This window comes from Streptomyces sp. NPDC051569 (genome assembly GCF_044454085.1).
Taxonomy (GTDB): Bacteria; Actinomycetota; Actinomycetes; order Streptomycetales; family Streptomycetaceae; genus Streptomyces.
This window is the reverse complement of sequence record NZ_JBITDJ010000028.1, coordinates 1-56541: the sequence shown is the minus strand read 5'-3', so window position 1 is coordinate 56541 and position 56541 is coordinate 1. Positions and strand designations below refer to the sequence as shown.

The following is a 56541-nucleotide window of genomic DNA, read 5'->3' as shown; positions in this document are numbered from 1 at the left end:
ACCCTCCAAACCCACCCCCACATCACCCAAACCGCCATCACCACCCACACCGACCACCACAACACCCCCCGCCTCACCGCCTACATCACCACCACGGCAGGGGTGGAACTCGACGGGCGCGAGGTACGGGAGTGGCTGCGCGGCCGGCTCCCCGACCACATGGTCCCGTCGCTGATCGCCACGCTGGAGCGGATGCCGCTCACCCCCAACGGCAAGCTCGACAAGAAGGCGCTGCCCGCGATCGAGCTGCCCACGGTCGCCGGTGGCCGGGCTCCCCGTACGCCCCTCGAAGAGAAGCTGTGCGGGCTGTTCGCCGACGCCCTCGCCTTCCCCGCACCCCTCACCATCGACGACAACTTCTTCGACCACGGCGGCCACTCCCTCCTCGCCGCCCGCCTCGCCAGCCGCATCCGCACCACCCTCGACGCCCACCTCACCATCCGCGACATCTTCCTCAACCCCACCCCCGCCGCCCTCGCCGGACACATCGAGGCGCTCGGCGCGGGGAGTGACGCGGCGGCCGGGACGCCCGCCCGGCGGAGCAGGCCCGCGCTGCGGCGCCGTACCGAGGCGGGCGCTCTCCTCGGTCCCTGAGCCCCGCGCCCAGACCCCGTACGCCCCTGGGCCCGTTGGCCCGTACGCCCCTGAGCCCGTACGCCCCTGAAGCCCCGCAAGCCCCTGCCGACACCGAGTCCCCTCGTCGACCATCCCTGGTGAACATCCCTCTGTGAACGGAGTCCGTAGTGAGTCATGTCCCGAACCCGGCGCCCGCGTCCGAGGACGTCGTCTGGCCCCTGGCCGGCGCCGAGCCGCACCGCACCTCGCTGCTGGTGCTGCCGCACGCGGGCGGCAACGCGCACGCCTACGCCGAGTGGCGGGAGTACCTGCCCGCCGACGTACGCCTGCTGATCGGCCAGTACCCCGGGCGTGGCGCCCGGTACTCCGAGGACCTGCCCGAAGGGGTCGACGACCTGGCCGGACCCATCGTCGCGGCCCTGCCCGCCGACACCGACGACCTGGTCGTCCTCGGCCACAGCATGGGCTCGCTGGTCGCGTTCGAGGTCGCCCGCGCCCTTTCGGCAGCCGGGCGCGCCCCCCGGGCGCTGATCGCCTCGGCGTGCCGTGCGCCGTTCCTGGCGAACCCCAGCGCCGTGCACCCGGAACTGCTCGACGACGACGCGCTGGTCGCCGCCATCAAGGAGCGCGGCGGCACCGACGACGGCATCCTCGACGAGCCGGAGCTCCGCGAGATCATCCTGCCGTCCATCCGGGCCGACTTCGCGATCGACGACGTCTACCGCTACCCGGGCGCGACACCGGCGCTCGACTGCCCGGTGACCGTACTCGGCGGCGACGCGGACCCGGTGGTCCCGCCCGGGGCGCTGTCCCACTGGTCGGACATCACCAGTGGCGCCTTCGCCCTGGAGGTGCTGCCCGGGGGCCACTTCTACTTCCAGCAGCGCCTGGACGCGTTCTTCCGTCACGTGAACGCCGTGGTCACGGGCGCGCCCGCGCTCCGCCAGGCCACCGTCTGACCCGGCCGTCCCCCTCAACCACCCTTAAGGAAAAGGACGTTCCATGACCACCATCGCACCCGCCGCCGTCCCCGTGACCGGTGTCGACCCGGTCCGTGAGCCCGGGAAGCCCGTCGTCGTCCACACGCCCGGCTTCGACTCCATGGCTCAGGCCGTCGCGTGGCTGACCGCCCACCGGGCGGCCGTCCAGGCGGAGTTGCACCGCTCCGGTGCCGTACTGCTCCGAGGGCTGCCCGTCGAGGACGCGGCGGGCTTCGCCCAGGTCCGTGACGCGCTGATCCTGAAGCAGGCCGGCTACAAGGAGAAGGCGACCCCCAGAACCGACTTCGGCGAGGGCGTGTTCTCCTCGACCGACCTGCCCGCCGTCCAGCCGATCCGGCTGCACAACGAGAACAGCTACACCCTGGACTTCCCCGGCGTGCTGCTGTTCGGCTGCGTGACCGCGCCCGAGGAGGGCGGTGCCACCACGGTCGGTGACATGCGTGAGGCGCTGCGTCTGCTGCCGCCGGAGCTGGCCGAGCGGTTCGCGCGGGCGGGCTGGCTGCTGGTGCGCAACTACTCGGAGCTGGCCGGGCTGCCCTGGTACAAGACCTTCGCCACCGAGGACAAGGCGGTCGCCGAGGCGTACTGCCGGGACAACACCGTGGGCTACGAGTGGCTGGACGACGACTCCCTGCGCACCCGCCAGCGCCGGTCCGCGATCGTCACCCACCCGGTGACGGGCGAGAAGGCGTGGTTCAACCACTTCGCCTTCTGGAACAACCGGACCCTGGACGAGGACATCCGGGACGTGCTGGTCGACACGTACGGCGAGGACGGTCTGCCCTTCAACACCTACCTGGGTGACGGTACGGCGCTGACCGACGCGGAGGTCGACACGATCAACGAGGTCTACGACCGGGTCACCGTGCGGGAGACCTGGCAGCGCGGTGACGTGATGCTGGTCGACAACATCCTCTGCGCGCACGGCCGGGAGGCCTTCGCCGGCGACCGCAAGATCCTGGTCGCGATGGGTGAGCCGGTGGCCCTGGCCGACTGCTCCCCCGAGACCGCCCCTTCGACGACCGTGTTCGGGGAGTGAGGAACGATGACAGCGGTACTTCCCGAGCGCGCGGACTCCGCCCCGCGGAGCGTCTCCCCCGCCTCCCTCACCTCCCCCGCCGACCTGCTCGACCGGCTGGCCGCCGTGCCCGCCGCCCGCCCCGCCGTGGTGGCGGGTGACCGGAATCTGACCTTCGGCGCGCTGCGCGCCGAGGCCGCCCGCTTCGCGCGACGGCTCGCGGGACGCGGTGTGGGCCCGGAGAGCGTCGTGGCGCTCGCCCTGCCGCGCGGCGCCGACCTGGTGGTGGCGCTGATCGGGACGCTGACGGCGGGCGCCGCCTATCTGCCCGTGGACCCGAAGCTGCCGGCCGAGCGCCGCCGCTACCTGGTCGAGGACGCGGCCGCCGATGTGGTGGTGGTCGCCGACGCCTCGGCGGCGCCGCTGGCCGAGGGGGTCGGCCACCTCACGGTGGCGGACCTGACGGCGCCGGACGACACGGCCGGTGCGGCCGGTGCGGCCGGTGCGGAGGACTACCAGCCGGTGCCGGTCGGTCCGGACACCCTGGCCTACGTGATCTACACCTCGGGGTCGACCGGCCTGCCCAAGGGCGTGGAGATCGGCCGGGCGTCGGCATCCGCCCTGCTCACGGAGTTGGAGGACGCGGGCATCGCCGTCACCGACGGCGGGCGGGTGGGCTGGAACGCCTCGCCGTCCTTCGACGCCTCCGTACAGCAGTGGGTACGGCTCTGCCGGGGCGACACCCTGGTGATGATCGACGACGAGACGCGCGCGGATCCCGAGCTGCTGGCGCGGCTGATCGACGAGCAGGCGCTGACCGACCTCGACATCACCCCGTCGCACGCCGATCCGCTCCTCGACCTGCTGAGCGCCGACGGCGGCCCCCGCCCGCTGACCCTGCTCGTGGGCGGCGAGGCCATCAGTCCGGCCCTGTGGCGGCGCGTCGCGGAGCGCGCCGAGCGGGGGATCCTGCGCGCGGTGAACGTGTACGGGCCCACCGAGTGCACCGTCGACGCCACGGCGGGCTGGATCGGCGCGGGCGAGGAGCCGCACATCGGTACGGTCCTGCCCGGCCTGCGTCCGCGCCTGCTGGACGAGAAGCTGAACCCGGTCGGCTTCGGCGAGACCGGCGAGCTGTATCTCGCGGGCCCGCGCGTCGCCCGGGGCTACCGGCGCAGGCCCCGGCTGACCTCGGAGCGGTTCGTGGCGGACACCGCCGGGGACACCGCCCTGAGCGACGGCGGGCGCATGTACCGCACCGGCGACCTGTGCCGGCTGCTGCCGGACGGCCGCCTGGTCTACCTGGGCCGTGCCGACGGTCAGGTCAAGCTGCGCGGTCACCGCGTGGAACTGCCCGAGATCGAGGCCGCCGTGGCCGCGGTCCCGGGGGTGGCCGAGACGGCCGTGGTGCTCCGGGAGGACGTGAACGGCGCACCGGGTCTGGTCGCCTACCACCGCGCCGCCGACGGGCAGCGGGTCGACGAGACGGAACTGCGGACGCTGCTGGCGGCCCGGCTGCCCGGTTACATGGTGCCGTCGGTGTTCGTCGCGGTCGACCGCTTCCCGACCACGCCCAACGGCAAGCTGGACCGCGCGGCGCTGCCGGCCCCCATGGCGGTGTCCGCGCCGGACACCCAGCACCTGACCACCGGGGCCACCGGGGCCACCGCCGGCTCGGACGCGCCCACCGGCCGGGTGGAGGAGCTGATCGCCGGGGTCTGGGCCACCGTTCTCGGCGTGCCCCGGATCGGAGCCGAGGACAACTTCTTCAAGCTCGGGGGGCATTCGCTGCTCGCGATCAAGCTGGCCTCGCGGGTACGGGCCGAACTCGGCATCCGCCTCCCGGTGAAGGCGGTCTACTCGCACCCGCGCCTGCGCGATCTCGCCCGGCACATCGAGACCCTGCTCGACGGCCAGGACACGTAGGCCTTTCATCCGGACAGGCCCTCCCGGCGGCTTCGGGGCGCGGCGCCGGGCCGTGCCCGCGCCCCCGCTCGCGCCCCGCCTCTCCTCCCTCCCGCTTCAGCCACTTTGAGGAATTACCGTGATCCCGTTGTCCTTCGCACAGCGTCGGCTGTGGTTCCTGAACCGTCTGGAAGGGCCCTCCCCGACGTACAACGCGCCGGTCGTGCTGCGCATGGACGGGGTGCCTGACCGGGACGCCCTGGAGGCGGCCGTCGGTGATGTGGTCGAACGCCACGAGGTGCTCCGTACCGTCTTCCCCGTCAGCGGATCGGAGCCGTACCAGGACGTCCTCGCCTCTCCCGGGATGGCTCTCGCCGTCACGGACTGCGCCCCGGGGACGGTGGACGGCCTGGTCGCGGCCTTCACCCGGGAGACGTTCGACATCACCGGCCAGGTCCCCCTGCGGGTGCGGCTGTTCGTGCCCGGTGACGGCACCTCGGTCCTGGTGCTGCTGCTGCATCACGTCGCCAGCGACGGCTGGTCCCTCGGCCCGCTGCTGGAGGACCTCTCCGAGGCCTACCTGGCCCGGCTCGGCGGCCGGGCTCCCCGGTGGGACCCACTGCCGGTCCAGTACGCCGACTACACCCTCTGGCAGCGCGACATGCTGGGCGATGCCGAGGACCCCCACAGTGTGGCCGCCGAACAACTCGACTACTGGCGTGCCGCGTTGGACGGCCTTCCGCCGGTCGTCGACCTACCCGCCGACCGACCGCGTCCCGTCGAGCCCACGCATCGGGGCGCCACCGTCACCGCCCTGCTCGGCGCCGGGACGCACCGGGAGCTGGTGGCGCTGTCCCGGGACAGGCGGGCCAGTCTGTTCATGGTCGTACGCTCGGCGCTCGCGGCGGCGCTGGCGGCGGCCGGGGCCGGGAACGACATCGCCATCGGTACGGCGGTGGCGGGGCGGCCCGAGGAGGACCTGCACGAGCTCGTCGGGTTCTTCGTCAACACCGTGGTGCTGCGCACCGACCTGTCCGGCGACCCGTCCGTAGGGGAGCTGGTCGAGCGGGTACGGGAGGCGGACCTCGGGGCGTACGCGCATGAGGACCTGCCCTTCGACCTGCTCGTCGAACACCTCAGCCCGGAACGGGCACTCGCCCATCACCCCTTCTTCCAGGTGATGCTGACCCTCCAGCCGGGTGAGGACGCCCCGGTCGGCCTCGGCGCGATACGCGGCGTACCGGCCGTGGCGGACCTCGGCGCCGCCAAGTTCGATCTGACGCTGTACTGCACCGAGAACCACGACGCGGCCGGCGCTCCGGCCGGCATCGACATCGGCCTCCAGTACGCGGCCGATCTGTTCGACGCGGACACCGCCCAGCTGCTCCTCGATCTGTACGTACGGGCGCTGGAAGCCTTCGCCGAGGAGCCCGGCGCCCGGCTCGGTGAGCTGGGGCTGCTCACGGACGACGAACAGGCGGCTCTGACGGTCCGCCGGGAGCGCCTGCGGGCCGGCCGCGACGAAAAGGCCGCCGCCTCCGCCGCCCCCGCGCCGCGCGCCGCGCTCGATCCGCGTGAGGAGATCCTGTGCGGGCTGTTCGCCGAGGTGCTGGGCCACGAGGACGTCGGGGCCGACGACAACTTCTTCCGGATCGGCGGCCATTCGCTCCTCGCGAGCAAGCTGGTCAACCGGATACGGGCGGTGCTGGGCATCGAGACGGGCATCCGCGACCTCTTCCTCGCGCCGACCGTCCGGGGCCTGAGCCGGCGGATCGCCGAGCAGGGTGACGGCGCCGGGCCACGACCCGCGCTGCTCCCCGTGCCGGCCGGGGAGCGGCCCGGCCGGATCCCGCTGTCGTACGCGCAGCGGCGCCTGTGGTTCGTCAATGAGCTGGAGGGGCCCAACCGCTCGTACAACGTGCCGGTCGTGCTCCGGCTGGACCGCCCGCTGGACCCGTCGGTCCTCGCCGAGGCGCTGGCCGATCTCGTCATCCGCCACGAGGTGCTGCGTACCGTTTACCGGACCGCCGGGGGTGAGCCGTACCAGCTCGTCCTGGACGGGGTACGTCCCCGGCTCGATCTGATCCGGGTGCCCGGGGACGGGCTCGCGGCGGCGGTGGACAACGCCACCGCGCACGTCTTCGACCTGGCCACCGAGCTGCCGTTCCGCGCCACACTGCTCACTCCCGCCGACGGCGGCGGGCAGATCCTGGTCCTGCTGCTCCACCACATCGCCGGGGACGGCTGGTCCACCGGACCGCTGCTCGCCGACCTCACCGCCGCCTACCTGGCGCGCGAGGACGGCGGGGAGCCCGCGTGGGAGCCACTGCCGGTCCAGTACGCCGACTACACCCTCTGGCAGCACGACATGCTCGGCGACGCGGCCGACGCCGAGAGCCTGCTGGCCCGCCAACTCGCCCACTGGGGAGAGGTCCTGGCCGGAGCGCCGCCCCTCATCGCGCTGCCCACCGACCTGCCGAGGCCCGCCGAGCCGAGCCACCGGGGCGGGCTCCTCCCCTTCCGGCTGGACGCGGCGGCGCATCAGCGGCTGACCCGGATCGCCCACGAATGCGGTGCCACGCTCTTCATGGTGGTGCAGGCGGCGCTCGCCGCCACCCTCGGCCGGCACGGCGCCGGGACGGACCTGATGCTCGGCACGACGGTCGCCGGGCGCGGCGACGACGCGCTGCACCCGATGGTCGGGTTCTTCGTCAACACGCTTCCCCTGCGCACCGATACGGCCGGCAACCCCGCCTTCGCCGATCTGGTGCGGCGGATCCGGGACACCGATCTGGCGGCCTACAGCCACCAGGACGTGCCGTTCGACCGGCTGGTCGAGCACCTCAATCCGCACCGTTCCGCCGCCCACCACCCGCTGGTGCAGGTGATGCTGCAGGTGCACGCGGCGGACACGGGTACGGTCCGGGCGACCGGCGCGCTGGCGGGTGAGCCGTATCCGTCCGGCGCGGGCGCCGCCAAGGTGGACCTCACCTTCGCGCTCACCGAGACCAAGGACGCGGCGGGGGCGCCGGGCGGTCTGTCCGGCGTCGTCGAGTACGCCACCGATCTCTACACCCCGGCCACCGCCGCGCTGCTCGCCACTCATCTCACCCGCGTCCTGCGGGCCGTCACCGAGGACTCCGCCATGCGCATCGACGACATCGCTCTGCTGACCCCCGAGGAAGAGGAGCGGCTGCTGGCCGGGGCCTCGGGAGCCGCCGACGACGGCCGGTCCGCCCGGCTGGTCCACGAGCGCTTCGCCGCGCAGGCCCGGCGCACTCCGGACCGGGTCGCGGTGTCCTTCGGCGACGAGACCCTCACCTACGCGGAACTCGACGCGCGCGCCGACGCGCTGGCCCGCCGGCTGGTGCGCGGCGGGGTGCGCCGGGGTGATGTGGTGGGGGTGCTCCTGGAGCGCGGCTTCGAGCAGATCGTGGCAGCACTGGCGGTCCTCAGGGCCGGCGCCGGATCCGCCCTGCTGGCGCCGGAGGCGCGTCCCGACCGGGCGCTGGCCGCGACCGGGGCGACGGTCCTGCTGTCCCGGCGGACGCTGGTGGCCCGGGTCGGTCCCGCGCGTCCGGCACGTCTGGTCCTGGTCGACGACACGGCCGACACAGCGGACGCGGCGGACACGGCCGGGGCGTCCCCGGTGGCCCTGCCCGCCGGCGACCCGCGTGACACGGCCGCCGTCTGCCTCGTGCTCGACGCTTCGGGTGGGCCGCTCGCGGTGCGTACCGCGCACGGCACGCTGACGTCCGCCGCCTGGCCGGGTGCGGGCGGCGCCCGGCATGTCGACATGGCGGTGTCGTCGGAGGCGTTCACGGAGCGGTTGTGGGGGGCGCTGCTGACCGGGGCCAGCGTGGTGCTGCGGCCCGCCCGCCCGTACGACCGGCTGCCCTCGGACGGCCGGCGGCGGCTGGTGCTGGACCACCGGCTGCGCCCGGTGCCGGCCGGGGTGCCGGGCGAGCTGTACCTGTCCGGGGCGACGCCGGGCGACGGCTATCCGGCCCGTCCCGGCGCGACCGCGGTGGCGTACGTCCCCGATCCCTTCGGTCTGCCCGGCGCCCTGATGACCCGGACCGGTGAGCGGGTGGTACGGACGCCGGACGGCTCGCTGCGGCATCTCGGCCGGATCGGCGAGCGGGCACGGGTCGGCGGCTATCAGGTCGACCCCGCCCTCGTCGCCGACGTGCTGGCGCGGCACGCCTCGGTGGCGCGCGCGGTGACCGTCGTACGGGAGGACCGCCCCGGCTCCCCCCGGCTGGTGGCCTACGCCGTACCGCGCCACAGGATGACGATCGACGAGGCGGAGCTGCGGGCATGGGCCGCCGGACAGCTTCCCGAGTACACGGTCCCGTCCGCCGTGGTGGCGCTGGCGGCCCTGCCCATGACCGTGGACGGCCGCACCGACCGGGCGGCGCTGCCGGCGCCGGCCGTCGAGCCCGGCCCCGACGCGGCGGCGGAGGAGGGCGCGGACGGGGGGCGGCCGCGCGACCACTGGCGGGAAGTGCTGTCGGAGCTGTTCAGCGAGGTGCTGGAAGGCAAGCAGGTGGGTCCCGACGACAACTTCTTCCGGGTCGGCGGCCATTCACTGCTCGCGGTGCGCCTGGTCAACCGGGTGCGGACGGTGCTGGGCGTGGAGATCACCCTGCGGGACGTCTTCCGGTACCCGAGCGTCTCCGCACTGGCCGGCCACCTGGCCGGCGCCGACGGCACGGCACCGGCGGCGGCCCCGGGCGCCAAGAGCGTCGCGGAGGAGGAGACCGCGGCGGAGCGCAGGCCCACGCTGCGACGGCGCACGCAGGCGGGCGCCCGGGTACGGGAGTCGGTCCGGCAGCCCTGAGCGCGGCCGCGCCCCAGGCGCTCTCCGGTCGCCGGGGTGGGTGGCGAGGCCCGCCCGCCCCGCGCGCCGCGACCGAACAGCGGATACACCCCGGGGCAGGTCCGGCCGTGTCCAGAAGACCCTGTTGGTCGATTCGGGCTCCTGACCACTTTGCTCCGTCGAGTTGCTGCTCGGCGGAGCGAAGTGGCGTGGTCAGGTGCCCTCCATATGACCACCCGACTGAGTGTCCACACGCCGCCGCGAGATCGGGAGGTCACATTCGCACCGGGGATCGGTGTAGGGAGCGAGTCCACGCTGCACGGTCGTGCTGGGGGACCTCGCCGCCGTCGAGGCCGCAGCCGGACAGCCGGAGGCGGCGTGCGCGTACGCGGTCCGAGCCCTCGATCAACTCGCTGTCACCTGGTACGCCACCGGCATGGACCGGGTGCGCGAGGTCCGGCAGGCGCTCGGCCCGTGGCAGCACGAGCAGTGCGTGCGTGACCTCGATGACCGGCTGTATCGCTGGGGAACCACCCTCAGCGCTCTGACGCGCTGAGGGCGGCGATCTGCTCGGGGAGTTCGGTGAGGCTGCCGATCCTGAGATCCGGCAGCCTTACCGCGTCCTCGGTGTTCCACTGGATCGTGGCCCAGGGGCCGCGCCGGATCAGGGCCGTACGCATCCCCGCAGTGAGGGCGGGCCGGATGTCGTTGTCGAGGCGGTCCCCGACGTACAGGATCTCCTCGTTGTCGAACGGCACGACCTCGGCGACCCGCTCGAAGAAAGCGGGATCCGGCTTCGAGGCGTCCCAGTCGTCGCTGGTGCCGATCAGGTCGACGTCGTCGGTGAACAACGTGCGGAGGATGCCGCCCGCGCGCACGGTCTGGTTTCCCGCGATCCCCAGCCACAGCCCATCGGAACGCAGTGCGGTGAGGGCGGGCCGGACGTCGGGGTAGAGGTCGCTCTCGTCGAAGTGCTCGGGCCGGCCGGCGTCCGCGCGGGCCTGACGCTGTTCGTACAGGTCGAAGCCCGGCTCGAATTCCTGGAACGTCTCGCGGTAGTCCCGGCCCTGGGCGATGACCGCGCCGAACATGGCGGCGAAGGTGTGGCGCGGGACGCCGAGCCAGTCGGCCCAGGTGCCGTACTCCCGTGTCTCATCCACGAGGCACTCGCCGACATCGAAGACAACTGCGCGAATCATGGCGCGATTGTAGGGCTCCGCCGGAACGAGCCGCGAGGGAGCACGATGTGGTCACCGGCCAGCGGCCTTCGCCGTGCCCCGGCGCGGAACGGCCCGGCGCGGAACGGCCCGGCGCGGGGTCTGGTGTCCGGCCGACGGCGTGGGCAGTTCGCGGCGGCAGTTGGTGCCGGTCATTCTGCCGCGCGCACTGCCGACCACCCGGCTCCCCGCTCCCTAGCCTCGTCACAGAGGCGGGAGGGCTCCTTCACACCGGGCCCCTTCTCCCGCCGCAACGACGTCGGCACCACGTGCGACGGTGCTGTCGTCCGGCGCCGGATTCCCTGTTTCCGACCCTCGTCTGGAGGAAGTGCGATGCCCTCAACCGGCCACCCGGTGACCGCGGCCGATCCCGATCCCGATCAGAACCGGGACGCGAGCACGCCGTCCGCCGTCCTGGACGGCGGCCCGGCCGCGAGCCCCGCGACCATGGTCCTGGACCAGATCTCCGCCCACGTCGCCGCCGATGCCCGGCGTACGGCGCTGGTGCACGGAGGCGGCCGGATGACCTACGGCGAACTGGCGCTCGCGGTGGCGTTCCGCGCCGAGGAGCTGACCAGGGCGGGAGCCGGGCCCGGCCGCCTGGTGGCCGTCTGCCGGCAGCGCGGGGTGGAGGCGATCGTGTCCCTGCTGGCGGCGCTGCGCACCGGCGCCGCGTATCTGCCGCTGGATCCGGGCGCCCCCGTCAGCCGTAACGCGGCGATCCTCGCCGACGCCTGCGGCGAGGACGCGCCGACACCGGCGGAGCTGGCGCTCCTGGGTGAGGCGGTCCTGACGGGACCGGGCGTCGAGGCGGGCGCCGCGTACGTGATCTACACGTCCGGCTCGACCGGCACGCCGAACGGTGTGGTGGTCGGCCAGGAGTCGCTGGCGCACTTCACCGCCGGGGCGATCAGCCGGTACGGCATCGGCGCGGACGACCGGGTGCTGCAGTTCGCCCCGCTGCACTTCGACGCCAGCGTCGAGGAGATCTTCGTGACGCTCGCCGCCGGCGGCACGCTGGTGCTGCGCGGCGACGACATGCTGGACGTGCAGGGCCTGTTGCGGGGGTGCGCCGAGCACGGGGTGACCGTCCTGGATCTGCCGACCGCCTACTGGCACGAGCTGGCGCACGCGCTGGCCACCGGGGTCGCCGAGCTGCCCGGCTCGCTGCGTACGGTCGTCATCGGCGGCGAGGCCGCGCTCCCGGAGCGGGTCGCGCAGTGGTGCCGGGCGGTGGGCGACCGGGTGCGGCTGCTCAACACGTACGGCCCGACCGAGGCGACCGTCGTGGCGACGGTCGCCGACCTGTCCCGTTACGACGGTGGTCCGATCCCGATCGGGTCGCCGCTGCCGGGGGTGCGGGCGGCCGTGGTCGAGGGTGAACTGTGGCTGCTGGGCGGCGGGCTGGCCCGGGGGTACCTGGGCCGCCCGGAGCTCACCGCAAGCCGGTTCACCACGCTCGACGGTGAACGCGCCTACCGCACCGGCGACCTGGTGACCGTGCGCCCGGACGGGCTGCTCGGCTTCCAGGGGCGCGCCGACGACGAGGTGAAGATCAACGGGCACCGCATCGACCCCGCGTCGGTGGAGTCGGTGCTGTCCGGCCACCCGGCGGTCCGTGAGGCCGCCGTGGTCGTGCGCTCGGGTCCGGACGGGGTGAAGCGGCTGGTGGCGTTCGTGGCCGCCGACGGCGTGGACGCCGGCGAACTGCGCTCCTGTGTCCGCGAACAGCTGCCGCCGGCCGCCGTGCCGAGCGAGGTGAGCCTGGTCGGGGCGCTGCCCAGGACCAGCACCGGAAAGATCGACCGGTCGCTGCTGCGGGGCATGCGGACGCAGCGGGCGCGGCCGGAAACCGAGGTGGCCGAGGCGGCCGAGGCGGCCGCGCTCACCGTGTTCGACGGGGAGCCGCTGCCGCCGGAGGACCGGGTGCCGCTGTCCTTCGCGCAGCGCCGGCTGTGGTTCCTGAACCGGCTGGAAGGCCCGTCGTCGACGTACAACGTGCCGGTGGTGCTGCGGCTGGACGGGGTGCCGGACCGGGACGCGCTGGATGTCGCCGTACGCGATGTGGTCGAGCGCCACGAGGTGCTGCGGACGGTGTTCCCGGCGGTCGACTCGGAGCCGTACCAGCATGTCCTCGACTCCCCCGGCATCAGCCTGACCGTCCAGGAGTGCGCGCCCGGGGCGCTGGACGGCCTGGTGGCCGCGTGCGACCGGGAGACCTTCGACATCACCGCGCAGGTCCCGCTGCGGGTGCGGCTGTTCGTGCCCGGGGACGGCACCTCGGTGCTGGTGCTGCTCCTGCATCACGTCGCCACCGACGGCTGGTCGCTGCGCCCCCTGCTGTACGACCTCTCCTGCGCCTACACGGCCGCTCTGGAGGGCCGGCCGCCGCAGTGGCAGCCCCTGCCGGTCCAGTACGCCGACTACACGCTCTGGCAGCACGACATGCTCGGTGACCCGGCCAACGCCGACAGCCTCCTGGCACGTCAGATCACCTACTGGCGGGAGACGCTGGACGGGCTGCCGGGGGCGTTGGACCTGCCCATCGACCGGCCGCGTCCGCAGGAGCCCAGCTACCGGGGCGCCACGATCAGCGCGCGGCTCGACGCGGACGCCCACGAGCGGCTGCTGGCGATCGGGGAGGAGTACGGCGCCAGTCTGCTGATGGTGCTGCAGGCGGGGCTCGCGGTGGCGCTCAGCGAGGCCGGGGCGGGTACGGACATCACGATCGGCACCCCGGTGGCCGGTCGCGGCGACGAGGCGCTCGACGATCTCGTCGGGTTCTTCGTGAACTCGCTGGTGCTGCGGACCGACGTGTCGGGTGATGTGACGTTCACGGAGCTGGTGGAGCGGGTGCGGGACACCGACCTCGCGGCTTTCGCCCACGGTGATCTCCCCTTCGACCTGCTGGTCGAGCATCTCAATCCGGAGCGCTCGCTCGGCCACCACCCGTTCTTCCAGGTGATGCTGACCGCGCAGGGGGACGTGGACGAGCGGGTGCCGCTGGGCGCGCTCAGCGGCCGGATCGAGCCGGCCGGGCTGGACGCGGCCAAGTTCGACCTGAGCGCCTCGTGCGTGGAGGTGCGCGACGAGGCCGGTGACGCGGCGGGCGTCGACGTGTGGCTCCAGTACGCGGCCGACCTCTTCGACGAGGACACCGCTCAGCTGCTGCTCGATGTCTATCTGCGGACGCTGCGGGCGTTCGCCACCTCCCCGGCCGCCCGCGTCGGCCGGATCACCCTGCTCTCCGACGAGGAGCGCGCCGGGCTCGCCGCCCGCCGCGAGCGGGTGGCCGCGGCCCGCGAGGCCACCCCGGCCGAACAGGCCGTGGCCCGGGGCGGGCTCACCCCGCACGAGGAGATCCTCTGCGGTCTGTTCGCCGAGGTGCTCGGCCGCGACCACTTCGGCGCCGACGACAACTTCTTCCATGTGGGTGGGCACTCCCTGATGGGGGTCCGGCTGGTGAACCGGGTACGGGCGCTGCTGGGCGGCGAGATGGGTATCCGCGACCTGTTCCTGGCGCCGACGCCCAGCTCGCTGGCCCGGCGGATGGCCGGGCGGGAGGCCGGCGACGGCAGGCCCGCGCTGGTCCCGGCCGAACGGCCGGAGCTGGTCCCGCTGTCGTACGCGCAGCGCCGGCTCTGGTTCATCAACGAGCTGGAGGGACCGAGCCGTTCGTACAACATCCCCTTCGTCCTGCGGCTGGACCGGCCGCTGGACCCCGCCGTGCTCGGCGACGCGCTCGCGGACGTGGCGGGGCGGCACGAGGTCCTGCGGACGGTCTACCCGGCGCTGGAGGGCGAGCCGTCCCAGAAGGTGCTGACCGGTGTACGGCCGCAGTTGGGCCTGGTGCGGACGACACCGGAGAACCTGGCGGCGGCGGTCGACGCGGCCACCGGGCACGTCTTCGATCTGGCCACCGAGATCCCGTTCCGCGCCTGGCTGCTCGACCAGGCCGACGGCGGCGGGCAGATCCTGGTCCTGCTGCTCCACCACATCGCCGGGGACGGCTGGTCCACCGGACCGCTGCTCGCCGACCTCACCGCCGCCTACCGGGCGCGCGAGGACGGCGGGGAGCCCGCGTGGGAGCCACTGCCGGTCCAGTACGCCGACTACACCCTCTGGCAGCGCGACATGCTCGGCGCGGCCGACGACGCGGAGAGCCTGCTGGCCCGCCAACTCGCCCACTGGCAGGAGCGGTTGGTGGACACACCGCCGGTCCTGGAGCTGCCGGCCGCCCGGACCCGGCCCGCGGAGGCGTCGCACCGCGGCGCGGCGGTGCCCGTCGAGGTGGACGCCGGAACCCATCGCGCGCTGGCCAGGATCGCGGCGGAGAACGGCGCCACCCTGTTCATGGTGGTCCAGGCGGCCTTCGCGGCGGCGCTCACCCGGCACGGCGCGGGCACGGACCTGCCGCTGGGCACCGTGGTGGCCGGCCGGGACGACGCCGCCCTGGACGGGCTGGTCGGCTTCTTCGTGAACACACTGGTGCTGCGCACCGACACGTCCGGCAGCCCGTCCTTCACGGAGCTGCTGCGCCGGGTGCGGGACGCCGACCTGGCGGCGTACGGCCACCAGGACGTGCCGTTCGACCGGCTGGTGGAGCACCTCAACCCGCAGCGGTCCACGGCGCACCACCCGCTGGTCCAGGTGATGGTCCAGGTGCACCCGGCCGGCGGCACCGACCCGGTGGACTCACCGGTGTCCGGTACGCCCGTCGGCTTCGACACCGGCTTCACCAAGTTCGACCTGACGCTCTCACTGAGGGAGTTGACGGAGGCGGCGGGGGGTCAGGGCGGCCTTTCCGGGGTTTTGGAGTTCGCCACCGACCTGTACGACCCGGCCACCGCCGAACTGCTCGCCACCCACGTCACCCGTACCCTGCGCGCCGTCACCGAGGATCCGGATCTGCGGATCGACGACATCGCCCTGCTCACCGGCGACGAGGAACACCGGCTCGTGGCGGAGTACAACGACACCGCGACGGACCCGGCCCCGGTCGGCCTGGTCCACGAGATGTTCGCCGCGCAGGCCCGGCGTACCCCGGACCGGATCGCCGTCTCCTTCGAGGACGAGACCCTCACGTACGCGGAACTCGACGCGCGGGCCAACGCGCTGGCGCACCGGCTGCTCGCCGCCGGGGTGGCGCGGGACACCGGTGTCGGGGTCCTGATGGACCGCACCACGCATCTGCTGGTGGCCGCGCTCGCCGTCCTCAAGTGCGGCGCCGCGTATGTGCCGGTGGACCCGAAGCTGCCCGAGTCACGCGTGCGGATGATCATGGAGGATGTGGGGGCGTCCGTGCTGCTGACGCTCCGGTCCCTCGCGGAGTCGGGACCGGTCCGGGCGCAGCGCGAGGCGGGGGTGCGGGTGCTGGCCGGGGACGAACCGGTCCCGGAGGGCACGCCCGTCACGGACCCGGGCGTCGAGGTCGGCGACCAGGCCCTGATGTACGTGATGTTCACGTCGGGCTCCACGGGCCGGCCGAAGGGCGTCGGTGTCACCCACCGCAACGTCGTGGAGCTGGTGTCGGACCGCTGCTGGGACCTGGACAACCACCGCCGCATGCTGGTGCACTCGGCGATCGGTTTCGACGCCTCCACGTACGAACTGTGGGTGCCGTTGCTGAACGGCGCGCAGCTGGTGGTGGCCCCGGGCGACGGCGCGGACGTGGCCGAACTCGACCGTACGATCAGGACGTCAGGCGTCACCGCCGCGTACTTCACGATGGGCCTGTTCCACATCATGGTGGACGAGGGCCTGGAGACGCTGAAGCTGCTGCGGGAGGTGTGGACCGGCGGCGACGTGGCGTCGCCCGCCGCGCTGCAGCGGGTCCTGGAGCACTGCCCGGACACCGTCCTGGTGCACTCCTACGGACCGACCGAGGCCACGTTCGCCTCGCACCACCAGCGCTTCGGGCTCGACCGGCGGGTGCTGCACGGGGTCTACCTGGGGCTGCCGATGGACAACACCCGGATCTACGTGCTGGACGCCCGGCTCCGGCCGGTCCCGGCGGGGGTGCCCGGCGAGATGTACATCGCGGGATCCCATGTGGCGCGCGGCTATCTGGGGCGGCCGGCGCTGACCTCGGAGCGGTTCGTCGCGGACCCGTTCGGCGCCGACGGCGGCCGGATGTACCGCACCGGCGACCTGGTGAGCTGGACGAGCGACGGTGAGCTGCGCTTCATCGGCCGGGCCGACGGCCAGGTCAAGCTGCGCGGTTTCCGGATCGAGCCGGGCGAGGTCGAGGCCACGCTGGCCCGGCATCCCTCGGTCGGACAGGTGGCGGTGGTGGTACGGGAGGACCGTCCCGGCGACAAGCGGCTGGTCGCCTATGTGGTGCCCCGGGCCGGTCACCGCGTCACCGAGGCCGAGCTGCGGGCCGCGGCCGCCGCCGCGCTGCCGGAGCACATGGTGCCCTCCGCCGTGATGATCATCGCGGGTATCCCGCTGACCACCAACGGCAAGCCGGACCGCAAGGCGCTGCCGGCGCCCACGCGGCAGTCGGCGCGTACCGGACGCGGCCCGCGCAACCCCCGCGAGGAGGTGCTGTGCGGCCTGTTCGCCGAGATCCTCGGGGTACCGTCCGTCGGCATCGACGACAACTTCTTCGACCTGGGCGGTCATTCGCTGCTCGGGGTCCGGCTGGTGAGCCGGATGCGGACGGTCCTGAACGTCGAGCGCGGGGTGCGCGACCTGTTCCGTACGCCGACCGTCGCGGGCCTGCTCGGTGAGGAGGCGGGCGGCGACTCGATGGGCGTACTGCTGCCGCTGCGCGCGGAGGGCAGCCAGCGCCCGCTGTTCTGCCTCCACCCCGGGACGGGCATGGGGTGGCCGTACTCCGGTCTCGCCCAGCACCTGGGCAGCGACCAGCCGCTGTACGCCATCCAGTCGCGGGCGCTCGGCGAACCGGGCTTCGACGCGGAGAGCGTCGAGGCGATGGCGGACGACTACCTGGAGCGGATCCGGCAGATCCAGCCGTGGGGTCCCTACCGGTTCCTGGGATGGTCGTTCGGCGGAACACTCGCCCACGCCATGGCCGTCCGGCTCCAGGAGGCGGGCGAGCGGGTGGAGCTGCTGGCCATGATGGACGTCTACCCGCTGCCGATCGAACCGGCCCGCACCCGGCTGACCGACCGGGAGATCCTGCGGATGCTGGTCGGGGTGCCGGACGACGCGACGGACATCCGGTTCGACCCGGTGGCCACGGCGGAGCTGCTGCGCCGGCGCGACCCGGTGCTCGCCGGATTCTCCGACACGGAAATGGCGTCCATCATCGACGCCTCGATCAATCACGCGGAAATCATGAAGCTCTATTCTCCGCGCCGCGTCACCACGGATATCGTGTTCTTCACCGCCAAGCTTCCCTATGACCCGACGAAGGCGAAACCGGAAGAGTGGCTGCCGTTCATCGACGGCTCCATCGAGAATCACGATGTCTTTTCCACACATCTGAAAATGGCCGAACCGGAGCCGATCGCCCACATCGGACGCGTACTTTCCGAGAAATTGCGCAGCCTGCAGGAAATCAACGGGACGACCGTCCCGCACATCATCGAGACGAGGAGCTGACATGACGAATCCGTTCGACGACAACGAGGGCACCTTCTCCGTCGTGGTCAACGACGAGGGACAGCACTCCCTGTGGCCGGCCTTCGCCGCGGTCCCCGCCGGCTGGACCGTCGCCCGCGGTGAGGGCAGCCGCGAGGAGGCCCTGGCCTACGTCGAGGAGAACTGGAAGGACATCCGGCCCAAGAGCCTCGTCGCCCAGTACGCGTAATTCCGCCGACCCGCACCGTTCCACCGGAACGCACCGTTCCCGCCCGCTTGACACGGCCCGCAGCGCTCTTCCGGCGCTGCGGGCCGCGGCTATTTCTCTGCCGCCCGCCGGCCCGCACTACTTCCGTCTTTCTGCCGCCTCAACTTCCGCTTCCGCCCGCCGGGCGAACCTATATTCGTCCTACGTGATCCCGCCGATTCCCGGAGAATTCAAGGAGGACTCATGACCGCACTGCTGGAGGTCGCCTGCCATCTGCCGCAGGAGAGCGTTCCGATCGAGCGGATCGGCGCCGAGAGCGGAGTGAGCGCCCGGCAGATACGGTTGTTCCGCCGCTTTTACGGGCTGTCCGAGGTGCGTCGCGCGCCCGGCCGGGACCTGCGGTCGATCCTGACCTCGGCGGTCGAGTCACTGACCACGCTGCGCGGCCGGGAACACCGGGTCCGGTACCTCGTCCTGGCCCGCAGTGTCGCGACGGTGGCGCCGGCCGACGAGAACCCGGCCGAGGATCTGTGCGTGGCGCTCGGCCTGACGGGCGCGGTGGCCTTCACGGTGACGCAGCACGCGTGCGCCACCGGGCTGCTCGCGGTCGACCTGGTCGGCCGGATGCTGGCCGACGACGGCGACCCGGAGGCGCTCGGTCTCGTCCTCACCGGGGAGAAGGCGGTGTCCGACGCGCTCCAGCTGGTGCCGGGCAGCACGGTGATGGGCGAGTCCACGGCGGCCGTCCTGGTCGGCGCGGACGGCGGGCACGACCAGCTGCTGAGCTACGCCACCCACACCTACGGGGAGTACGCGGAGGGATTTCCGCCGCACCCCGTCGACCCGGGCTTCTTCAAGGAACACAACGCGCTGCTGTCGGGTGTGATGCGGGAGGCCGCCGCGTCGGCGGGGGTGGCCCTGGACGACCTGGCGCTGATCCTGCCGCACAACGTCAACCGGCTGGTGTGGACGAATCTCGGCGAGCAGCTCGGGGTGGCCGGCGAACGGATCTTCCTCGACAACATGCCGGTGACCGGTCACTGCTTCACCGCCGACCCGTTCATCAACCACGTGCACGCCCGCGAGCGCGGCCGGCTGCGCCCCGGCGACCTGTACCTGATGGCGGCCGTCGGCCTGGGGGCGACCTTCTCGGCCGCGGTGTTCCGCCACTGAAGCATCCCCTCCGCCCCGCATGGCTCCCCGTCCCCGTCCTTGCGCCCCGAGCTTCGCCCCCTCCGTCCTGAGCCATCCGATCCCCTGAAGGGAAACCCCCGCCATGCCTCCGCCGAGCCTGACCTTCCTCGAAGGCGTGAAGCACGCCTGCACCGCCGACGCGGGCACCCCGTTCGTCCTGCTCGGCAACTTCGAGGTCGAGGACGAGTGGGCGAAGGGAGAGACCGGGCTGCCCACGGTGGGCGGCCGGGACTCCACCGCGATCGTCAACCGGATGGACGAGTTCGCCGTACTGCTGGCCGGCAAGGGCGACCATGTCGTCCTCAAGTCGGCCCCGGATCCTGACTACTTGGCGTATCTGGAGGGACTCGGGCTCGATCTGCCGGAGATCCTGGTCACCGACGTGCACGACCCGGCCCGTACCGTCAGCGCCGACGCGCTGGACTCGCCCCGCCTGCTCGCCGCACTGCGGGAGCTGGCGGCGCGCGGCGCGCATCTGCTGCCGCACGGCATGTCGGCACCGGAGGAACGTCTGTGCGCGCTGACCGGGCTGGCCCCGGCGCTGCCGCCGGCCGCGCTGGTGAAGTCCGTGAACAGCAAGGTCTACAGCCGCCGGGTCGCCGGTGAACTGGGGCTCGCCCAGGCCAGGGGCTGGGCCTGCGAGAGCGTCGAGGAGTTCGCGGCGGCGGCCGAGGAGGCCGGCCGTACCTCGCTGGCCCAGGGGCGCCGGGTGGGGGTCAAGGACGCGTACGGGGTGTCGGGCAAGGGCATCGTGGTCGTCGACGACGAACGCCGGCTCGGACAGCTCGTACGGATGGTGACGCGGGCCGCCGCCAAGTCGGGCGATCCCCGGGTCTCGCTGGTGATCGAGGAGTGGGCCGACAAGGCCGTCGACCTCAACTACCACTTCACGGTGGGCCGGGACGGCACCGTCCGCTTCGACTTCGTCAAGGAGGCGATCACCGAGAAGGGCGTGCACAAGGGGCACCGCTTCCCGGCCCGGATCAGCGACGCGCACGCCGTGGAGATCGAGCGGTGCGCGGCGCTCATCGGTGAGCGGCTGGTGGCCGACGGGTTCCACGGCGTGGTCGGCGTGGACGCCATCATCACGGCCGACGGCACGCTGCTGCCGATCCTGGAGATCAACGCCAGGAACAACATGTCCACTTACCAGACGGCCCTTCAGGAACGCTTCATGGGACCGGACTCGGTGGCCGTGGCCCGCCAGTACGACCTGTCGCTGACCGGCCGGCTGCCGTTCGCCGGCCTGCGGGACCACCTCGACGGGCTGCTCTTCGACCCCGCGCCGGGCCGCGGCCTGCTCGTCAACAACTTCGCGACGGTCAACGCGGCGGCTTCCGGCGCGGACGAGGGGCGCCCGCACAGCGGCCGGCTGTACGGCCTGCTGCTCGGCAGCACCGAGGCCGAGCTCGCCGAGCTGGACCGCGCCATCACCGACCGTCTCGCGCACAACCTCGCGCACAGCCCCGCGCACAGCCCCGCGCACAGCCCCGCGCGCACCCCCGCGCACACCCCCGCGCACAGCCTCCGGAAGGACACCTCCGCCCATGTCTGAGCCCCTCGCGCCCGCCGGACCGTCCGCAGGCACGTCCGCAGGCACGTCCGCCGGACCGTCCACCGGGCCGTCCGCCGGACCGTCCACCGGGCCGTCCACCGTCCAGGGCATCGGCTTCCCCGAGCTCGCCGAGCGCTTCGGCACCCCGCTGTACGTCTACGACGGCGAGGTGATCACCCGTCAGTTCCAGGGACTTCGGGAGCTGCTGCACCCCTCCGTGGAGATGTTCTTCTCGCTCAAGTCCAATCCCAACATCAGTGTCTGCGCCCTGCTGCACTCCCTGGGCGCGCGGGCCGAGGTGTCCTCGCTGACCGAGCTGATCACGGCCCAGCGTGCCGGGGTGCCGGCCGAGCAGATCATGTTCCTGGGCCCGGGAAAGAGCCGTACCGAGATCACCGCCTGTCTCAAGGACGACATCCTGCTGATCTGCGAGTCGTTCGGGGAGCTGGCGCTGATCGACGAGATCGCGGCCGGCCTCGGCGGCACCGCGCGGGTGGTCCTGCGGGTCAACCCCAGCTTCTCCGTCAAGGGCAGCGGTCTGACCATGGGCGGCAAGCCGCGGCAGTTCGGCATCGACGAGGAGGCACTGCTCGCCGCACCCGACCTGGCCGCGCGCCATGACGCGGTCCGGCTCTGCGGTTTCCAGGCGTACATGGGGACCCGCATCCTCACCGAGGACGTGGTCGCCGAGAACACCGAACGCATCCTCGATCTCGCGGAGCGGCTCGCGGACCGGCTCGGGGTGGCGCTGGACCTGGTGGACGTCGGTGGCGGCCTGGGTGTCGCGTACTTCCCCGGCGAACGGGACCTCGACACGGCGGTGCTCGCCGAGCGCGTCAACCCGCACTTCGCGGCCTTCGCCGCCCGCCACCCGGAAACCCGGCTGGTGATGGAGCTCGGCCGCTATCTGGTCGGCCACAGCGGCACGTACGCGGTGGAGGTCCGGTACGTCAAGGAGTCCCTGGGCGAGCGGTTCGCGGTGGCCGACGGCGGGACCAACCACCACATGGCGGCCGTGGGCATCGGGTCGTACGTCAAGCGCAACTTCCCGATCCGGCTGCTGAACCGGGCCGGCGCCGGGGACAGCGCGAAGTGGAACGTCACGGGACCGCTCTGCACCCCCAACGACACGCTCGGCAAGGCCGTGGAGCTCCCGGCCGACCTGCGCCCCGGCGACCTCGTCGGGGTCGAGCGCTCCGGCGCGTACGGGCCGACCGCCTCGCCCGTCCACTTCCTCAGCCACGGCTACCCGGCCGAGGTCCTGGTGCACCACGGTGAGGCGCGGCTGATCCGCGGCCGCGACGACGCCGAGGCCCTGCTCGCCCACCAGATCCTGCACGACTTCGGCGGCTGACCGCCCTATGCCCCGACTCGCCCCCCGATTCAGCAGCCGAATCACCCGCCGAATCACCCGCCGCTTCATCCGCACGACTGTCACCGTCGTCTTCCGTCAGAGGAGTTCACCATGACCACCGTCGCCGAGAACACCGAGCGCGCCGAGCTCGTCACCGCTGTCGTCGCCGCCCTCTCCGAGGTGCTGGGACAGGAGCTGACCGGCGTCACCGAGGAGACCCGTCTCTTCGACGACCTGAACCTCGACTCCACCAGCGTGCTCAGCCTGCTGATGGAGCTGGAGGACGGTCTCGACCTGGAGGTCGACCCGGACAGCCTGGAGCAGCACCACCTGGAGAGCGTGGGCTCCCTGGTCGGTTACGTCGCAGAGATCCGGTGACCGGTGCCCGTCCTGCGAAGAACCGGGGAGCAGAGCGGTCCGGCCGCACCGGCCGGACCCCGCCTCGAACGCGTGATTCCGTTCGTCTTCACCGCCGCCGACCGCTCCACCGATCCGGCCGACCTGGCGGCGTACCGGGCTCACTGGCAGGCGCTGACCGGCCCGGACACGGACTTCGGCTGGCTGGACTCGGCGCCCGCCGTCAGCTACCACGACATGGCCCACGCGGTGTGCCGGTCCCTCGGGTCCGCCGCTCTGTCCGAGGTGGACCTGGTGATCACCGTCGCCGCCGGTCCTGACTGCCGGCACGAGAGCCTGCCGGGCGCGGTGCTGGCCGCGCGCACGGGCAACGACCCGCTGGCCGTCGGGGTGTCCGAGCAGGGCGCGGCGGGTCCGTTCACGGCCCTGCGGATCGCCGCCGCGCAGCTGGCCACCGGGGCCTGCCGCCGGGCGCTGGTCCTGCTGTTGGAGCAGAGCACGCTGGCACCGGGGCCCGCGGTGGTCCGGCCCGGGCGCGACGCCGCGGTGGCGTTGCTGCTCGGGTCGGGGACCGGGCCCGCGCTGGGCCGGGCCGGCATCACGGTGACCGGTCCGCGAGCGGGTGGAACGGCCGCCCCGCGCTGGGCGGGATCCGCCACGGCGCGGGCCGCCGAGCCCGAGCCGGTGCACACGGTGCTCGCGGGGCCCGGCCTCGGGGACCTGGAAGCGGCCCCGGGGGTCCGGCTGGTCCGCGCCGAGCCGGGACTGCCGGTCACCGGGCTCTGGATGGCGCTGGCCCGGCTGCTCGCCACGGGCGACCTGCCGGCGGGTCAGGTGCTGGTCACCGACCGGGACCCGGTCCTGCCGTACGTCTGCGATGTGTCGCTGACCATCGCGGCGGCGGACAGCACCGACCGTGGCGGAAACGGCCGGCGCCGGCACGCGGAGCTGGTCCGATGAGCGCCCCGGCGGCACCGGCAGCCCCGGCGACGGCCCGGGTGGCACCGGCGGACAGCACGGCCGGGCCGGATCTGGGCCGCGTCACCTCGGTGGCGTACGACCAGGGCCTGGCGGCCGGATTGCTGCTGCTGCACGCGGAGCTGGGGACGAGGACGCTGCCCGCCGGGCCGGGCGGCCATGTGCTGCTGCCCCCGGAGCTGGTGGCGGGGTGCGACCATGTCACCACCCCTGAGGGGCCGCGACAGCGCGATCTCAGGACCGGAAAGGACTACGGGGAAGCGGAGTTGGGCCGGGTCGCGGCCGGGCCGGAGAGCGCCGCCGGAGAGCTGGTCGCGCTGCGGATCACGGGGGCCGGGCCCGGCCCGGACGATCACTGGGGGGCCGGGATCCTCGCGGTCCGGCTCGGTGTCGCGGACCGGCTGCTGCGGCAGGCGGCCGATCATCTGCACACCCGCACCGTCCAGGGCGCCAACACCCTGGGGCTGCCGATGGTCCGGGGCCTGGTCGCGGACGCCGCGAGCGGCGTCGCGGAGGTCCGGGCCCTGCTCGCCACCGGTCCTGACCAGGCCGCTGTACGCCGGTCCCACCGGGCCCTCGACGCCTCCGGCCGGACCTGCCTGCACCTGTTCGGCGCGGCCGGGTTCCTGACCGGTGGCCCGGGCAGCACCGTACGCGCCTCGGAACTGCTCGCCGACGTCTACGCGCCGGTTCACGACCAGGAGTCGCCATGACCACCTCTCCCACCAACGACACGGACGACGCCGGTTTCCTCGGCCGGCTGCGGGCTGTCACCCGGGAACAGGCCGCCGTGCTGCGCGAGGTCTCCCTCGCCGTGGACGCCGACCCGGGGCGGCTGCCGGGCCTGCTCGGCACGGAGCTGCCCTGGCAGCGATTCGCCGGTCTGCCGGCCGCGTACAACCCCGACCCACTGCGGGTGGACGGCCACCCCGTCCATCTGGACCGGTGTATCGAACAGGTTGTGGTCTGGGAGGAGTTGGCCCGGGCGGACGCCGGGATCGCGCTCGGCCTGCCGGGTCCGGCGATGTCCGGATTCGTGCTGACCGAGCTCGGCGACGCGGAGCAGCTGGACCGCTACTACCGCCGGCTGGCCGAGGGACCGGTCTGGACGTTCTTCGGGATGACCGAACCGGCGCACGGCTCGGACCCCGCCGGGATGACCACCACGCTCACCCCGGACGGCCCGGCCCACGACGGCGGCGGGAGCGGTCTGGTGCTGAACGGCACCAAGCGGTTCGTCGGCAACGGGGCGCGCGCCGGGATCGGCGTCGTCTTCGCGCGGCGCAGGACGGGACCGCTCGGTGTGGTCGCCGTACTGCTGGACACGGGGCGTCCCGGCTTCTCCGGGGTCCCCCTGGACACCATCGGCCTGCGCGCCCTGCAACTCGGCGAGCTGCGGATGCGCCGGGTCCCGGTGGCCGAGGAGGACGTGCTCGGGCGCCACCGCAGCGCGACCCGGCAGGGCATGTGGGCGGCGACCCGGACCTTCAACCGGTACCGGCCGGTGGTGGCCTGCCTGGCGCTGGGTGTCGCCCAGGCCGCGTACGACTACGTGGCGCTCCACCGCCGTGACGTGCTCGCCCGGCGGGACGGCGCGTTCGGTGAGTTCGGTGAGTTCGCCGGCCGCCTCGCCGGAGTACGGGCCATGGTGCTGGCCTCGGCGTGTGCGGCCGACCGGGACCCGTCCGACGGCACCCTCGCCTCGGCCGCCAAGCTCGGCGCCACCCGGCTGGCGGAGGACATCACGACGGCCGCGGCCCGGGCCTTCGGTCCCGGGGCCCGCTGGGAGCACCCGTTGCTGGACAAGTGGGTCCGCGACGCCCGGGCCTTCGAATTCATGGAGGGCACCAGCAACATCCAGCGGCTCGGGCTGGCCCAGGGCTATCTGCACGGACGGCTGTCCGATGACCTCGCCGCGTGAGGCCGCGCGGCCGGCCGCCGCGACGGACGGCGCCCGCGCGGCGGCCCTGCCGGACGGCCCCCCGCCCGGCACGGATGTCTGGCTGATCGGGCTGGACGCGGGGCGCGGCCCGGGGCCGGCGGCCGGTGACCTCGACCCGGTGGAGCGGCGCAGGGCCCGGGACTTCCGCGATCCGGTGGCGGCGCGGCGGTTCACCACGGCGCACGCGGTGACGCGCGCGCTTCTCGGTGGCTACCTCGGGGTGCCCGGGCACACCCTGCGCTGGGTGGCGGGCCCGCACGGCAAACCGGTCTTCCAGGGCGAGCACCGCGCCTGGCGGTGGAACGTGAGCCGGTCCGGCGCCCACGCTCTGCTCGCCGTCTCACGCACCTCGGCGGTGGGCGTCGACCTGGAGCGGGTCGGGACGACGACTCCCGCCGCCGCGCTCGCGGCCCGGTTCCTGCCCGCCGACGAGGCGGCCCGCGTGGCCGCGCGCACGGCCGCCGGTCACGCGGGCGGCCGGACGGTCTACCACCAGCTGCTGTCGCGCAAGGAGGCCTGCGTCAAGGCGGTGGGCGGCCGGCTCCTGGACGGGCTGCGGCTGCCCGTGCTGTCCCCGGGTCCTGTTGTCGGTGGCGGCGCGTACCACGGGGTGCGCTGGCACCTGCGCGATCTGCCCGCTCCGCGGGGCTTCGTGGCCGCGCTCGCCACCACGGGGGCGCCCGCGGGACCGCTGCGGCTGTTCACCTGGCGGCCCGGGGACGGAACCGGCCGGGCCGCACGGCACGGCCCGTCCTTCCCCGCAGAACCGCGTCCGGGCCGCCCCTGAGCCCGGCCGCCTTCCCCGTTCCCGTTCCCCGTTCCCGTTCCCCGTTCCCGTTCCCGCTCCTCTTCGTCCCCCGCTCCCCCGCTCCCCTTCTCAGCCTCTGTCTTCTCACCCTTCGCTCTCACAGAAGCAGGTATTCCGATGGATACGACACCCCAGGCCGGCGCCTCAGCGGAGCCGGTGGTCCAGTGGGGCAAGGTCAGCGCGCTCGTGGGCGGTCAGGCCATGGCGCAGGGCGGCAGTTTCGTCCTGCTCATCGCCATGAACTGGACCGCTGTCCAGCTCGGCGGCACGGGCGCCGTCAGCGCGCTGATGCTCGCCGCGACGCTCCCCCGGGCGCTGATGCTGATCTTCGGCGGCGCTGTCGCCGACGTCCTGGGCCCGCGCTTCGTGCTGCTGCGCACCACGGCGGCCCGGGTCGTCGTGCTGGTGGCGGGCACCGCGGTCGTCTTCGTCGCGGAACACCTCTGGCAGCTGGCCGTGATCGCCGTGCTCGACGGGGTGCTGCTCGGTCTCGGCGGCCCGGCGTCGAGTGGGCTGATGCCGCAGTTCGCCAAGCGTGAGCACCTCTCCAGGGCCAACTCCCTCTACGCGATGGTGCTGCGGGTCGCCCCCATCGTGGGGGCCCCGGTCGGTGCCTGGCTGATCGCCGTGGGCCACCTGTGGCACGCGCTGCTGGTCGCCTCCATCACCAGCGGGATCTGGCTCGCCTGCCTGCTGTACGTGACCCAGGGCATGAGCCGACCGCGTCACGAGCCCGGCACGCCCCTGGTCAAGCGCTCCGCCGACGGGTTCCGGCTGCTCGCGCGGAATCCGCGGCTGCGCTGGATGTTCATCGCCTCCTTCTGCCTCGACCTGGCGTTCGGCTGGCCCGTCGAGGTCGCCCTTCCGCTGCTGGTCTCGGAGCGTGGCTGGGGCGTCGGGGCGGTCGGCGTGGTCATCGCCGCGTTCAGTGCGGGCGCCCTCGGGTCCAGCGCGCTCGGTGCCATGCTCGCCCACCGGATCTCCCTGTTCGTCCGCCTGGTGGTGACCGGCGCCGGGATCGCGGTCGGCATCCTGGTGATGGCCGTGATGCCGTCCGTGGTGACGCTCTCGGTGGTCAGCTGCCTGGTGGGCCTGCTGTCCGGCTTCAACGGCCCGGCCATCGTGACGGTCTATCAGCAGTCGGCGCCGGACTCCAAGATGGGCGCGGCGATGTCGACGCTGGCCCTGGCGGGCATCGGTACGGGCCCCATCTCCATCGCCGTCTTCAGCAGCCTGTCGCTGGCGCTCGGCATCCAGGCCACCTGGATGCTGTGCGGTGTGGTGGCGCTCATCTCCCCGCTGTCCGCCTTCATGGCGCTGCGTCACCCGTCGCTCGCGGACGAGCCGGCGGCCGACGACGAGGCCGCGACCGGTGAGCGCGCCGGTACGGACGAGCCCGCCGGTGGCGAGGGGTCCGGGCCGGTCCGTACCGAGAAGGCCGCCGTCTCCGAGCCGTCCCCTGCCCCCGCGTCCGTGTGAGGTTGGCATGACCCGTCCGCTGTCCCCCGCCCCCTCAAGGAGTCCGTCCTCCTCCCCCGGCGTTCACCTGCCGATCGCGCTCGGCACCGGGTGGACCGACCTGTCCCCGCCGCCGTTCCCGGCCGACGCGCCGCAGGTCTGGCTCGTGGACGCCGCCGAACACCACCAGGCGGCCGCGAGCCAGGCCCCCGACACGCTCGACGTGCGGGAGCTGGCCCGCGCGGCGGAGTTCCTGCACTCCGCCGACCGTGACACCTACGTCTGCGCACACGTGGCGCTGCGCCGCCTGCTCGGGGCGTACCTCGGTCTGCCGCCGCGTGCGGTCTCCATCAGCCGGGCCCCGTGCCCCGGCTGCCAGGAGCCGCACGGCCGGCCGGTGGTGCCGGGTGCCTCGCTGCATTTCTCGCTGTCGCACTGCGGTGACCTGAGTCTGCTGGCCTTCGCGGCGGCCCCGGTGGGTGTCGACGTCGAGGCGTTCCCCTCCCCGCGGACGATCGTCGAGGCGGCCGACGTCCTGCATCCCCTGGAGGCCGCGGAACTGGCCACGCTCCCGCCCGCCGAGCGGCCTCCCGCGTTCACCCGGGTCTGGACCCGCAAGGAGGCCTATCTCAAGGGCCTGGGGATCGGCCTCTCCGGTTCCCCGCACACCGCCTACGTCGGGACGGGGCCGGTCAGCGCCGCCCTGCCCGGCTGGACGGTGACGGATGTGCGGGTGCCCGGGGGGTACTGCGCGGCGGTGGCGGTACGCGACCGATGAGGCACCGCGCGCGAGGAGGGCCAGGACCGTGGGGTCCGGGCCCTCCTCGTCGTTCGCCGCCGGTTTTTACGGGACGAGCGCGACCCCGCCATAGATGATGGTCGGCTCGTCCGTGGGCGCGGGTGTGTCCTTGTACCACCGGGGTGCCGGCACCAGTCCGGGATCCACGAGGCCGAGCCCGTCGAAGAAGCGCTCGATCTCGGAGCGGGTACGGGTCCGCAGCGTGATCCCGCTCGTCCGGTACTTCCCCGCGACCTCGACCCGATGCTCCTCGTCGAGGAAGTCCTCGGTGCCGTGCGAGAGAACGAGGTAGCTGCCGGGGGACAGGGCGCCGACGAGGGTGCGGACGATGCCGTACGGGTCGCCCTCGTCAGGGATGAAATGCATGAGGGCGACGAGGGAGACCGCGACGGGCCTGGTGAAGTCCAGCAGCGTGCGGGCGTGTTCGAGGATCAGCCGCGGCTCGCGTACGTCGGCCTGGACGTAGTCGGTGGCGCCTTCCGGCGTGCTGATCAGCAGGGCCTCGGCGTGCCGCAGCACGATGGGGTCGTTGTCCGCGTACACGACCCGGGCCTTCGGCTCGGTCCGCTGGACGACCTGGTGGAGATTCGGCTCGGTGGGGATACCGGTACCGATGTCGAGGAACTGGTCGACACCGCTGCGGGCCACCCAGTCGACCGCGCGCCGCATGAACGCGCGGTTCTGTACGGCGCCGCGCTTCGCGTCGTCCGCCAGCCGCTCCCCCACCTGCCGGTCGACGTCGTAGTTGTCCTTGCCGCCCAGGAGATAGTCGTAGATACGGGCCGGGTGCGGCTTGCTGGTGTCGACCTGGGGCTTGGGCGTGCCTGGCGTCATGAAGAACTCCGATGCACACGTGCGAGGCGGGGAGAAGGCGCAGTCTGCCACACGGCAACTCCGCCTCTTGGATGACGTGTTGGCCCGGCGCCGGGGGCGGCACGGCAGGTCTCCGCCCCCGGCGTCCGGCTCATCGGGCGGTGCGGGAGCACTCCAGGGACGGCAGGTCGACCGCGTCGGCCATCGCCTGCATGCCCTTGTCGTTCGGGTGCAGGTGATCGCCTCCGTCGAAGAAGGGCAGCAGCAGCTCGTGGTCGTACGGGCTCCGGACGATCTTGTCGAAGTCCGTCACCCCGTCGAGCTCGCCGCCGTTCCTGATGAAGTCGTTGACACCCTGGCGTACGGCCTCGGCGGGGGCGTCGTACTCGGACCAGCCCTTGAACGGCATCACGGTCGCGCCGACGACGCAGAGGCCCGCCGCGTGTGCCCGGTCGATGATCTCCCGGTAACCGGCGATCATGTCGTCCACCGTGACCCCGGTGTGCGCCTTGATGTCGTTGATGCCCTCGAAGAGGAACACCGTACGGACGCCCGGCTGGGAGAGCACATCGCGCTCCAGCCTGCCGAGCGCGCTCTGTCCCGCGCCGTCCGCCAGGACCTTGTTCCCGGAGATCCCCTCGTTGGCGACCCCCTTCACGGTGAGGTCACGCGCGTTCCGGAGGCGGCGGGCGAGGTAGTCGGGCCACCGGCGGTTCAGGTCGGTGCTCGACTGCCAGCCGTCGGTGATGGAGTCGCCGAGGGCGACCACGGCGCCGATGTCCGGGGCGGTCTCCACGCTGACCGCGTCCAGCCAGTACCAGGAGCTCATCGGGTCGGTCCAGTTGGCGGCGCCCTCCTCGCCCGCGTGGTCCCCGGCAGCCGCGTAGGACGTCTGCATGGCCATGCCGTGACCGGTCGTCGGCCCCTGGGCGCCGGTCACGTACAGGCTGACGACCAGATCGCTCCCGGCGGGGAGATTCCCGGGCAGCGGGTCGCTCAGGACGGTGTCGCCGGCCGGGACCGTGACGGATCCGGCGCCGCCGAAGCTGAGCCGCCGGTTGCTGCCACGGACGAGCCGCGCGCCCTGTTCACGCAGTCCCGCGTAGGCGCTCGCGAAGGTCACCGGGTGGTCGCCGAAGGCGTTGGACAGCCGGATCCGCATGTCGCTGCCGCCGACGCTGGTACGGACGACGAGCCGGTAGCTGCGATCGGCCGGGCCCTCGCCCTGGCGGTCCGCGCTCGCACCCCAGGTGACCACGGTGTGCCGCGCCGGGCCCGCCCCCTCGCGCTCCGTCACGGTCGCCTCCTGGGGGTGTGTCCGCGCCTGCGCCGCGTGGGTGGTGGTCAGGGGCCCGCAGAGCGCGACGATCAGTGCGGAGACGATCGCGGCGGCGCGGGCACGGTGGGCGTGTCGTACGCCCGCGCCCCCCACTCGTACGCCCGCGCTCCGCAGCCGTACTCCCCCGCCTCTCAGCCGTACGCCAGCGCCCCTCATCCCAGGTCCCGGAGGGTGACGGAGCCGCCCGGCTTGAGGGTGACCGTCCGGGACTTCCCCCCGGACGCCACCGTGGTGGAACGGCCGCCGACGCTGCGCAGCCGCGCCTCGTCGACCTTGCCGTTCCGCCAGCGGAGGTCGACGACGAAGCCGCCGCGTACGCCCACGCCCGTCACCGAGCCGGACCGCGCCCAGGCGGCGGGCAGGGCCGGCAGCAGCTCGACGTGGCCGGGGCGGGAGTAGACCAGCATCTCGATCATGGCGGCGGGGGTGCCGAAGTTGGCGTCGATCTGGAAGATGCCCCGCCCCGGTTCGGTCTCGTAGATGTCGAACAGGTTCATCGCGGTGCCGTTGCTGCCGTTGCTGGACGGCTTCAGGTTGTTGACGACGAGCTGGTAGGCCTTCTCCGCGTCCTTGAGCCGGGCCCAGCACAGGCTCCGCCAGGCGTTCGCCCAGCCGAAGCTGTCCATGCCACGGGCGGTGAGCAGGGCGGTCGCCCCGTCGAGCAGTTCCTTCGGGGTGGAGTCGTCCGGCCGGATCCTGTCCCCGGGGAAGAGCCCGATGAGCGGGGAGAGGTGCCGGTGGGTGGTCTCGCCGAGGTTGTCGGGAGACATCCACTCCTCCAGCCAGCCCGTCGTCGGGCTGACCACGGGCAGATAGAGACGCTCGCGGAGGGAGTCGATCCGCTCGCTGTACGCGGTGTCCTTGCCCAGTACGGCGCACGCCGTCCGGTAGTTGCCGAAGAGGGCCCGGACCACCTCCTGGGCGTAGGTGTTGCCCTTGGCGTCCTGCGGGCCGTGCTCGGGCGACCAGTCGCTGTCCGCGATCAGCACCTCGCGCGGGACGCCGGTCGCCGGGTCGGTGACGGTCGTGGTGATGAGCCGGGCCTCCCAGAACTCGCAGGCGCCCTTGAGGAGCGGGTAGATCTTGGCGAGGTACTCCCGCTCCTGGGTGTACTCGTAGTGTTCCCACAGGGAGTGGCAGAGCCAGGCGTTGCCGGCGGGATGCCACCACCAGCCGCTCCCCCCGTAGATGTTGGTGGAGAAGGCCACGGCCCAGCCGGCGATGTCGCCGGAGGAGTTGCGGTACCGGTTGCGCGGGTCGTTGAAGAGCCGGTGGGTGAGATCGGTCCAGGAGGGAAGCTGGGCCACGCAGTAGTCGGCGAAGGCGTCGAAGCAGTCGGACAGGCCCGCCCGGTCGGCCATCCAGTAGTTCATCTGGATGTTGATGTCGGTGTGGTAGTCGCCCATCCAGTCGGGGTCGTTGCCGTCCAGCCAGAGACCCTGGAGGTTGAGCGGCAGACTGCCCCGGGAGCCGGAGATCATGAGGTAGCGGCCGAACTGGAGGTAGGAAGCTTCGAGTTCGGGGTCGGGCTCACCGTCCCTGGCGCGCGCCCGCAGCCGTTCCCAGGTGTCCAGACCGCGCTGGGTGGGGGTGGACGTGCCGAGGGAGATGTCCATCCGCTCGTACACGTCGCGGTAGTCGGCGACATGGGTGTGCAGCAGGGTGTCGGCCCGGTGACCGGCGGCGTCGAGGACCTTGGTGCTGGCCAGCCGCCGCGGGTCGAGGGAAGGGTCGAGATAGCCGGCGGCCGCGTCGGGCGCGTAGTTGGTGCCGCCGCTCACCACCACGGTGAGGTCCTGGCAGCCGGTGAAGGCGATCCGCGTTCCGTCGACGGTGACCTTCCCGGTCGTGCTGTACGCCGTGACGGCCGCCCCGTACCGCAGGCCGCCCGGGAACGCGGCGCCGAAGGACGCGTACCGGCCGGAGCTGTTCGTGGTGGTGGTCTCGCCGTGGGTGCCGTCGAGCGAGACGGTGCCGGTGTAGTGGCCGCCGCCCTTCTGGGAGAAGTGCAGGACGATCGCGTCGTCGGGCTTGCTGGCGAAGATCTTGCGCTGGTAGGTGACGCCCGATCTGACGTACGAGGTCGTGACCAGGCCCTGGCTGAGGTCGAGGGCACGGCGGTAGCCGGAGACGGCCGACAGGTCGTGGTCGGGGATGTCGACGGTCAGCTTCGCGAGCAGGGTGAAGGAGCCGAAGTCGTCCCGGCCGTAGGGGAACTGACCGTCGGCGTCGAGCGTGTCGTTGCTCCCGCCGGTCCACAGGGTCACGTCGGTGAGCGTCAGCAGTTCGCGGCCGGGGTCGTTGCTCACGAGCGCGCCGAGGCGCCCGTTACCGACCGGCAGCCCCTGCTCGATCATCGAGCCGTCGGAGCCGGGCGCCCCCCACCACAGTTCGTTCTTCGCCACCCCGGACAGCATCGGCGACTCGGTGGGACGGCGTGGGGCCGCGGAGGCGGTGAAAGGGGGCAGGGCGCCGAAGGTGGTGACGGCTCCGGCGGCGGCGAGAGCGAGGAAGCCCCGGCGGCTGGGGCGGTGTTGCGGTGTCGCGGTGTGCGGGATGTCCACGGTGCACTCCATATCCGGTGGGGGACGGCGCGGGCGGCGGGTCAGGTCCTCGGCACGTCGATCTTGTCGATGTCGGGGGCGTAGGAGGAACCGCTGTCGAAGGTGAGGGTGTTGGCGCCCGCCTTGAGGGTGACGGGGACGCTGACGGTCTCGGCGGTGCCCCAGTCCCCGGTGGAGGGGAACGTCAGACCGGTGGCGCCGTTGCCGTTGGCGGAGACCAGCGCCACGCGGGCGTCACCGCTGACGTAGCTGACGTTGACGGTGTAGACGCCGGCCTTCTTCACCGTGACGTTGTTGAACTGGACCTTCCCGCCGTCGTACAGATTGCCGACCTTCCGGCCGCCCGAGCACGCGTCGCAGCCGTTCACCGACGCGTTGCCGCTGAGGGTGTTGGCCGGCGACTCGGCCTCGTAACTCGTCGTCCTGGCCGTCGTTCCGCCGGGCGTGACGGTGAACAGGCGTGAGCCGTGGGCGGGCAGTGCCTGGGTCACCTTGTCCTGGTAGGCGCCGAGGTTCTCGTGATTCCACAGGTCGCGGACCTTGGCCTTGCCGGCGAAGCCGAAGGAGGCCCAGTCGGCGGTCACGGAGGCGGGCGCGTCGCCGAGGTTGAACAGGGCGACGGTGTAGCTGCCGTCGGGGTTCTTCGCGCCCCAGACCTGCTGGTCGCCGGAGGGGGTGACCGGCCGTGCGACCGGGGTGGCGCCCTGGTCGACGGCGATGACCTCGCTGTTGGTCAGCAGGGAGAGCCCGTAGTCGTCGAGCCGGGTGAGGTCGTCACCGGTGAAGAGCGGCGACTTGGAGATGGCCCACAGCGTCACGTAGCTCTGCCGTTCGGCCCGGGTGAGCCCGTCCATCTGTCCGTTGCCGACATCGATGGCGTCGAGGTCGTTCCAGCCGCCGGGACCGGCCTTGCGGCTCCACGCCGGGGCGTCGTCGAACCGGTCGTCGACGGAGTTCTCCCAGCTGACGAGGGTGTTGCAGTAGCACTCGACGTCGGTGTCGATCCGCCATCCCTGGGAGTACTGCTTCCAGTCGGCGGCGTGGCCGATGTCGAGCGACCAGGAGAGTTCCAGGTGGATCGGACGGCCGGTGGCGGCGATCGCCTGCTGCCAGGCGGCGACGTCGGCGACGTTGTCGTACTGGTCACCGCTCTTGAAGGAGCCGGGGCCGACGCCGTCGAGCTTGAGGAAGTCGTAGCCCCAGTCGGCGAGCGTCCGGGCCTGTGAGTCGACGTACTTCTGGGCGCACGGACGCGTGAAGTCGATCTTGTACGCGCTGTCCCAGCCGTTGGTGGTGCGCAGGTCCGGGTAGACGATGTCGGCGGTGGTGCAGCCGGCCGCGTTCCAGATGGGCACCGCGCCCGCGCCGTACGCCTCCTTCTCCAGGCCGACGGGGAGGTAGATGCCCGCCTTGAGGCCCTTGCGGTGGATGTGGTCGGCGACCGGCTTCATACCCTGCGGGAAGCGGACCGGGTCGGGGCTCTGGCGGGCGTACCCGTCGAACTCGGGCGTCCAGTCGTTCTGACGCCACCAGCCGGCGTCGATGTTGACGTACTCGTAGCCGTACGGCTTGAGCTTGGACGCCATGGCGTCCGCCTGCTTCAGGACGTTCGCCTCGGTGAGGTAGCTGTAGTCGCCGTCCGGATTGAGCCCGGGGTACTTCGAGGACTGCATGCTCCAGCTCGTCCAGCCCATGAACGGCTTCCGCGCGACGGGCGTCGCCGGGGCCACGGCCGGGACTGTGACCGTGGCTGTGGTGGTGGCCGTGGCCTGGGCCCCGGCAGCGGGTACGGCCGTCGCCAGCGCGGCGGTCAGGGCCAGGACGAGCACGGCCCTGCCGGTCCGCCGGGCGGAGCCGGCGGGGGCTTCGGGCATGACGGGGTACGAGGATGACCGCATGGGTCGGACCTCCAGTTGTCGGGTCACGCGGGTGGGAGAAAGGGGTGACGGTGCCGTGAGGGCCCGTACGGACCGGCGGGGCTCAGGTGGCCTAGCCCTTGCCCGAGCCGATGGTCAGCCCGCTGATGAACTGGCGCTGGAGCGCGAAGTACACCAGCAGCGTCGGGATCGCGGTCATGAGGGCGCCGGCCGCGATGAGGTTGGGATTGGTGAAGTACTGGCCCTGGAGGTTGGCGAGAGCCGAGGTGATCGGGCGCTTGTCGCCGGTCTCGATCAGTGCGAGCGACCAGAAGAAGTCGTTGTAGATCCAGATGGATTCCAGGGTCGCCAGCGCCGCGAACGCGGGGCGGCACAGCGGCAGCACGATCTGGAAGAACTGCCGCCACACCGGGGCCCCGTCGACGAGGGCCGCTTCCGTGATCTCCCGGGGGATCGTCCTCATGTAGTTGCTGAGGACGAAGGTGCAGAAGCCGCACTGGTACGCGATGTGGATCGCGATGATGCCCCAGACGGAGTTGTAGAGCAGGAACGAGTCGCTCATCCAGCCCGGCAGCGGAATCAGCAGGTACAGCCGGTACAGGGGTGTGATGAGCACTTGGGCCGGGAGCAGGTTGCCCGCGGTGAAGAGCATCAGCAGGACGATGTTCCAGCGGAAGTCGAAGCGCGTGACGAAGAACGCCACCGCCGCGGAGAACAGCAGCGTCCCCAGGACCGCCGGGACCGTGATGAGGACGGAGTTCCAGAAGAAGTGCGGCATCCCGGACTGCGTCCAGGCGTCGGAGAAGTTCTCCAGGCTGATGCCGCGCGGCCAGGAGAGGTAACCGTGCGCGCTGGTGTCCGCGTACGGCCTGAGCGAGGTGTAGACCGCCCACAGCAGCGGGACGAGCCACAGCAGGGCGATCCCGCCGAGGAGGAGATGCCGGCCGGTCTGGCGCCTGGGGCGGCCGGCCCGGCCTTCGCCCGCCGGGACCGCGCGGCGGGTTCGTGAGCCGGCGGCCGGCGGGGTCGCGGTCGCGGTCACTGGTCCTCCTTGCGGAAGTTCTGGAAGAGGAAGCTCCCGATGGCGGCCAGCGAGAGGAGGAGCAGGACGACCGCGAGGGCCGAGCCGTAGCCGACATGGCTGGACTCGCCGATGATGTTGTCGGTGATCAGGAGCGAGAGCAGCTCCATGCCGGGTTTGCTGCCGACACCGCCGCCGAGCACGTAGACGATGTCGAAGGCCCGCAGCGACTCCATGACGGTGACGACCAGGATGATGATGTTGACCGGCTTGAGGGCGGGAAAGACCACCCTGAGGAAGGTCTGCCGTCCGTTCGCTCCGTCGAGGGAGGCCGCTTCCTTCAGGGCCGGGTCGAAGCCCTTCAGACCGGCCAGGTAAAGGATCATGATGTAGCCGGTGTGCCGCCAGGCGGAGGCGACCAGGACGGCCCAGAGGTTGAGGTCCGGGTCACCCAGCCAGTCGATGTGCCGGCCGGGCGCCGCCGCGTTCAGAAGGCCGTTGAGGAGACCGCTGTCGGGGTTGTAGATGATCTCCCAGATGAAGCCGACCACCGCGAGCGAGAGCACCATCGGCAGGAAGATCGCGGTCTGATAGACCCTGGTGAACCGGATCTTCCGGTCGAGCTGGTAGGCGAGGAAGATGCCGAACGGGGTGGGCAGCAGCGCCGTGAAGAGCAGCCAGAGCAGGTTGTGCCGCACGGCCGGCCAGAACGGCGGGTAATTGGTCAGGATCTGGTGGTAGTTGTCGAGTCCGGTCCAGTGGATGTCGGACAGGTCGATGCCGTCCCAGCTGGTGAAGGACAGGCCGAGGGACGCCAGCGCGGGTAACCAGACGAAGACCAGCAGGGCGAGCAGCGGAATGCCGATGAGGACCGTGAGGAAGAGCCGGTCACCGGGGCCGAGCCGGCGGGGACGGCGGGGGCGCTGCCGGGCGGACTGCCGGGGAGGCGGCGCGATGCGCGCGGAGGACATACGGAACCCTCCCGGTCAGGCCGTGAAGAAGCGTGAGCGCTGGGACTCGATCTTCTTCAGCAGAGCCGCGCCGTCGTCGGGGTGGCTCAGCCACTCGGTCAGCCCGGGCAGCACGACGGTGGAGATGAAGCCCGGGTCGCTGTCGCGGTCACCGAACTGGGTGAGGTGCTTGGCCGAGGAGATGAGCTCGGCGGACTTCTTCTGCAGGGCGTTGTAGGAGCCGGTGTCCGCCTGGGAGTGGGCGGCCACATTGCTCGGGTCGACGCCCATGTAGAGGTTCTCGGCCCGCGCGCTGCCGAGGAACTCCAGGAAGCGCCGGGAGCCGTCCGGGTTCCGGGGCTTGCGGCTGAGCATGAAGCCGTCGGTGGGTGCCTCGACGGCGTCCTGGCCGTGGGCCGGGTCGATCTCGGGGAAGGGGAAGAAGTCGATGTCGTCGCGGAGCGCGTCATCGGTGATCTGCTGGCCGAGGAAGAGGCCGATGACGGCCATGCCCGACTTCTTGTCGAGCAGCGACTGCGCGGCGTCCTGCCATGAACGGCCGCCCGCACCCTGCTGGTGGTAGGGCGCCAGCTCCCGCCAGTGGTCGAAGACGGCGGTGGCCCGGCGGTCGGTCCAGGAGACCTCGCCCCGCATCAACGACATGTGGAAGTCGTAGCCGTTGGCGCGCAGGTTCAGGTAGTCGAAGGTGCCGAGTACGGTCCAGCTGTCGCCGCCGCCGTACCCGGACGCGATCGGGGAGAGTCCGTCCTTCTTCATCCGCTTCGCCAGGGCGGTGAACTCGTCCCAGGTACGCGGGATCCGGTAGCCGCGCTCCTGGAAGAGGCTCTTGCGGTAGAAGACGGCCCACGGGTAGTTGTACAGCGGGACGAAGTAGTACTTTCCGTCCTCACCCTTCGACAGCCGCTTGGCGGCGTCGGTGAAGCCGGAGCCTATTTTCTCCCACACGTCGTCGAGCGGGTGGCACAGGCCCTTCTTCGCGAAGTACTGCATCCGGTAGCCCGCGAACCAGGTGAAGACGTCGTCGGGCGTGCCCTGGAGGTAGTTGGAGATGCCCTTCTGGAAGGTGTCGTGGTCGACGGTGTTCGTCCTGACCTTGAGACCGCTGTCCTTGGCGAATGCCTTGGTCAACGCGGCATAGGCGGACTTGGGTGTGGCGTCGGCCCCGTTCGATCCGAAGGTCACCGTCTTCGGATCGGCTGACGGTCCCCCGCCGCATCCGGTCAGGACCGGTGCGGCCAGCGCGGCGGCGCCGAGCCCGAACAGCCCGCCCACCACCCTGCGGCGGCCGGGCTCAGTGGCGAGCGAGGATGTGCGGCTCTGCGGCGTCATCGCTACTCCTAAGTCGTGTGCTTGATCCGATGAAGGACTGGATCGCGGTGGCCGCGGCTCCGCGCGCCCACTCCTCGAAAGGCAGGGGACGTATCAGTACGTCGCACTCCGCCGCGGTGCCGAAGGCGGACGCGGCGAACGCGTCACGGATCTGCTCGGCGAACAGGTCGTAGGCCGCCAGGCCCTCGCCCGAGATGATCACGCGTTGCGGGCCCAGGATGTTGGCCACCGCCCCGATGGCGCGGCCGATCGCCTCTCCGGCCCTGGTGTACGCCTCCCTGGCCCCGGCATCTCCCTGGTGTGCCAGCTCCAGGGCCCGCGCGGCGCCGGCGACCGGCAGTCCGGTGGCCTCCCGGACCCGCCGGACGATGGCCGCGTCACCGGCGATCGACTCCACGCATCCGGTGTTGCCGCAATAGCATTCCGGGCCCAGCGGGTCGATGGACAGATGCCCGATCTCACCCGCCACGCCGTGGGCGCCGGCCACCACCCGGCCGTGCACCACCAGGCCGCAGCCGATGCCCGCGCCCACCGTCACCAGCGCGAAGTCGGACAGCCCCACCCCGGCCCCGAACCACTGCTCGGCGACGGTGAGGGCCCGTACGTCGTTGTCGACCGTGACCGGCAGTCCCGTGACGGTCCCGGCCAGTTCGGCGAGCGGCACGTCCCGCCAGTCCAGGAACGGCGAGTAGCGCACCACGCCGGCCGTACGGTCCACGTCACCGGAGACGGCGAGGCCCATCCCCCGTACCCGTACGCCGAATCCGTCGGCCTCCGTGAGGAGTTCCTGCACCAGCGCCGCGATCGAGGCGAGCACCGCGCCGGGATCACGGCCGGTCAGCGGCGTGTGCCGGGCGACCCGGATCCGGCAGCACAGATCGGCCAGGACCGCGATGATCTCGTCCCCGGTCACCTTGACCCCGATGAACAGCGCCCGCCCGCCGTCGACCCGCAGGGCGTTGGCGGGCCTGCCGAGGGAGGGGCGCGCACCCTCGTCCACTCCTTCGACCAGGTATCCGGCCGCCACGAGTGGACGTACGGCTTTGGTCACCGCCGCCGAGGAGAGCAGGGTCCGCCGGGCTATCTCCGCCCGCGTGAGCGGGCCGTGGGACAGCACGGTGGTGAAGACGAGAGAGGCGGCCGGGGTGGCGGCCGGAACCGTCTCGTGACGAGGGATCGAGCGCATGGCCGGAAACGTAAGTGGGTTCTTTTCCGCTGTCAATGAAAGAAGCAAGCTCCTTTCGAAACAACACCACCAACCGCTCCGACCGTTCAAATACGAGAAGCGCACGGGGTGTTGACAGCTGATCGAAGGAACGGTTGGCTGCCGACTGCTCTCTGGCGCTACCCGACCGTGAGGATCAACGCCTGTGATCTCCTTCGCCCAGGACACCGGGGTCTGGCTGCTCTCCACTCCGCGCACGTCGTACGCGCTCCGTGTCGACGAGACGGGCGCGCCTTGTCACCTCGCCTGGGGCCCACGGCTCACCCTGGAGGAGGCCGGGGAACTCATCGCGCCGCCGGAGCCGGCCGCCAGCAGCTTCGAAGGAAGGCCGGCGGCCGGCGAAGAGCTTCCCGTCGACGGCGGAACCCGTTACGGTCCGCCCTCGCTGCGTGTGCGGTTCGCCGACGGCACCCGCGCCTTCGAGTGGCGGCCCCTCGGCCATCACCTGCGCGAGCCGGCCCCCGGACAGACCGAACTGGCGCTGGAGTTCACGGACCGCCACTACCCGCTGCGGGCCACCCTCCACTACCGCCTCCACGACGACAGCGACGTCATCGAACGCTGGACCGTCCTGCGCAACACCGGCGAGGACCCGGTGGCGCTCCTGCGCGCCGACTCCGCCGCGTGGACACTGCCGCCCCGCGACGACTACCGCCTCAGTCACGTCACGGGACGGTGGGCCTCCGAGACCCAGCTGCACCGGGAGCGCGTGGCGTACGGCGAGACCGTCCTCACCAGCCGCCGGGGGATCACCAGCCACCACGCCAACCCCTGGGTGATGCTGGACGCGGGCGACGCGGGCGAGGAACACGGCCAGGTGTGGAGTGCGGCCCTGGCCTGGAGCGGAAGCTGGCGCATCACGGTGCACCGCGCCCCCGACGGCCGTGCGGGCTTCACCGGCGGCGCCGGGCACGACGGTACGTCCCTGCCGCTCGCGCCGGGAGAGGAGTTCAGCACCCCGCCGCACGCCGGCCTCTACTCCGACGGCGGCTTCGGCGCGACGAGCCGGGCCTGGCACGCCTACACCCTGGCCCATGTCCTGCCGCACCCCGGTGAGGTGCGGCCGGTGCTCTACAACTCGTGGGAGGCCACCGGCTTCGAGATCGACGAGGCCGGACAGATGGCGCTCGCCGCGCGGGCGGCGGCGCTCGGGGTGGAGCTCTACGTCGTGGACGACGGCTGGTTCGGCGCGCGCCGCAGCGACCGGGCCGGCCTCGGCGACTGGACGGTCTCCCCGGACGCCTTCCCCGACGGACTCGGCCCGCTGGTCCGCGAGGTGCACCGGCTCGGTATGCGCTTCGGCCTCTGGGTGGAGCCCGAGATGGTCAACCCGGACAGCGATCTCTACCGCTCGCACCCCGACTGGGTGCTCCACTTCCCGCAGCGGACCCGCACCGAGCTGCGCCATCAGCTCGTCCTGAACTTCGCCCGCCGCGACGTCGCGGACTGGGCCTACGACTGGCTGACCCGGCTGGTCGCCGACCACGGCATCGACTTCCTCAAGTGGGACATGAACCGCGCGTGGAGCGAAGCCGGCTGGCCGGAGCGGCCGGAGGGCTCCGACCGCCTGTGGACGGCATACGTACGCAACCTCTACGAGGTCATCGACCGGCTGCGCGCCGACCACCCCGCCCTGCGGATCGAGTCGTGCGGCGGTGGCGGCGGCCGGGTCGACCTGGGCATCCTGTCCCGCACCGACCAGACCTGGCCCTCGGACAACACGGACGCGGCCGACCGCGTCTCGATCCAGCACGGCTACAGCCAGGTCTACCCGGCCCGGACCATGGCGGCCTGGGTCACCGACGTACCGAACCAGCACACCGGCCGGTCCGTCCCGCTGCGCTTCCGTTTCCATGTCGCGATGGCCGGGGTGCTGGGCCTGGGAGGGGACCTCACCCGCTGGTCGGACGGCGAACTCGCCGAAGGCGCCGACCTGGTGGCGCGGTACAAGGCGGTGCGCCATCTCGTACAGCACGGGACGCTGCACCGGCTCGGCGGCCCCGCCGACGGCGGGCAGGCCACGGTGCAGTACACCGCCGCCGACCGGAGCGAGGCCCTGCTGCTCAGCTGGCGGCGGACGCCCCGCTACGGCAGCCCGCGACTGCCGGTCCGGCTCGCGGGGCTCGACCCCACGGCCCGCTACCGCGATGCGGGCACCGGCTCGGTCCATCACGCGACCGTGCTCACGGAGTACGGGTTCCTGCCCGAGCTGGCGCCGGGCGACTGGGCGAGCACGGCGGTGCACCTGGTCCGGATGCCGGCCCGACAGGACGGCTGAGGGCCCCGGACGGGAACCACGGACGCCGGACAGCGGCGGGATGACGGGTGCCGCCCCTCGACGGGCGGACAGCGCCGTTCCCGGCATTAGAGTTCATCGCGGGATGATTGATGACGCGATGAACGAGACGAGCCGTCACGCCGGGGCCGACACTGAGGCCGGGCCGGAGGCCGAACTGAGCTTTCACATCAGACTCGCCGAGCAGGCGATCATGGCGCGTAAGGCGGAGGGGCTGCGCGGCCTCGACCTGACCGTGCCGCAGTGCAGGGTGCTGGCGTCCCTCAGGGGAGGCGTGTCGAAGTCCTGCACCCAACTGGCACGTGAGGCGCTGGTGACCTCGCAGACGATGACCAGCACCGTCGGCAACCTGGAGACCAAGGGGCTGGTCGCGCGCCGTGTCTCGCCCGATCACGGGCGGGTCGTCCTGGTCACCCTCACAGCCGCCGGTGTCGAGCGCGCCCACTCCGCCCACCGCCTCTCGGACGCCATCGAACAGGACGTACGCGAGGCCTTCTCGGCCGACGACCGTGCCCTGCTGCTGCGCCTGCTGGGCCGGGTCGTGGAGGTCGCACCGCAAGCGGGACCGGACACCGCCCCGTCCATGGCCTGACGGGACATCCGGCCACGGCGGCACGCGCCGCCCGGGGTTTCTCTCCCAGGACGGCCGGGGTGCCGCGCGGGCTACCGGCCACCGCGCGGCACCCCGGCCGTCCTGCCGTACGCGCACTCGGCCCAGGGCGCTCAGCGGCCGGGCCGGACAGCCTCGGCCAGGGCCGCACGGAGCGTCGCGGCTTCGGCCTGCTTGCCCGTGTGGTCGTCGAAGATGCCGATCCCCTCGGGGTCCTTCGCGTACGGAAGGACATAGGCCGGGGCGTCGCGCTGGAAACGCCAGCTGTCGGCGAGCGAACCCGTGTCGAGCGCGTCGTAGCCGAGCAGATCGAGCAGGTGCGCCACGGAGGCGTTCGCGCCCGGGTCGTCGCCGGCGATGGGCAGAGCCGACCGGTCAGGGGCCCCGGCGGGCCGCGCCAGCGCCGCCAGATGCCTGAAGAAGATGTTGTTGAAGACCTTGACGACCTTGGACTCCGGCAGATGCCGCTGAAGCAGTTCACTCGTGGTGACCTGCTCCGCGTCCAGTTCCGGGACCTGCCCGTCGCGCTCGGGATAGTAGTTGATCGTGTCGAGGACGATCTTCCCGGCCAACGGCGCCACAGGCACCTGCGGGTAGTTCTTCAGCGGGATCGTGACCACGACCCAGTCCCCCGCTGCCGCTGCCTCGGAGGGCGTCGCGGCCCGCGCCCGTGGGCCGAGTTCCGCGACCAGGTCGGCCAGGGTCTCCGGTCCGCGTGAATTACTCAGGACGACGTCGAGACCGGCGGCTATGCCGAGCCGGGCGACCGTACTGCCGATGCTTCCACTGCCGATCAATCCGATAGCACTCATGGCGAGTTCAGCAAACGGTACGGCTTCGCTATTCCTTCACACACGGAAGCGGGGCCGCCCCTCCGGGCGGCCCCGCTTCCGTGTGGACCAGGCCCGACGGGATCGGGCGGGACGGAGGTCAGCCGAGCCGGGGCGCCGCGTGCACCACGTGCTTGATCTCCTGGAACTCCTCCAGGGCACGCAGGCCGTTGAGGCGTCCGACGCCGCTCTGCTTGAACCCGCCCTCCTCCATCTGATCGACGATCACGGCCCATGTGTTGGCCCATACGGTGCCGGCTTCGAGCTCACGGCCGACCCGCAGCGGGCGGTCGACGTCGCGCGTCCAGACACTCGCGGCCAGGCCGAACTCGGTGGCGTTGGCGCGGGCGATGGCATCCGCCTCGTCGTCGAAGACCTCGAAGGTGGCCACAGGTCCGAACACCTCCTGCTGCACGATGGGCTGCTGGAGGTCCTCGACCTCGACGAGGCTCGGGCGGAAGAACGCGCCTGCGGCGAGCGGCCCTTCGAGGACCCGGCCACCACGGACCAGGATCTTGGCGTAGGCGGCGGCGTCCGCCACCAGCTGGTCCACCCGCTCGGCGTTCGCCTGGTCGATCAGGGGGCCCATGTCACTGTCCGGATCGTCGCCGGGACCGACGCGGACGCCCTCCAGGGCTGCCGACAGACGCGTCCGCAGCTCGTCCGCGACGCCGCGCTGGACGAGGATGCGGCTACCGGTCATGCAGAACTGGCCGGTGAAGGTGGTGACGGCGGCGGCCAGGACGGGAACGGCGGCGTCCAGGTCGGCGTCGTCGAAGACGATCATCGGGGTCTTGCCGCCGAGCTCCAGGGACATCCCCTTGAGCTGCTGCGAGGCGTCCGCCATGATGCTGCGCCCCACCTTGGTGCTGCCGGTGTAGCTGATCACGTCCACCCCGGGATCGGAGACGATCAGCCGCGCTCCCTCGCTGCCGGACTCGCTGAAACCGTTGACCACGCCCTGGGGCAGGCTCTTCGTGGCGCTGATGATCTCGTAGAGCAGCCCGTTGGTGAGGCCGGTCTGGCCGGGCAGCTTCATCACGACCGTACAGCCGGCCGCCAGCGCCGGCGCGAACGACCGTACCGACAGGATGACGGGCGAGTTCCACGGGGCGATGACACCGGCGACCCCGGCGGGCTGGCGCAGTGTCATCGAGTACAGACCCGGCTTCACCTCGGCGGCGCGCCCGGACTCGGTCAGCGCCAGCGCTCCGTAGTACCGGATCTTGGAGATGGTGAGGTCGACCTCCATGGCGGCTTCGCGCAGGAGCTTTCCGTTCTCGCGGGAGAGCAGCGCGATCAGCTCGTCCCGCCGCTCCGCCATCCGGTCGGACAGCTCGAACAGCGCCTGGGCCCGCAGATCGCGGTCCCGGGCCCAGGAGCCCGCCGTGAAGGCGCGGCGTGCGGCGTCGATCGCGGCCCGCGCCTCCTCCGCTCCGCCGTCGGCGAAGGTCCCGATCACCTCACCGGTGGCCGGGTTGCGGGACTCGGTGGTCTTCGCCGAGGAGGCCCAGGCCCCGTCGATGAAGTGACGGGCGTGGACCGGGGCGGGTGCGGTGCTCGACATGAGGGAATCTCCTGGCAATCAGGGTGCCGGTGAAGAGGGAGCGCCACGCGCGTACGGATATGCCGGAACATGTCCGTGATCGCGTGAGCGCGGTGGTACGCGACGGAAGCGGGACAACCGAGGAAACTTGTCGTTCGTTGGTCAACGAACGATACACCCGAAGCCCTGGCTTCGCCCGGAGGCGCGGAAGGGACGGCCACGCCGTCCCGCCTGCCGCGCCCGGCGAACCCCTCCGGGAAGGGATCGGGACCCGCGGCGCCCCGCCGGACACCGGGAGTCTCCCCTCGAAGGCTATATCGTTCGTTGTGCAACCAATCATCTGAAAGGTGAGGCTCCCGTGCCCTTTGAACTCGGCATCTACCACTTCGGTGAACTGACACCGGACCCCACGAGCGGCATCCCGTCGAAGCCCGGCGATCGCCTGCGCGAGCTGATCGAGCAGGCGGCGGCCGCCGACGACGCGGGCCTGGACGTGTTCGCGGTCGGTGAGCATCACCGCACCGACTTCGCGGTCTCCAGCCCGGCCGTGGTGCTCGCCGCGATGGCCGAGCGGACGAGCCACATCAAGCTGTCGAGCGCCGTCACCGTACTGAGCTCGGACGACCCGGTCCGCGTCTTCCAGCAGTTCGCCACCCTGGACCTGATATCCGGGGGCCGCGCGGAGATCATCGCGGGCCGTGGGTCGTACATCGAGTCGTTCCCGCTGTTCGGGTACGACCTGAACAACTACTCCGAACTCTTCGCCGAGAAGCTCGACCTCCTGCTGCGCCTCCGGAAGCAGAATCCCGTCACCTGGCGGGGATCGCTGCGGCCGGCGCTGACGAACGCGGACATCACCCCGCAGCCGGAGCGCGAGCTGCCGGTCTGGGTGGCCGTAGGCGGGACGCCGGCGTCCGTCGTCCGGGCCGCCAAGCTGAATCTCCCGCTGTCCCTGGCCATCATCGGTGGCAATTACCGCCAGTTCGCGCCCTTCGTCGAGCTGTACCGGCGGACCGCCGAGGAATCCGGGCACGACCCGGCGCGGCTCAAGGTGTCGATCAGCTCCCCGGGCTTCGTCGGCGGCACGCACAACGAGGCCATCGACGTCTCCCACCCGTACTTCCAGGCGGGCTGGATGGCCAACCACCACCAGCGCGGCCAGGGCGTGCCGATGCCGCGTGCCGCGTACGAGGCCCAGGCGAGCCGCTTCGGCGCGTTCTACCTCGGCAGTACGCAGGAGGTCATCGACAAGATCATGGACCAGTACGAGCTGTTCGGCCACCAGCGCATGATGATCCAGATGGGCTTCGGCAACGTTCCGCAGAAGGAGATGCTGAAGTCGATCGAGCGGTTCGGCGGCGACGTCGCGCCGGTCGTGCGCAAGGAGATCGCCTCGCGCGAGGAGTCGGCCGGACGCGTGAGCGGTGGCGGACAGCCGGGCGGACGGGTGACGGCGTGAGCGACGTCCTGCGCGTGGTCGCCCTGGTCGGAACGGTCCGCGCCCCCTCGAAGACGAAGGCGCTGGTGGAGCTGATCCTCCGGAGCATCGAGTCGCGGACGCAGTCCGAGACACGGATCATCGAGATCCACACCCTGGGCCCCGGCTTCACGGGCGCGCTGGAGCGGGAGCAGCTCGGCGAGGACGCGGAGGCGGCGATCCGCGCGGTCGAGACCGCGGACCTCGTCATCGCGGCGACCCCGGTCTTCAAGGGCTCGTACACGGGGCTGTTCAAGCACTTCGTCGACTTCATCGACCCGTACGCGCTCGCCGCCAAGCCGGTGATGCTCGCCGCCACCGGTGGCAGCGACCGGCACGCCCTGGTGATCGAGCACGCGCTGCGCCCCCTGTTCGCCTTTCTCCAGGCGTGGACGGCTCCGGTCGGCATCTACCTGAACGCGGGGGATTTCGACGGCGCCACCATCCTCAATCCCGAGGTCTACGAACGGATCGAGATGGCCGTCGACGATGTCGTGCCCGTGGCCGAGGCTCTGGCAGCCGCGCGGCGGGCGCCCGTGGCCTGAACAGGCTTCTTTGACCATGCCGAACGGGAAACATATAGTTCGTTGCGCAACGAACTATATGTTTCCTATGGCGCACCGGCTTCCCCTCTCCTCCGACGGACAGCCTTCGCAGAGCGAGGATCGACATGGCCAAGCCGCCTTCCACCCTCCACACCTCACCAGGCCCCCCGGCCCGGAGCGCCGACGAGAACGGCGCCGCACCGCCGGGCGGGGCGGCGTCGACCACGCTGACCCTGTTCAAACCCGTCATCCTCGCCCTGGCCATCGGCGCGATCTTCATCGGCGTCTACCTCGCGGCATTCCACGATCCCAGGCCGCACGGCCTGCCGGTCGCCGTCGTCGGGTCAGCGGCCACCACGGACCGGGTGGAGGCACAGCTGTCCGCCGAGTCCCCGGGCTCCTTCCACATCCGTTCGCTGCCCGACACGGCCTCCGCCCGCTCCGCCCTGGAACGCGGAGAGATCTTCGGCGTGTACGTCGCGTCCGGCGAGTCGCCCCGCGTGCTCTACGCGGGCGCCCGCGGCCCCTCCGTCACCTCCTTGATCACCAGCACCTTCGACGAGGTCGCCCGCGAGGACGGGCAGGTCGCGACCGCGGTCGACGTCGTCCCCTCGTCACCGGCCGACACCCGCGGGCTGGTGGTGTTCTACGCCACCTTCGGCCTGGTGCTGGCCGGATACCTGTTCGGGATCATGACGTACCAGCTGGCGCCCCGGATCACGGTCGGTCAGCGGCTCGCCGGCCTCGGCATCTTCGGCGCCCTGGGCGGCCTCACGGTCGCCGCGATCGTCCACTCAGGTTTCGGCGCACTGCCCGCGCCCTTCCTCGGCATCGCGATGCTGGTCGCCCTGGTGGCCACGGCCGTGGGCGCCTCGACCATGCTGCTGGTCCGCCGCCTCGGCGTCGCCGGATCCAGCATCGCCGCCGTGGTGTTCATGACGGTCGGCAACGCCACCTCGGGCGGCAGCCTCCCCCCTGACTTCCTGCCCGGCTGGTTGCGCCCCCTGTCCGACGTCCTGCCGGTGGGCGTGGGCGTACGGGCGATGAACGGTCTGGCGTACTTCCACCACGACGGCCTCACCCGCGCCCTGATCATCCTGCCCGCCTGGATACTGGTCAGCGGCCTCCTGCTCCACCGCCTCGACCGGTCGGGGGCCCTGCGCGGCGGACGCCGGAGTACACCGGGCGTCTGACGGCGCGGGCGGGCGGCGCCGCCGCCGCTCTGGGGATGAGGTCACCGGACAGGGCCTAGCAGGGCACGTCGCCCGCGCACCGCCACGACGTGACCGCTCCGTCTCCGTAGACACTGACCTTGGGCGAGAGCTGGCGGGCCGCCCGGCCGGTGCCGTCTCCCGGGGCGATCAGCGCATCCGCCTGATAGACGTCCGAAGCGGTCCGGTGCGGCACCGCGCAGCGGAGCGGGGCCGTCACATAGATCTCTCCCGCCGGCACGCGCACATGGGTGACCGCGGGCCCCGGATCGCACGCGTACTTCGCCCCCAGGGACCCGTGGCCGACCTTGATGGTGACGTCGACCGCACCCGTCCCGGGGTTGTCCACCTTGACCGCGAACAGGACCTGCCGGGCATCCACGCGCACACAAGCACGCAGCAGTACCCCTGACGGGCCCTGACGGGGAGGTGAGCAGCGGCTGTCTCCCCCCAGGGCATCCGTCTCCGCCTCCACCTCCGTGGCGGATCCGGTGTCCGACGCGGTCATGACGTCGTGGGAGCGGGGGGAAGCCGGAGGAGTCCCGGGACCGGCGAAGGGGCCGCGGCCGGCGCTCTCCATGACGCCTGTGACGATCGCCAGGGTGAGTACGGCTGTGGCCGCGAAGGCCGCCCACCTCCGTGTGCGGGCGAGCTGGAAGCCGCGCGCGAGGTCACCGCGCACGTCGGTCACCCGCGCGACACCGGCCGTGGTCCGAAGCTCCGGGCCCTGCGCGACGGGCGTCGTGACAGCCAGGGAAGCGCCCACCGGCGCTTCATCGTCGCCGAGGGCGAGGACGGGGCCCGGGTGAGAGCGATCGCTCCCGGGAGGGGATTCTTCCGCGCCGGGGAGGGACACATCGGCGGAGGCCGCCCTGCTCGCGGCGCGCCGGTGATGTCGGCCCCTTCCGCCGGCGAGCTTCGCCTGGTGGTGCCATTCCTGCCACTGCGCCAGCTCCTCGTCGCCGACCGCGAAGATCCATGCCAGCCCGCCCAGCACACTGAGGTCGGGCAGCTCGGTGCGGTTGAGGTCGAGATAGCGGCTGACGGACGACTTGCTGATGCCCCTGACACCGAGACCGGCCAGACTGTCCTTCAGCTTCGCCTCGATGCGTTCCATCGACAGCTGGGATTCCTCGAATCTGTCGATGAGGGCCAGGACGAGCTGCCTCCTGGGTTCGACCGATGGTGCCTTCTCCCCCGTGCCGACTGGATCCCTGTGCATGTCGCGCTCGCTCACCGCTGTCCCATCTGCATCCCAAATTCTGCCATTTCGGCAGGTCAGCGAGGTGCGGGAGTAATCGGGCGACCGTCGGGAAGCGACTGGGACGCCTACCCTCCCGGCGGCTCTGGTGACGTCGCTCCAGCATCTGCACGATGGTTCCCACGATGCCGATCCGGCTTGCTGACTCCCGGTCTCTGCCCGTCTCGGGGCCGCGACATGCACACGGAAAGTAGTGAAGCGGATACGGCGTGAAGTCACTCGGTCTTCGAGGAGCTGATTTCCATGAACCAATCCCATCGCATGCTGGCCGTCGCCGTTCTGGCCGGCGCCACACTGATCTCCGCCGGCGCGAGTGCTGACGCGGCCACGGCCAGGCCCGCCCAGCACACGACTCCCGTCAAGCGGACGGTGGCGCAGCCCCGTGATCTTCGGGAGGGTGCCCGGGGGGAGGCGGTCAAGGTCCTGCAGCGTCAACTCATCAGCCTCGGCTACCGGCTGAAGGCAGAAGGGATCTTCGGTCCGGTCACCGACCGAGACGTGAGGGACTTCCAGCGCACCCACCACCTGACCCCCGACGGCGTCGTCGGCCCCCGGACGAGGGCGGCTCTGCGGGGCGGCCACCGGACCCGGGCGGCGGCGACTTCGGCGCTGCGCAACGAGATCACCTACGTGGCCCGTGGTCAGGTCACCCGGACGGGAAGCCACCCGGCGAAGTCCGGAGCCTGCGCCAAGTACTTCCCGCGCACCAAGTACCCCCGGAACGGGTACAACTCGTGCAACAGCGCGGTTTTCGCCGAGTGGACGTGGCACCGCGCGGGCGTCAGGAGCCTGCCCCACACCCTGGCGGCGCGTGCGATCGGCAAGTGGGGCGTCCGGGAAGGGCTGTTCCACCGGAGCGGCCCCAAGCCGGGTGACCTCGTGATCTACGGACGCCCGGACGGCAGGTCGCCCGGCCACGCGGGCGTCGTCGTCGCCGTCCACCGGAACGGCACCCTCGACACGGTCGACGGTAACTACGGCAACAGGGTCGTCCTTCTCCGGCGCGTCAACCCCGCCGTGGCCACCGCCAACTACCGGCACGTTTCCGGGTACGTCAGTCCGCCGCTTATCTGACGCCCAGCGCGTCAGCACTGTCCCCGGGGCCGCTGTCGGCGGCGGCCCCGGGGCAAGCCACTCCGCTGGTGCGGGGTGGCTCAGTGCCGTCTCACCGCCGTTCCCGTTCCCGCCACGCGCGCCATGACCGGGTACGGGGGCGGGCACCGTGGGTACGGCGGGCGCCGGCCGGTCGGCGCCCGCCCCTCCGTCAGTTCTCCGTCAGCTCTCCGTCACTTCCCCGCACGATCACGGGTCACGGGAAGGAGACCACGGTCGACGGCACCGTGTCGCTGCCGGAGGTGGCGGCGCCGATGCCGTTGATGACGTGCTCGTACTGCCCCATACCGCCCAGGGAGACCACCAGGAGACCGTGGAACGTCACGCCGGGCTTGACCGGCGCCTCGAAGCCGTGGTCCTGACGGATCCCCGGGTCCGCGGTGTAGTTGCAGTAGCTGCCCAGGCCCCAGCCCTCGTGGGTGGTGACGGAGTCCGCGACCTTGTAGGCCGCCCAGCCCTTGACGTCGCCGTTCTGGATCGACGCCTGGTCGGGGGCGTCGTACGCCTTCTCGTTCTGGAAGAAGATCGTCTTCCCGTTCTCGCCGTTCCACTGCACGTCGTACTTGTTGAAGTGTTCGACGAAGAGCCCGGTGGCGAGGACGTTGTCACCGTTGACGATCACGCCGTAGTCGGCCCGGTTGGTCTCCCAGCCGGTGCCCGCGCCGTGGTCGGCGCGCCAGACCCAGGTGTGGTCGATGATGGCGTGGTTGCTGTTGACGACGATGCTGGTGGTCGCCTTGCCGGGACCGGCGCCACCGATGCGGACGAAGACGTCCTGGACGGTCGTCGGGTTGGCGGAGTGGTCGGCGGACGCGCCGTCCGGGCCCACCTCCAGCAGGGTGGCCGAGTTGACGGTGCCCGCGTCGATGAGGAACCCGGCGAGCCGTACGCCGTCGACATCGGCGACCTTGACGGCGGTCGCGCCGTTGTCGGGGATGAGGGTCGCGTATCCCAGCCCGAGCACCACGGTGTTCGGGTTCTTCACCTCGATGGGCGCGTCGAGATGGTAGACGCCCGGGGTGAGGAGGAGGTGCAGCCCCTGGTCGAGCGCGGCGTTGAGGGTCGCGGCGCCGGCGTCGGGCTTGGCCACGTAGAACTGGCTGAGCGGGAGGGACTCGCCGCGTGGCGTGCCGCTGCCCCAGGTGGTGCCACGCGCGTTCGTGCGCTTCTCGGGGCAGAACACCTTGTAGTCGGCGCCGTCGAGGTAGAGGAACGGTTTCTCCCGGGAGACCGGCGTGGTGTCCAGGGTGGTGTAGGGCGGGTCGGGGAAGCTCTGCGCGGGAGCGCCCTCGACGCCGGAGAAGACCATGTTCCAGACGGCGTTGGTCCAGCCGCCGACCGAGCTGTCACGGGTGTACCACTGCTGCTGGGAGTACGGTCCCACCTCGCCGTCGATCCGGCTGTCGGCGATGTAGCCGCCGCTGGCCCAGCCGTAGCCGTCGGGCGCGAGGTTCAGCCCTCCTCTGATGTGCATGCGCCGGAAGGGGGCGGCCTGTGCGACCGCCCAGCGGTTGGTGCCGCTGACCGGGGTGAGCGCGAGGTTCTCGGCCGAGCGCCAGAAGTTCTGGGTCGCGTTGCCGTTGAACCAGCCGGCGTCGACCGTCACGTCACCGTTGAAGGACGTGTCGTCGGGGCTCAGGCCGAGCCCGGCGATGGACGTGTAGAAGCCGATCTGGGCGTTGAGACCGTTGTACGTTCCCGGCTTGAACAGCAGGGCGTAGCGGCCCGTGTCGAACTGCGCCGATTCCTGCTTGCGGAAGATCTCGTCCAGCGTGCCCTGGATGCCGGGGGTCGACGGGTCGAAGACCAGGACGTTCGGTCCGAGGTCACCGCCGCCGGGCAGCGCGTCGGCGGCGGACGCGGGCGAGGAGCCGAGGGCCAGCAGGCCGGACGCGGGAAGTGCCGCGGCCATCGTCGCCAGGACGGTCCGGCGTGAGGGGCCGGACGTGCTTTCGGTCGTGCCGTGTGTGGGGGGAAGGGGCATGAAGCTCTCCTGATTCAGGAAATGAACGATCACAGCCATAGGGAGCGCTCTCTTGCCCGAAGCATGTTCATCCCCTGTGAACACTGCGTCAAGAGTTACTGCGGAGTCGACGCGAAAGACAGCCAACAAGCCTGCCGGAAAGGGTAGTTGGACACATTCGCGGCTCCTCGGGGCACTTGGGGCCGTCGGCCCCGCGTTCAGGAGGTGTCACCACGACTACGGCTGTCCTGCGGCGCACCCCCCGACTTTGGCCGGAAAACCGCCCCGGTGCCCCCGCCCGGGTATGACGACGGCGGAATTCGGCAAGGCAGTGCGGCGCCGGCGCGACCAGATCTCGCCCGGGACGGCCGGACTGCCCGCCGGCGGACACCCGCGCGCGCCAGGGCTGCGCCGCGAGGAGCCGCTCCCCAGAAAACACGAAAGGCGGCACCGGATTTCTCCGATACCGCCTCCGACCTGCGAAAACGCTGGTCGGGACGACAGGATTTGAACCTGCGACCCCTTGACCCCCAGTCAAGTGCGCTACCAAGCTGCGCCACGTCCCGATGTCCGTCTGACCTGCGGTTTCCCCGATCCGAACGGACATGAGAACAATACCGCACCTGAGGCGGTGGTCACGAACCGCTTTCCGCCGGCCGCCGTGATCGCGTCGCGGCCGGTTGACCTCAAGCGTGCTTGAGGTCGCAGCCTGGTCCGCATGACGAAGACATCTGTGACGTCCGTGCCGGGGCGGCCTGACCTGCCCGGTCCGCCTGACCTGCCCGGTCCGCCGGACCTGGACCGGCTGCTGGGTCTGATGACGGGCGACGAGAAGCACGGGCCCGCCGCGACGTCCACCCTGGACGCGCTCTGGGTGCTGTACGACAGGGTGCTGCGCGTGTCGCCCGGGACCGTCGACGCGCCGGGCCGCGATCGCTTCCTGCTCTCCAAGGGGCACGGGCCGATGGCGTACTACGCCGTCCTCGCCGCGAAGGGGTTCCTCCCGGAGGAGCTGCTGCCGGGCTTCGGGTCGTACGAATCGCCCCTCGGCCACCACCCCGACCGGACACTGCTGCCGGGCGTCGAGATCGGCAGCGGCTCCCTCGGGCACGGGCTGCCGCTCGCCGTGGGCAGTGTGCTCGGGCTGCGGGCCCAGGGGCTCACCGGGCCGCGGGTGTGGGTGCTGGTCGGCGACGCCGAGCTCGACGAGGGCAGCAATCACGAGGCACTGGCCTACGCGGGCCCGGCGGGCCTCGAACAGCTCCACACGCTGGTGATCGACAACGCGTCCGCGACACACGGCTGGCCCGGTGGCATCGCCTCACGGTTCGAAGCGGCGGGCTGGTCGGCGGAGACGGTGGACGGGCGCGATCACGAGGCCATGTACGCGGCCTTCACGGCGCCGCACCCGGGTCGGGCCCGGGCCGTCGTGGCCCGTGTCGAGCCCAAGTCCTGAACAGCGAGCCCACGTCCTGACCAGCGGTGCGCGTGGAGAGCTCCCGGCCCTGGACATCAGCGAAAGAGACTTCGGAGACTTCATGAATACCGACACGATGCGTGACCGTTTCATCTCCACCACCGCGCGGCTGCTCGACGAGGACCCGCGGCTCGTGCTCGTGCTCGCCGAGATCAGCCGGGACGGTTTCCAGCGGGCGGAACGTCTGCACCCGGACCGGGTGATCAACGTCGGGATCCGCGAGCAGCTGCTGGTCGGCGTGGGCGGCGGTATCGCCCTCACCGGCCTGCGTCCGATCGTGCACACCTTCGCCAGTTTCCTGGTCGAGCGCCCCTTCGAGCAGGTGAAGCTGGACTTCGGCCATCAGGGTGTGGGCGGGGTACTGGTGAGCGCGGGGGCATCGTACGACTGGCCGGCGGGCGGATTCACCCATATGGCTCCGGGTGATGTCGCGCTCATGGACACGCTCGACGACTGGACCGTCCATGTGCCGGGCCATCCGGACGAGGCCGAGGCGCTGCTGCGGCTCGCCGCCGCCGGGGACGGCCGGGAGTACGTCCGGCTGTCGCTGCAGAGCAACGACCGGCCGCGCCCGGTGACCGGCTCGGACTTCCTCACCGTGCGCGAGGGGCGCGGCGCGGTGGTGATCGCCGTCGGGCCGATGCTGGACAACGTACTGACGGCGACCGAGGGCCTGGACACCACGGTGCTGTACGCGACGACCGTCCGGCCCTTCGACGGCGAGGCGCTGCGCCGGGCCGTCGCGGACGCGCGAGCGGCGGATGTCGTGATCGTGGAGCCGTATCTCGCCGGTACCTCCACGGCCGCCGCGAACGACGCCCTGGCCGAGCGGCCGCACCGGGTGCTGGGGCTCGGGGTGGCCCGCCGTGAGCTGCGCCGGTACGGGCAGCTCACGGAGCATCTGGCCGCGCAGGGTCTCGATCCGAAGTCGCTGCGCGAGCGGATCTCCGCATTCCTGGCGCCCTGATCTCCGGGAGCGTCGCCGGGCGGGAGGGGGGAACCTGAACGGGACGCGCGAGCAGCGGAGACGTACACCGGCGCGGACGTGTGCGAGACGTAGGAAGCACGTGAGACGTAGGAAGCACGTAGGAAAGGGAGCCCGCCCATGACCGCGAGCCGTGACCTGCTCATCGACGCCTTCGGCCGGATCCGGGAGACCGTCCACGAGGTGGTCGACGGCCTCACCCCCGACGAGCTGGCCGAACGGCTGGACGACGGGGCGAACTCGATCGCCTGGCTGGTCTGGCATCTCACCCGCGTCCAGGACGACCACATCTCCGACGTGGCCGGGACGGACGAGGTGTGGGCCTCGCGGGACTGGTCGGAACGGTTCGCGCTGCCGTTCTCGGAGCGGGCGACCGGCTACGGCCAGTCCGCCAAGGACGTGGCGAAGGTCGCCGGGGTGTCGGGGGAGCTTCTCGCGGAGTACCACGACGCCGTCCACGACCGGACGGTCGAGTACCTCGGCACGCTGAAGGCCGCGGACTTCGCCCATGTCATCGACGGCTCCTGGAGCCCGCCGGTCACGCTCGGGGTGCGGCTGGTCAGCGTGGTCTCCGACGACCTCCAGCACGTGGGGCAGGCCGCCTTCATCAGGGGTGTGCTGGAGCGGCGCTAGTGAACTTGAATGTGTGATGTCGGCTTGATCGTGGTTAGCCGCCTATGGTCAGGCCGGTGCCCATGAGGCAGCCGTCGATGAGGTGCGGTCGGTACTGGGTCTTCTTGAGGCTGCGCTTCACGGCTGCGGCGAGCTGGTCGAGGTTCGCGGCGGCGAGGTTGCCGATGGTCCGTTTCACCAGAGACCAGATGCCCTCCTGCGGGTTGAGGTCGGGTGCGTAGGACGGAAAGTGGAAAACGGTCAGCCAGTCCTCATTCGCGGCGATGAAGTCCTTCATCTGCGGCATGAGGTGGGTGCGCAGGTTGTCCCAGACCAGGACGATGGGGCCTTTGAGCTGGTTGTGCGCCCGTACGATGAGGTCGCGGTAGTCCTGCCAGGTGAACCCCTTGGGCTCGCCCTTCCGGCCCCGGTGGACGCGGAAGCTGTAGATCAGCCTCGACCGGTCTCCGCGACGGAAACAGGTCATTCCCGCCATCGAAACCCGTCCCGAGCCGCGGCCCCGGACGCGCACGACCGGAGTCTGGCCGACCCGGCCCCAGGACCTCGCGCGTGGCGGCCTCAGCGACTGGCTGGCCTCGTCCTCGAAGACGATCCAGGCTCCGCGGGCCGCCGCTGTGCTTTTACCTGCGGCCACACCTCCTTCTTCCACAACTCCACTGCCCCGCCGTCCCGTTCGATCGCTCTGCGGGCCGGCTGCTGCCAGGACCAGCCG

At 71.8% G+C, this 56541-nt stretch carries 41 protein-coding genes, 1 tRNA gene and 1 pseudogene; 27 read left to right on the top strand and 16 right to left on the bottom strand.

The window, feature by feature from the left end; all coding sequences use genetic code 11:
* From ACIBAE_RS27575 to ACIBAE_RS27550, 6 genes and pseudogenes are all read left to right on the top strand, one after another.
* Positions 1-594, top strand: a 594-nt coding sequence (locus ACIBAE_RS27575; RefSeq protein WP_399290474.1) for a phosphopantetheine-binding protein, incomplete at its 5' end; no start/stop codon positions are given.
* A 149-nt stretch (positions 595-743) separates the two neighbouring features.
* Positions 744-1535 (top strand): thioesterase II family protein, encoded by a 792-nt coding sequence (locus ACIBAE_RS27570; protein WP_399290473.1) that lies wholly within the window; start codon positions 744-746, stop codon positions 1533-1535.
* A gap of 43 nt (positions 1536-1578) precedes the next feature.
* Positions 1579-2616, top strand: coding sequence for a TauD/TfdA family dioxygenase (locus ACIBAE_RS27565; protein WP_399290471.1), 1038 nt, complete (start codon positions 1579-1581; stop codon positions 2614-2616).
* 6 nt (positions 2617-2622) lie between these two features.
* Entirely contained in the window at positions 2623-4521 is a 1899-nt protein-coding gene (locus tag ACIBAE_RS27560) for an amino acid adenylation domain-containing protein (RefSeq protein ID WP_399290469.1), read from the top strand.
* A 118-nt stretch (positions 4522-4639) separates the two neighbouring features.
* Positions 4640-9343 carry a condensation domain-containing protein gene (locus tag ACIBAE_RS27555; protein ID WP_399290467.1) on the top strand — a complete coding sequence of 1568 codons (4704 nt, stop codon included), beginning with the start codon at positions 4640-4642 and terminating at the stop codon, positions 9341-9343.
* 298 nt (positions 9344-9641) lie between these two features.
* Positions 9642-9878, top strand: a pseudogene (locus ACIBAE_RS27550) (transcriptional regulator); the annotation flags it as partial.
* Here the strand turns inward: ACIBAE_RS27550 and ACIBAE_RS27545 are convergent.
* On the bottom strand, positions 9859-10521 hold the full coding sequence (locus ACIBAE_RS27545; protein ID WP_399290465.1) for an HAD family hydrolase: 663 nt from the start codon (positions 10519-10521) through the stop codon (positions 9859-9861). The pseudogene ACIBAE_RS27550 and the gene ACIBAE_RS27545 overlap by 20 nt on opposite strands.
* 351 nt (positions 10522-10872) lie before the next feature.
* Here ACIBAE_RS27545 and ACIBAE_RS27540 point away from each other — a divergent pair, with 351 nt between their 5' ends.
* The 12 genes from ACIBAE_RS27540 to ACIBAE_RS27485 all read left to right on the top strand — a co-directional run bounded on the left by ACIBAE_RS27540 (position 10873) and on the right by ACIBAE_RS27485 (position 28722).
* A complete protein-coding gene (locus ACIBAE_RS27540) occupies positions 10873-18111 on the top strand; it encodes an amino acid adenylation domain-containing protein (RefSeq protein ID WP_399290463.1) in 7239 nt (2412 codons plus the stop codon).
* 1 nt (position 18112) lies between these two features.
* Positions 18113-18319: an MbtH family protein gene (locus tag ACIBAE_RS27535; protein ID WP_399290461.1), complete on the top strand. Its 207-nt coding sequence runs from the start codon at positions 18113-18115 to the stop codon at positions 18317-18319.
* A 222-nt stretch (positions 18320-18541) separates the two neighbouring features.
* On the top strand, positions 18542-19471 hold the full coding sequence (locus ACIBAE_RS27530) for a 3-oxoacyl-[acyl-carrier-protein] synthase III C-terminal domain-containing protein (protein WP_399290459.1): 930 nt from the start codon (positions 18542-18544) through the stop codon (positions 19469-19471).
* A 103-nt stretch (positions 19472-19574) separates the two neighbouring features.
* Complete coding sequence (locus ACIBAE_RS27525) at positions 19575-21047, top strand: ATP-grasp domain-containing protein (RefSeq protein WP_399290457.1); 1473 nt, start codon at positions 19575-19577, stop codon at positions 21045-21047.
* Complete coding sequence (locus tag ACIBAE_RS27520) at positions 21040-22401, top strand: type III PLP-dependent enzyme (protein ID WP_399290455.1); 1362 nt, start codon at positions 21040-21042, stop codon at positions 22399-22401. Before ACIBAE_RS27525 ends, ACIBAE_RS27520 begins: the two co-directional genes overlap by 8 nt.
* Positions 22402-22512: 111 nt before the next feature.
* A complete protein-coding gene (locus ACIBAE_RS27515; protein WP_399290453.1) occupies positions 22513-22779 on the top strand; it encodes an acyl carrier protein in 267 nt (88 codons plus the stop codon).
* Positions 22780-22851: 72 nt separating this feature from the next.
* Entirely contained in the window at positions 22852-23718 is an 867-nt protein-coding gene (locus ACIBAE_RS27510; protein WP_399290451.1) for a hypothetical protein, read from the top strand.
* Positions 23715-24449, top strand: a complete 735-nt coding sequence (locus tag ACIBAE_RS27505; protein WP_399290449.1) for a hypothetical protein — start codon at positions 23715-23717, stop codon at positions 24447-24449. The genes ACIBAE_RS27510 and ACIBAE_RS27505 overlap by 4 nt, the downstream gene beginning before the upstream one ends.
* On the top strand, positions 24446-25657 hold the full coding sequence (locus tag ACIBAE_RS27500) for an acyl-CoA dehydrogenase family protein (RefSeq protein ID WP_399290447.1): 1212 nt from the start codon (positions 24446-24448) through the stop codon (positions 25655-25657). Before ACIBAE_RS27505 ends, ACIBAE_RS27500 begins: the two co-directional genes overlap by 4 nt.
* On the top strand, positions 25641-26465 hold the full coding sequence (locus ACIBAE_RS27495) for a 4'-phosphopantetheinyl transferase family protein (protein ID WP_399290445.1): 825 nt from the start codon (positions 25641-25643) through the stop codon (positions 26463-26465). The genes ACIBAE_RS27500 and ACIBAE_RS27495 overlap by 17 nt, the downstream gene beginning before the upstream one ends.
* Positions 26466-26603: 138 nt before the next feature.
* The gene (locus ACIBAE_RS27490) at positions 26604-27965 is read left to right on the top strand and encodes an MFS transporter (protein ID WP_399290444.1); all 1362 of its coding nucleotides are present in this window, start codon (positions 26604-26606) and stop codon (positions 27963-27965) included.
* A gap of 7 nt (positions 27966-27972) precedes the next feature.
* The gene (locus ACIBAE_RS27485; protein ID WP_399290442.1) at positions 27973-28722 is read left to right on the top strand and encodes a 4'-phosphopantetheinyl transferase family protein; all 750 of its coding nucleotides are present in this window, start codon (positions 27973-27975) and stop codon (positions 28720-28722) included.
* Between the two features lie 66 nt (positions 28723-28788).
* On the opposite strand, the gene ACIBAE_RS27480 is transcribed toward ACIBAE_RS27485, so the two are convergent.
* From ACIBAE_RS27480 to ACIBAE_RS27445, 8 genes are all read right to left on the bottom strand, one after another.
* On the bottom strand, positions 28789-29577 hold the full coding sequence (locus tag ACIBAE_RS27480; protein WP_399290440.1) for an SAM-dependent methyltransferase: 789 nt from the start codon (positions 29575-29577) through the stop codon (positions 28789-28791).
* A gap of 130 nt (positions 29578-29707) precedes the next feature.
* A complete protein-coding gene (locus ACIBAE_RS27475) occupies positions 29708-31051 on the bottom strand; it encodes an SGNH/GDSL hydrolase family protein (RefSeq protein WP_399290438.1) in 1344 nt (447 codons plus the stop codon).
* Positions 31048-33471, bottom strand: coding sequence for a glycosyl hydrolase family 95 catalytic domain-containing protein (locus tag ACIBAE_RS27470; protein WP_399290436.1), 2424 nt, complete (start codon positions 33469-33471; stop codon positions 31048-31050). Before ACIBAE_RS27470 ends, ACIBAE_RS27475 begins: the two co-directional genes overlap by 4 nt.
* A gap of 29 nt (positions 33472-33500) precedes the next feature.
* Positions 33501-35357, bottom strand: coding sequence for an alpha-galactosidase D (locus ACIBAE_RS27465; protein WP_399290434.1), 1857 nt, complete (start codon positions 35355-35357; stop codon positions 33501-33503).
* 91 nt (positions 35358-35448) lie between these two features.
* Complete coding sequence (locus ACIBAE_RS27460) at positions 35449-36378, bottom strand: carbohydrate ABC transporter permease (RefSeq protein ID WP_399290432.1); 930 nt, start codon at positions 36376-36378, stop codon at positions 35449-35451.
* Positions 36375-37328: a carbohydrate ABC transporter permease gene (locus ACIBAE_RS27455; protein ID WP_399290430.1), complete on the bottom strand. Its 954-nt coding sequence runs from the start codon at positions 37326-37328 to the stop codon at positions 36375-36377. Before ACIBAE_RS27455 ends, ACIBAE_RS27460 begins: the two co-directional genes overlap by 4 nt.
* 15 nt (positions 37329-37343) lie before the next feature.
* The gene (locus ACIBAE_RS27450) at positions 37344-38657 is read right to left on the bottom strand and encodes an ABC transporter substrate-binding protein (protein ID WP_399290428.1); all 1314 of its coding nucleotides are present in this window, start codon (positions 38655-38657) and stop codon (positions 37344-37346) included.
* Positions 38620-39843 carry an ROK family protein gene (locus tag ACIBAE_RS27445; protein WP_399290426.1) on the bottom strand — a complete coding sequence of 408 codons (1224 nt, stop codon included), beginning with the start codon at positions 39841-39843 and terminating at the stop codon, positions 38620-38622. Before ACIBAE_RS27445 ends, ACIBAE_RS27450 begins: the two co-directional genes overlap by 38 nt.
* Before the next feature lie 184 nt (positions 39844-40027).
* Here ACIBAE_RS27445 and ACIBAE_RS27440 point away from each other — a divergent pair, with 184 nt between their 5' ends.
* Both ACIBAE_RS27440 and ACIBAE_RS27435 read left to right on the top strand, forming a co-directional pair.
* Complete coding sequence (locus ACIBAE_RS27440) at positions 40028-42160, top strand: alpha-galactosidase (RefSeq protein ID WP_399290424.1); 2133 nt, start codon at positions 40028-40030, stop codon at positions 42158-42160.
* A gap of 118 nt (positions 42161-42278) precedes the next feature.
* Entirely contained in the window at positions 42279-42770 is a 492-nt protein-coding gene (locus ACIBAE_RS27435) for a MarR family winged helix-turn-helix transcriptional regulator (protein ID WP_399290422.1), read from the top strand.
* A 131-nt stretch (positions 42771-42901) separates the two neighbouring features.
* Here the strand turns inward: ACIBAE_RS27435 and ACIBAE_RS27430 are convergent, their stop codons facing one another.
* Together ACIBAE_RS27430 and ACIBAE_RS27425 are read right to left on the bottom strand one after the other, a co-directional pair.
* Positions 42902-43600: an NADPH-dependent F420 reductase gene (locus ACIBAE_RS27430; protein WP_399290420.1), complete on the bottom strand. Its 699-nt coding sequence runs from the start codon at positions 43598-43600 to the stop codon at positions 42902-42904.
* Positions 43601-43718: 118 nt separating this feature from the next.
* The gene (locus ACIBAE_RS27425) at positions 43719-45185 is read right to left on the bottom strand and encodes an aldehyde dehydrogenase family protein (RefSeq protein WP_399290418.1); all 1467 of its coding nucleotides are present in this window, start codon (positions 45183-45185) and stop codon (positions 43719-43721) included.
* A gap of 337 nt (positions 45186-45522) precedes the next feature.
* On the opposite strand from ACIBAE_RS27425, the gene ACIBAE_RS27420 reads away from it, so the two are divergent.
* From ACIBAE_RS27420 to ACIBAE_RS27410, 3 genes are all read left to right on the top strand, one after another.
* The gene (locus ACIBAE_RS27420) at positions 45523-46623 is read left to right on the top strand and encodes an LLM class flavin-dependent oxidoreductase (protein ID WP_399290416.1); all 1101 of its coding nucleotides are present in this window, start codon (positions 45523-45525) and stop codon (positions 46621-46623) included.
* Positions 46620-47186, top strand: coding sequence for an FMN reductase (msuE, locus tag ACIBAE_RS27415; RefSeq protein WP_399290414.1), 567 nt, complete (start codon positions 46620-46622; stop codon positions 47184-47186). The genes ACIBAE_RS27420 and msuE overlap by 4 nt, the downstream gene beginning before the upstream one ends.
* A 125-nt stretch (positions 47187-47311) precedes the next feature.
* On the top strand, positions 47312-48379 hold the full coding sequence (locus ACIBAE_RS27410; RefSeq protein ID WP_399290412.1) for an ABC transporter permease: 1068 nt from the start codon (positions 47312-47314) through the stop codon (positions 48377-48379).
* Positions 48380-48434: 55 nt separating this feature from the next.
* Here the strand turns inward: ACIBAE_RS27410 and ACIBAE_RS27405 are convergent, their stop codons facing one another.
* On the bottom strand, positions 48435-49619 hold the full coding sequence (locus ACIBAE_RS27405) for a hypothetical protein (protein WP_399290410.1): 1185 nt from the start codon (positions 49617-49619) through the stop codon (positions 48435-48437).
* Between the two features lie 282 nt (positions 49620-49901).
* Between ACIBAE_RS27405 and ACIBAE_RS27400 the strand changes: the two genes are divergently transcribed.
* Positions 49902-50732 carry a peptidoglycan-binding protein gene (locus tag ACIBAE_RS27400; protein WP_399290408.1) on the top strand — a complete coding sequence of 277 codons (831 nt, stop codon included), beginning with the start codon at positions 49902-49904 and terminating at the stop codon, positions 50730-50732.
* A gap of 235 nt (positions 50733-50967) precedes the next feature.
* Here the strand turns inward: ACIBAE_RS27400 and ACIBAE_RS27395 are convergent, their stop codons facing one another.
* Both ACIBAE_RS27395 and ACIBAE_RS27390 read right to left on the bottom strand, forming a co-directional pair.
* On the bottom strand, positions 50968-52755 hold the full coding sequence (locus tag ACIBAE_RS27395; protein ID WP_399290406.1) for a coagulation factor 5/8 type domain-containing protein: 1788 nt from the start codon (positions 52753-52755) through the stop codon (positions 50968-50970).
* Between the two features lie 468 nt (positions 52756-53223).
* A tRNA-Pro gene (locus ACIBAE_RS27390) sits at positions 53224-53300 on the bottom strand.
* Positions 53301-53452: 152 nt separating this feature from the next.
* Here ACIBAE_RS27390 and ACIBAE_RS27385 point away from each other — a divergent pair.
* The 3 genes from ACIBAE_RS27385 to ACIBAE_RS27375 all read left to right on the top strand — a co-directional run bounded on the left by ACIBAE_RS27385 (position 53453) and on the right by ACIBAE_RS27375 (position 55829).
* Complete coding sequence (locus ACIBAE_RS27385; protein ID WP_399290404.1) at positions 53453-54190, top strand: transketolase; 738 nt, start codon at positions 53453-53455, stop codon at positions 54188-54190.
* 82 nt (positions 54191-54272) lie between these two features.
* Entirely contained in the window at positions 54273-55178 is a 906-nt protein-coding gene (locus ACIBAE_RS27380) for a transketolase family protein (RefSeq protein ID WP_399290402.1), read from the top strand.
* Between the two features lie 138 nt (positions 55179-55316).
* Complete coding sequence (locus tag ACIBAE_RS27375; protein WP_399290400.1) at positions 55317-55829, top strand: DUF664 domain-containing protein; 513 nt, start codon at positions 55317-55319, stop codon at positions 55827-55829.
* A 34-nt stretch (positions 55830-55863) separates the two neighbouring features.
* On the opposite strand, the gene ACIBAE_RS27370 is transcribed toward ACIBAE_RS27375, so the two are convergent.
* Both ACIBAE_RS27370 and ACIBAE_RS27365 read right to left on the bottom strand, forming a co-directional pair.
* Positions 55864-56391 (bottom strand): transposase, encoded by a 528-nt coding sequence (locus ACIBAE_RS27370; RefSeq protein ID WP_399290478.1) that lies wholly within the window; start codon positions 56389-56391, stop codon positions 55864-55866.
* Positions 56388-56507 (bottom strand): hypothetical protein, encoded by a 120-nt coding sequence (locus tag ACIBAE_RS27365; protein WP_399290476.1) that lies wholly within the window; start codon positions 56505-56507, stop codon positions 56388-56390. Before ACIBAE_RS27365 ends, ACIBAE_RS27370 begins: the two co-directional genes overlap by 4 nt.
* Positions 56508-56541 lie beyond the last annotated feature (34 nt).

Coding starts and splice junctions, on each gene's coding strand:
- ACIBAE_RS27565 (WP_399290471.1), top strand. CDS start 1,579: ATGACCACCATCGCACCCGCCGCCGTCCCCGTGACCGGTGTCGACCCG.
- ACIBAE_RS27560 (WP_399290469.1), top strand. CDS start 2,623: ATGACAGCGGTACTTCCCGAGCGCGCGGACTCCGCCCCGCGGAGCGTC.
- ACIBAE_RS27545 (WP_399290465.1), bottom strand. CDS start 10,521: ATGATTCGCGCAGTTGTCTTCGATGTCGGCGAGTGCCTCGTGGATGAG.
- ACIBAE_RS27540 (WP_399290463.1), top strand. CDS start 10,873: ATGCCCTCAACCGGCCACCCGGTGACCGCGGCCGATCCCGATCCCGAT.
- ACIBAE_RS27535 (WP_399290461.1), top strand. CDS start 18,113: ATGACGAATCCGTTCGACGACAACGAGGGCACCTTCTCCGTCGTGGTC.
- ACIBAE_RS27530 (WP_399290459.1), top strand. CDS start 18,542: ATGACCGCACTGCTGGAGGTCGCCTGCCATCTGCCGCAGGAGAGCGTT.
- ACIBAE_RS27525 (WP_399290457.1), top strand. CDS start 19,575: ATGCCTCCGCCGAGCCTGACCTTCCTCGAAGGCGTGAAGCACGCCTGC.
- ACIBAE_RS27520 (WP_399290455.1), top strand. CDS start 21,040: ATGTCTGAGCCCCTCGCGCCCGCCGGACCGTCCGCAGGCACGTCCGCA.
- ACIBAE_RS27515 (WP_399290453.1), top strand. CDS start 22,513: ATGACCACCGTCGCCGAGAACACCGAGCGCGCCGAGCTCGTCACCGCT.
- ACIBAE_RS27505 (WP_399290449.1), top strand. CDS start 23,715: ATGAGCGCCCCGGCGGCACCGGCAGCCCCGGCGACGGCCCGGGTGGCA.
- ACIBAE_RS27500 (WP_399290447.1), top strand. CDS start 24,446: ATGACCACCTCTCCCACCAACGACACGGACGACGCCGGTTTCCTCGGC.
- ACIBAE_RS27495 (WP_399290445.1), top strand. CDS start 25,641: ATGACCTCGCCGCGTGAGGCCGCGCGGCCGGCCGCCGCGACGGACGGC.
- ACIBAE_RS27490 (WP_399290444.1), top strand. CDS start 26,604: ATGGATACGACACCCCAGGCCGGCGCCTCAGCGGAGCCGGTGGTCCAG.
- ACIBAE_RS27485 (WP_399290442.1), top strand. CDS start 27,973: ATGACCCGTCCGCTGTCCCCCGCCCCCTCAAGGAGTCCGTCCTCCTCC.
- ACIBAE_RS27480 (WP_399290440.1), bottom strand. CDS start 29,577: ATGACGCCAGGCACGCCCAAGCCCCAGGTCGACACCAGCAAGCCGCAC.
- ACIBAE_RS27475 (WP_399290438.1), bottom strand. CDS start 31,051: ATGAGGGGCGCTGGCGTACGGCTGAGAGGCGGGGGAGTACGGCTGCGG.
- ACIBAE_RS27470 (WP_399290436.1), bottom strand. CDS start 33,471: ATGGAGTGCACCGTGGACATCCCGCACACCGCGACACCGCAACACCGC.
- ACIBAE_RS27465 (WP_399290434.1), bottom strand. CDS start 35,357: ATGCGGTCATCCTCGTACCCCGTCATGCCCGAAGCCCCCGCCGGCTCC.
- ACIBAE_RS27455 (WP_399290430.1), bottom strand. CDS start 37,328: ATGTCCTCCGCGCGCATCGCGCCGCCTCCCCGGCAGTCCGCCCGGCAG.
- ACIBAE_RS27450 (WP_399290428.1), bottom strand. CDS start 38,657: ATGACGCCGCAGAGCCGCACATCCTCGCTCGCCACTGAGCCCGGCCGC.
- ACIBAE_RS27445 (WP_399290426.1), bottom strand. CDS start 39,843: ATGCGCTCGATCCCTCGTCACGAGACGGTTCCGGCCGCCACCCCGGCC.
- ACIBAE_RS27435 (WP_399290422.1), top strand. CDS start 42,279: ATGAACGAGACGAGCCGTCACGCCGGGGCCGACACTGAGGCCGGGCCG.
- ACIBAE_RS27430 (WP_399290420.1), bottom strand. CDS start 43,600: ATGAGTGCTATCGGATTGATCGGCAGTGGAAGCATCGGCAGTACGGTC.
- ACIBAE_RS27425 (WP_399290418.1), bottom strand. CDS start 45,185: ATGTCGAGCACCGCACCCGCCCCGGTCCACGCCCGTCACTTCATCGAC.
- ACIBAE_RS27410 (WP_399290412.1), top strand. CDS start 47,312: ATGGCCAAGCCGCCTTCCACCCTCCACACCTCACCAGGCCCCCCGGCC.
- ACIBAE_RS27405 (WP_399290410.1), bottom strand. CDS start 49,619: ATGCACAGGGATCCAGTCGGCACGGGGGAGAAGGCACCATCGGTCGAA.
- ACIBAE_RS27400 (WP_399290408.1), top strand. CDS start 49,902: ATGAACCAATCCCATCGCATGCTGGCCGTCGCCGTTCTGGCCGGCGCC.
- ACIBAE_RS27395 (WP_399290406.1), bottom strand. CDS start 52,755: ATGCCCCTTCCCCCCACACACGGCACGACCGAAAGCACGTCCGGCCCC.
- ACIBAE_RS27385 (WP_399290404.1), top strand. CDS start 53,453: ATGACGAAGACATCTGTGACGTCCGTGCCGGGGCGGCCTGACCTGCCC.
- ACIBAE_RS27380 (WP_399290402.1), top strand. CDS start 54,273: ATGAATACCGACACGATGCGTGACCGTTTCATCTCCACCACCGCGCGG.
- ACIBAE_RS27375 (WP_399290400.1), top strand. CDS start 55,317: ATGACCGCGAGCCGTGACCTGCTCATCGACGCCTTCGGCCGGATCCGG.